This is a genomic window from Nonomuraea sp. NPDC050680, assembly GCF_040654555.1.
Taxonomy (GTDB): domain Bacteria; phylum Actinomycetota; class Actinomycetes; order Streptosporangiales; family Streptosporangiaceae; genus Nonomuraea.
Genome location: NZ_JBFAIF010000031.1, coordinates 1 through 57,523 on the forward strand (window position 1 = coordinate 1; position 57,523 = coordinate 57,523).

The 57,523-nt window shown below is 70.6% G+C and carries 49 protein-coding genes (1 of these 49 cut by a window edge); 16 read left to right on the forward strand and 33 right to left on the reverse strand.

Features of this window, described 5'->3' with window-relative positions:
- Positions 1 to 389: 389 nt before the first annotated feature.
- Positions 390 to 1,430 carry an AI-2E family transporter gene (locus AB0H88_RS48170; RefSeq protein ID WP_357656367.1) on the forward strand — a complete coding sequence of 347 codons (1,041 nt, stop codon included), beginning with the start codon at positions 390 to 392 and terminating at the stop codon, positions 1,428 to 1,430.
- Here the strand turns inward: AB0H88_RS48170 and AB0H88_RS48175 are convergent.
- From AB0H88_RS48175 to AB0H88_RS48220, 10 genes are all read right to left on the reverse strand, one after another.
- Positions 1,387 to 2,088: a DUF6597 domain-containing transcriptional factor gene (locus tag AB0H88_RS48175; protein WP_357656369.1), complete on the reverse strand. Its 702-nt coding sequence runs from the start codon at positions 2,086 to 2,088 to the stop codon at positions 1,387 to 1,389. The two genes, AB0H88_RS48170 and AB0H88_RS48175, sit on opposite strands and share 44 nt — an antisense overlap.
- Positions 2,089 to 2,122: 34 nt before the next feature.
- On the reverse strand, positions 2,123 to 2,971 hold the full coding sequence (locus AB0H88_RS48180; RefSeq protein WP_357656371.1) for a hypothetical protein: 849 nt from the start codon (positions 2,969 to 2,971) through the stop codon (positions 2,123 to 2,125).
- Positions 2,972 to 3,056: 85 nt separating this feature from the next.
- Positions 3,057 to 4,259 (reverse strand): ABC transporter permease, encoded by a 1,203-nt coding sequence (locus AB0H88_RS48185; RefSeq protein ID WP_357656373.1) that lies wholly within the window; start codon positions 4,257 to 4,259, stop codon positions 3,057 to 3,059.
- Positions 4,256 to 4,954: an ABC transporter ATP-binding protein gene (locus AB0H88_RS48190; protein ID WP_357656481.1), complete on the reverse strand. Its 699-nt coding sequence runs from the start codon at positions 4,952 to 4,954 to the stop codon at positions 4,256 to 4,258. The genes AB0H88_RS48185 and AB0H88_RS48190 overlap by 4 nt, the downstream gene beginning before the upstream one ends.
- Positions 4,954 to 6,057: a peptidoglycan-binding protein gene (locus AB0H88_RS48195; RefSeq protein ID WP_357656374.1), complete on the reverse strand. Its 1,104-nt coding sequence runs from the start codon at positions 6,055 to 6,057 to the stop codon at positions 4,954 to 4,956. The genes AB0H88_RS48190 and AB0H88_RS48195 overlap by 1 nt, the downstream gene beginning before the upstream one ends.
- Positions 6,054 to 6,590, reverse strand: coding sequence for a hypothetical protein (locus AB0H88_RS48200; protein ID WP_357656376.1), 537 nt, complete (start codon positions 6,588 to 6,590; stop codon positions 6,054 to 6,056). The genes AB0H88_RS48195 and AB0H88_RS48200 overlap by 4 nt, the downstream gene beginning before the upstream one ends.
- A 44-nt stretch (positions 6,591 to 6,634) precedes the next feature.
- Positions 6,635 to 8,023 (reverse strand): HAMP domain-containing sensor histidine kinase, encoded by a 1,389-nt coding sequence (locus AB0H88_RS48205; RefSeq protein WP_357656377.1) that lies wholly within the window; start codon positions 8,021 to 8,023, stop codon positions 6,635 to 6,637.
- Positions 8,020 to 8,700, reverse strand: coding sequence for a response regulator transcription factor (locus AB0H88_RS48210; protein WP_357656379.1), 681 nt, complete (start codon positions 8,698 to 8,700; stop codon positions 8,020 to 8,022). Before AB0H88_RS48210 ends, AB0H88_RS48205 begins: the two co-directional genes overlap by 4 nt.
- Before the next feature lie 41 nt (positions 8,701 to 8,741).
- On the reverse strand, positions 8,742 to 10,520 hold the full coding sequence (locus AB0H88_RS48215) for a hypothetical protein (protein ID WP_357656380.1): 1,779 nt from the start codon (positions 10,518 to 10,520) through the stop codon (positions 8,742 to 8,744).
- Entirely contained in the window at positions 10,517 to 11,578 is a 1,062-nt protein-coding gene (locus AB0H88_RS48220; protein ID WP_357656382.1) for a MoxR family ATPase, read from the reverse strand. The genes AB0H88_RS48215 and AB0H88_RS48220 overlap by 4 nt, the downstream gene beginning before the upstream one ends.
- Positions 11,579 to 11,807: 229 nt before the next feature.
- Here AB0H88_RS48220 and erm point away from each other — a divergent pair, with 229 nt between their 5' ends.
- Positions 11,808 to 12,629, forward strand: coding sequence for an ErmE/ErmH/ErmO/ErmR family 23S rRNA (adenine(2058)-N(6))-methyltransferase (gene erm / locus AB0H88_RS48225; RefSeq protein ID WP_357656384.1), 822 nt, complete (start codon positions 11,808 to 11,810; stop codon positions 12,627 to 12,629).
- Here the strand turns inward: erm and AB0H88_RS48230 are convergent.
- A complete protein-coding gene (locus tag AB0H88_RS48230; protein WP_357656385.1) occupies positions 12,618 to 14,009 on the reverse strand; it encodes a hypothetical protein in 1,392 nt (463 codons plus the stop codon). The genes erm and AB0H88_RS48230 overlap by 12 nt on opposite strands.
- A 117-nt stretch (positions 14,010 to 14,126) precedes the next feature.
- On the opposite strand from AB0H88_RS48230, the gene AB0H88_RS48235 reads away from it, so the two are divergent.
- Positions 14,127 to 15,710, forward strand: a complete 1,584-nt coding sequence (locus AB0H88_RS48235; RefSeq protein WP_357656386.1) for a molybdopterin-dependent oxidoreductase — start codon at positions 14,127 to 14,129, stop codon at positions 15,708 to 15,710.
- Positions 15,711 to 15,717: 7 nt separating this feature from the next.
- Here the strand turns inward: AB0H88_RS48235 and AB0H88_RS48240 are convergent, their stop codons facing one another.
- The 3 genes from AB0H88_RS48240 to AB0H88_RS48250 form a co-directional block, all read right to left on the reverse strand.
- Positions 15,718 to 17,370 carry a carbohydrate binding domain-containing protein gene (locus AB0H88_RS48240; protein WP_357656388.1) on the reverse strand — a complete coding sequence of 551 codons (1,653 nt, stop codon included), beginning with the start codon at positions 17,368 to 17,370 and terminating at the stop codon, positions 15,718 to 15,720.
- A 267-nt stretch (positions 17,371 to 17,637) separates the two neighbouring features.
- Complete coding sequence (locus AB0H88_RS48245) at positions 17,638 to 19,326, reverse strand: carbohydrate-binding protein (protein WP_357656389.1); 1,689 nt, start codon at positions 19,324 to 19,326, stop codon at positions 17,638 to 17,640.
- A 417-nt stretch (positions 19,327 to 19,743) separates the two neighbouring features.
- Positions 19,744 to 21,576, reverse strand: coding sequence for a M14 family zinc carboxypeptidase (locus tag AB0H88_RS48250; RefSeq protein WP_357656390.1), 1,833 nt, complete (start codon positions 21,574 to 21,576; stop codon positions 19,744 to 19,746).
- Between the two features lie 212 nt (positions 21,577 to 21,788).
- On the opposite strand from AB0H88_RS48250, the gene AB0H88_RS48255 reads away from it, so the two are divergent.
- Complete coding sequence (locus AB0H88_RS48255; protein WP_357656482.1) at positions 21,789 to 22,040, forward strand: CocE/NonD family hydrolase C-terminal non-catalytic domain-containing protein; 252 nt, start codon at positions 21,789 to 21,791, stop codon at positions 22,038 to 22,040.
- Here AB0H88_RS48255 and AB0H88_RS48260 read toward each other — a convergent pair.
- Positions 22,013 to 25,273: a BTAD domain-containing putative transcriptional regulator gene (locus AB0H88_RS48260; protein WP_357656392.1), complete on the reverse strand. Its 3,261-nt coding sequence runs from the start codon at positions 25,271 to 25,273 to the stop codon at positions 22,013 to 22,015. The two genes, AB0H88_RS48255 and AB0H88_RS48260, sit on opposite strands and share 28 nt — an antisense overlap.
- 196 nt (positions 25,274 to 25,469) lie before the next feature.
- On the opposite strand from AB0H88_RS48260, the gene AB0H88_RS48265 reads away from it, so the two are divergent.
- From AB0H88_RS48265 to AB0H88_RS48275, 3 genes are all read left to right on the forward strand, one after another.
- Positions 25,470 to 25,667, forward strand: a complete 198-nt coding sequence (locus AB0H88_RS48265) for a hypothetical protein (protein WP_357656394.1) — start codon at positions 25,470 to 25,472, stop codon at positions 25,665 to 25,667.
- A gap of 46 nt (positions 25,668 to 25,713) precedes the next feature.
- Complete coding sequence (gene leuE, locus AB0H88_RS48270; RefSeq protein ID WP_357656396.1) at positions 25,714 to 26,427, forward strand: leucine efflux protein LeuE; 714 nt, start codon at positions 25,714 to 25,716, stop codon at positions 26,425 to 26,427.
- 261 nt (positions 26,428 to 26,688) lie between these two features.
- Positions 26,689 to 27,318, forward strand: coding sequence for a VC0807 family protein (locus AB0H88_RS48275; protein ID WP_357656397.1), 630 nt, complete (start codon positions 26,689 to 26,691; stop codon positions 27,316 to 27,318).
- On the opposite strand, the gene AB0H88_RS48280 is transcribed toward AB0H88_RS48275, so the two are convergent.
- Entirely contained in the window at positions 27,226 to 28,224 is a 999-nt protein-coding gene (locus AB0H88_RS48280) for a hypothetical protein (protein ID WP_357656399.1), read from the reverse strand. The two genes, AB0H88_RS48275 and AB0H88_RS48280, sit on opposite strands and share 93 nt — an antisense overlap.
- A 436-nt stretch (positions 28,225 to 28,660) precedes the next feature.
- On the opposite strand from AB0H88_RS48280, the gene AB0H88_RS48285 reads away from it, so the two are divergent.
- From AB0H88_RS48285 to AB0H88_RS48320, 8 genes are all read left to right on the forward strand, one after another.
- The gene (locus AB0H88_RS48285; protein ID WP_357656400.1) at positions 28,661 to 29,278 is read left to right on the forward strand and encodes a DedA family protein; all 618 of its coding nucleotides are present in this window, start codon (positions 28,661 to 28,663) and stop codon (positions 29,276 to 29,278) included.
- 36 nt (positions 29,279 to 29,314) lie between these two features.
- Positions 29,315 to 30,118 carry a DMT family transporter gene (locus tag AB0H88_RS48290; protein ID WP_357656401.1) on the forward strand — a complete coding sequence of 268 codons (804 nt, stop codon included), beginning with the start codon at positions 29,315 to 29,317 and terminating at the stop codon, positions 30,116 to 30,118.
- A gap of 106 nt (positions 30,119 to 30,224) precedes the next feature.
- Positions 30,225 to 31,439 (forward strand): glycosyltransferase, encoded by a 1,215-nt coding sequence (locus tag AB0H88_RS48295; RefSeq protein WP_357656403.1) that lies wholly within the window; start codon positions 30,225 to 30,227, stop codon positions 31,437 to 31,439.
- Complete coding sequence (locus tag AB0H88_RS48300) at positions 31,436 to 32,155, forward strand: DUF998 domain-containing protein (RefSeq protein WP_357656404.1); 720 nt, start codon at positions 31,436 to 31,438, stop codon at positions 32,153 to 32,155. Before AB0H88_RS48295 ends, AB0H88_RS48300 begins: the two co-directional genes overlap by 4 nt.
- Positions 32,156 to 32,322: 167 nt before the next feature.
- A complete protein-coding gene (locus AB0H88_RS48305) occupies positions 32,323 to 33,108 on the forward strand; it encodes a cytochrome P450 (protein ID WP_357656406.1) in 786 nt (261 codons plus the stop codon).
- Complete coding sequence (locus tag AB0H88_RS48310) at positions 33,105 to 33,857, forward strand: isocitrate lyase/phosphoenolpyruvate mutase family protein (RefSeq protein WP_357656407.1); 753 nt, start codon at positions 33,105 to 33,107, stop codon at positions 33,855 to 33,857. Before AB0H88_RS48305 ends, AB0H88_RS48310 begins: the two co-directional genes overlap by 4 nt.
- Before the next feature lie 52 nt (positions 33,858 to 33,909).
- Entirely contained in the window at positions 33,910 to 36,720 is a 2,811-nt protein-coding gene (locus AB0H88_RS48315; RefSeq protein WP_357656409.1) for a BTAD domain-containing putative transcriptional regulator, read from the forward strand.
- A gap of 35 nt (positions 36,721 to 36,755) precedes the next feature.
- On the forward strand, positions 36,756 to 38,276 hold the full coding sequence (locus AB0H88_RS48320) for an MFS transporter (RefSeq protein WP_357656411.1): 1,521 nt from the start codon (positions 36,756 to 36,758) through the stop codon (positions 38,274 to 38,276).
- A gap of 13 nt (positions 38,277 to 38,289) precedes the next feature.
- On the opposite strand, the gene AB0H88_RS48325 is transcribed toward AB0H88_RS48320, so the two are convergent.
- From AB0H88_RS48325 to AB0H88_RS48355, 7 genes are all read right to left on the reverse strand, one after another.
- Positions 38,290 to 39,162 (reverse strand): alpha/beta hydrolase, encoded by an 873-nt coding sequence (locus AB0H88_RS48325; protein ID WP_357656412.1) that lies wholly within the window; start codon positions 39,160 to 39,162, stop codon positions 38,290 to 38,292.
- Positions 39,163 to 39,245: 83 nt separating this feature from the next.
- Complete coding sequence (locus AB0H88_RS48330; protein WP_357656414.1) at positions 39,246 to 40,640, reverse strand: FAD-dependent oxidoreductase; 1,395 nt, start codon at positions 40,638 to 40,640, stop codon at positions 39,246 to 39,248.
- A gap of 36 nt (positions 40,641 to 40,676) precedes the next feature.
- Entirely contained in the window at positions 40,677 to 41,462 is a 786-nt protein-coding gene (locus AB0H88_RS48335; protein WP_357656415.1) for an ABC transporter permease, read from the reverse strand.
- Positions 41,459 to 42,310, reverse strand: coding sequence for an ABC transporter permease (locus AB0H88_RS48340; protein ID WP_357656416.1), 852 nt, complete (start codon positions 42,308 to 42,310; stop codon positions 41,459 to 41,461). Before AB0H88_RS48340 ends, AB0H88_RS48335 begins: the two co-directional genes overlap by 4 nt.
- Positions 42,311 to 42,313: 3 nt before the next feature.
- Positions 42,314 to 43,507, reverse strand: coding sequence for a spermidine/putrescine ABC transporter substrate-binding protein (locus AB0H88_RS48345; RefSeq protein ID WP_357656418.1), 1,194 nt, complete (start codon positions 43,505 to 43,507; stop codon positions 42,314 to 42,316).
- 39 nt (positions 43,508 to 43,546) lie between these two features.
- Positions 43,547 to 44,614, reverse strand: a complete 1,068-nt coding sequence (locus AB0H88_RS48350; protein WP_357656420.1) for an ABC transporter ATP-binding protein — start codon at positions 44,612 to 44,614, stop codon at positions 43,547 to 43,549.
- A gap of 15 nt (positions 44,615 to 44,629) precedes the next feature.
- Positions 44,630 to 46,063, reverse strand: a complete 1,434-nt coding sequence (locus tag AB0H88_RS48355) for a gamma-aminobutyraldehyde dehydrogenase (RefSeq protein ID WP_357656421.1) — start codon at positions 46,061 to 46,063, stop codon at positions 44,630 to 44,632.
- Between the two features lie 262 nt (positions 46,064 to 46,325).
- Here AB0H88_RS48355 and AB0H88_RS48360 point away from each other — a divergent pair, with 262 nt between their 5' ends.
- Positions 46,326 to 46,820: an Lrp/AsnC family transcriptional regulator gene (locus AB0H88_RS48360; protein ID WP_225290547.1), complete on the forward strand. Its 495-nt coding sequence runs from the start codon at positions 46,326 to 46,328 to the stop codon at positions 46,818 to 46,820.
- Positions 46,821 to 46,856: 36 nt separating this feature from the next.
- Here the strand turns inward: AB0H88_RS48360 and AB0H88_RS48365 are convergent, their stop codons facing one another.
- The 10 genes in view from AB0H88_RS48365 to AB0H88_RS48410 are tightly spaced (at most 49 nt apart) and all read right to left on the reverse strand, a layout consistent with a single transcriptional unit that may run on beyond the window.
- Positions 46,857 to 47,081: a hypothetical protein gene (locus tag AB0H88_RS48365; protein ID WP_357656423.1), complete on the reverse strand. Its 225-nt coding sequence runs from the start codon at positions 47,079 to 47,081 to the stop codon at positions 46,857 to 46,859.
- Positions 47,074 to 47,931 (reverse strand): hypothetical protein, encoded by an 858-nt coding sequence (locus AB0H88_RS48370; protein ID WP_357656424.1) that lies wholly within the window; start codon positions 47,929 to 47,931, stop codon positions 47,074 to 47,076. The genes AB0H88_RS48365 and AB0H88_RS48370 overlap by 8 nt, the downstream gene beginning before the upstream one ends.
- A 49-nt stretch (positions 47,932 to 47,980) precedes the next feature.
- Complete coding sequence (locus AB0H88_RS48375) at positions 47,981 to 50,755, reverse strand: alpha-mannosidase (RefSeq protein WP_357656426.1); 2,775 nt, start codon at positions 50,753 to 50,755, stop codon at positions 47,981 to 47,983.
- Positions 50,752 to 51,843, reverse strand: coding sequence for a Gfo/Idh/MocA family oxidoreductase (locus AB0H88_RS48380; protein WP_357656428.1), 1,092 nt, complete (start codon positions 51,841 to 51,843; stop codon positions 50,752 to 50,754). The genes AB0H88_RS48375 and AB0H88_RS48380 overlap by 4 nt, the downstream gene beginning before the upstream one ends.
- Before the next feature lie 34 nt (positions 51,844 to 51,877).
- Positions 51,878 to 52,771: a TIM barrel protein gene (locus AB0H88_RS48385; protein WP_357656429.1), complete on the reverse strand. Its 894-nt coding sequence runs from the start codon at positions 52,769 to 52,771 to the stop codon at positions 51,878 to 51,880.
- Positions 52,762 to 53,946: a CehA/McbA family metallohydrolase gene (locus tag AB0H88_RS48390; RefSeq protein ID WP_357656431.1), complete on the reverse strand. Its 1,185-nt coding sequence runs from the start codon at positions 53,944 to 53,946 to the stop codon at positions 52,762 to 52,764. The genes AB0H88_RS48385 and AB0H88_RS48390 overlap by 10 nt, the downstream gene beginning before the upstream one ends.
- Positions 53,943 to 55,013 (reverse strand): ABC transporter ATP-binding protein, encoded by a 1,071-nt coding sequence (locus AB0H88_RS48395; protein WP_357656432.1) that lies wholly within the window; start codon positions 55,011 to 55,013, stop codon positions 53,943 to 53,945. The genes AB0H88_RS48390 and AB0H88_RS48395 overlap by 4 nt, the downstream gene beginning before the upstream one ends.
- Positions 55,013 to 55,831 (reverse strand): carbohydrate ABC transporter permease, encoded by an 819-nt coding sequence (locus tag AB0H88_RS48400; protein WP_357656434.1) that lies wholly within the window; start codon positions 55,829 to 55,831, stop codon positions 55,013 to 55,015. Before AB0H88_RS48400 ends, AB0H88_RS48395 begins: the two co-directional genes overlap by 1 nt.
- Positions 55,828 to 56,754: a sugar ABC transporter permease gene (locus AB0H88_RS48405; protein ID WP_357656436.1), complete on the reverse strand. Its 927-nt coding sequence runs from the start codon at positions 56,752 to 56,754 to the stop codon at positions 55,828 to 55,830. Before AB0H88_RS48405 ends, AB0H88_RS48400 begins: the two co-directional genes overlap by 4 nt.
- A protein-coding gene (locus tag AB0H88_RS48410; protein WP_357656437.1) for an extracellular solute-binding protein crosses the window boundary here: on the reverse strand, positions 56,729 to 57,523 show its 3' portion. The gene runs 600 nt beyond the window's last position; the window shows 795 of its 1,395 coding nt (coding positions 601–1,395); its start codon lies beyond the right edge, outside the window; it ends in the stop codon at positions 56,729 to 56,731. Before AB0H88_RS48410 ends, AB0H88_RS48405 begins: the two co-directional genes overlap by 26 nt.

The window sequence follows — 57,523 nt, forward strand, 5'->3', positions numbered from 1 at the left end:
GGTTGTGCATCATGCACTGGCTTTTAACACACTGTTGAGTTCTCAAGAAACGGACGCGTACTCCCCAACCTGCGAGAGGCGTTCATTTCGTTTTCTGTTTTCGTTGTGTCTTTATCTTTTCAGCCGCCCGGCCCGGTGTCAAATTGACCCGACCCGCTCCGACCTGCTGGAATAAAGACCGCCCCGTTTCCGGGACAACCCCTCTAACTTACCAGACCATCCGGAGTGATGCGAACACCATCTGAAGGGATCTGTTTGGAGGTTGTCCCCGAGCGAGGCTGACGATCAACGCCGTCCTCGCGGGACTGGTGAACTCTATGTACGCCTCCCGGAACCGTCAAATCAACCACCTGCCGGTGTCATCTCCTGCCCACGGGTAGGAAGCCACTGTGCCCCGAGCCCTCACCATCCTGCTGGGTATCGCCTGCGCGGTGATCGTCCTGTTCGGCATGCGCGAGGTCGCGTCGATCCTGGGCCCGGTCGTGCTCGCGCTCGTGCTGGTCATCGCCGTCGCCCCGGTGCGGAGCCGGCTCGCTCGCGCGGGCGCTCCCGGCTGGGTGCAGGTCGCCGTGCCCTTCCTCATCGTGCTGTTCGTGCTGCTGGGCATGGTCGCGGTGCTGACCGTCTCCGTCACTCAGCTCGCCTCGCTGCTCCCCGCGTACGCCCCGCAGTTTCAGCAGTTGCTCAACGACGCCCAGAACTTCGCCACCACCCACGGCGTCAGCAACGCCCAGCTCGACAAGGCGATCCAGGCCTTCGATCCGGCCAAGGTGCTCGGGCTGGCGCAGAGCCTGTTGTCGAGCCTGATGGGGATCCTCTCCAGCTTGTTCCTCATCGTGGTGCTGCTGCTCGCGATGTGCCTGGACACCCTGGCCATCGCCAGGATCATCGCGTCGGGCAAGGAGGCCAAGCCGCACCTGGTGGAGGCGTTCGGCACGTTCGCCCACAAGACCAGGCGCTATCTCATCGTCTCCACGATCTTCGGTCTCATCTGCTCGGCGCTGGACGTCACGGCCCTGTCCATCCTGGGTGTGCCGTTGCCCCTTCTCTGGGGTGTCCTGGCGCTGATCACCAACTACATCCCGAACATCGGCTTCGTCCTCGGCCTGATCCCGCCCGCGATGCTGGCGCTCCTCGACGGCGGCATCAAGCAGATGCTCTTCGTCATCGCCGCCTACATCGCCATCAACGTGGTGATCCAGTCGTTCATCCAGCCCAAGTTCCTGGGTGACGCGGTGGGGCTGTCGACCACGATGACGTTCCTGTCACTGATCGTCTGGGCGTTCGTCCTGGGGCCGTTGGGCGCGCTCCTGGCGATCCCCCTGAGCCTGCTCACGCGGGCGCTCCTCGTCGACAGCGACCCCAGTGCAGGCTGGGCGGCCGCTCTCATCTCCGGAGCTCCGCCAGAGTCACGCCGCTCAAGCGCTTGACCTCGTTGGCCAGGTGCGCCTGATCCGCGTAGCCCGAGACCACCGCCACCTCCGCCGGCGCCACCCCCGCTCGGGCCAGTTTCAGCGCCCGCTGGAACCGGACGACCCGCTGCAGGACCTTCGGCCCGTATCCGAACGAGGCCAGACTGCGCCGCAGCAGCTGCCGCTCGCTGAACCCCAGCGCCCAGGCCACCTCTCCCACGCTCCGCCCCGTCCGGAGCGCTTCGGCTATCGCGGGCGCGGCGACGTCGGCGGGCGCGGTGGCCCGCAGCCGAGCCACGACCGCCGCCCGCATGCTCGCGAGCCGCCCGCCGGACATCGCCGCCTGGCGCCATGCGGGGAACCCCTCGCCGGACACGGAGAACCCCAGGTCCGCCACCGGCACCCGCTGATCGCGCAGGGCGTGCACCGGAACGCCGAACACGTCTCCGACGCCGCCCGGCTTGAAGCGGATCCCGGTGAAGGCATCGCCCGCGCGCACCCGCACCGGCATCGGTCCGGTGTCCGGCCCGGCCACGAACGCTCCCGAAGGTCCCCAGATGAGATCAACGCACCCGTCGGGCACCACGAGTCGCGTGCTGTCGGCGTCGGTCACCTGCCGCCACACGCAGGTGACCCGGCCGTCGAAGCCGTCCCCGGGAGGCCGCTCTTCGTACATACCTCCAAGCTACGCACCCCCACCGACAAGAAAGTCACAGCCGCCCGTACGCCTGGAGCGTCCGCAGCCGGTGCACGGTGATGAAGCCACCCCACTCGTGCTCCACCACGGGCGTCCAGATCAGCCAGTTCCCCTGCCACCCGCCCTCCTCCGACTGGGCGGCGGCGAGCGCGTCGAGGTGCCGGTCCAGGACGTCCTGCGTGAACAGCGGCAGCCGCAGCGGCGACGGCGCGAGGTCGAGGGGGAAATGCACCTCGCCGGACGCGTCGGGGTCGAAGGTGACCGTGGCCAGCAGGGCCTCGCGCAGCCGGGCGAACTCGGCCTCGGCCCGTGCCCGGTCGGGGACGAGGTTCAGGAACTGGACGACGGCCCGCGCCTCGTACGGGGTCGTGGCCGAGATGCCGGCGATCGCCGACCAGCAGAAGTCGGTGGCGGGCCCGAGCCATGGATGGTTTACGCCGTGTTTGTGCAGGAGCCCGGCGATCGACGCGGTGGGGATGAGGTTGCCCGGGGGCTCGCCGTCGGTCTCCCACCAGGGCGCATGTGGTGTCTCGCGGACGCTCGGCAGCACGAACGGCACGCCGCCGTCCTTGGCCGTGACCCCCAGGAGGTAGTCGCAGGCGGCGGCCACCATCGGATCGTCGAAGGCGTCCAGCTCGTCGAGGGTCCAGAACGCCACCTCCACCGGCTCCGGCTGGCTGGCCGCCCCGCGCAGGTCCGGTTCGAGCGCGTTGCCGAAGCCGCCGTCGTCGTTCTGGTAGCAACGCAGCGCGTCGAGCACGCGCGTACGTGAGGCACCCCTGAACAGGCCCGCGAACCTGAGCCTGTCGATCAGCCGCCCGTGCAGCAGCAGGTATCTCTCCGCGCGGGAAATCATTTCCATACCGGCGAAGCTACCCACGGCGGGCCGGATTCTCTTGTAAGAATCGGACGCGTGCACCGACGGCTGATCATCCTTGTCTTGTCGGTCACGGAGTGGCGAGAGCCTCCGTGGGCGACATGCGGGCGGCTCGGACGGCCGGGTAGAACCCGGCGATCCCGCCGATGACCAGGGTGGCGAGCACGCCACCGAGCGTGGCCCAGACCGGCACGATCGCCGGCCAGCCCTGGAAGCTCGCGTACGCGGCGGTGACACCGATGCCGAGCACCACTCCGCCCACGCCCCCGATGGCCGACAGCAGCAGGGATTCGGCCAGGAACTGCAGCCTGATCTGCCCGCGGGTGGCGCCGAGCGAGCGGCGCAGCCCGATCTCGGCCCGCCGTTCGAGCACCGAGATCACCATCGTGTTGGCCACGCCGACACCACCGACCAGCAGGGCGACGCCGCCGAGGCCGAGCAGGAGCGCGTTCAGCGTGGCGTCGGTGGCCTGTTTGGCGGCCAGCACGTCCGACGGTCTGGAGACCTCGACCTCGTTGGGGTTCTCCGGGTTGGCGGTGGGCCCCAGCACGTCGCGTACGGCGACGACGGAGGTCTCCTCGGCCCTGGCGTAGATCGTGGTCGGGTAGCCGTCGAAGTTCAGCCGCTCCTCCGCGACCGGCCACCCGATCAGCGCGGCGGTGTCGAGTTCGGGGGCGAGCGGCGCGGGGCCGAGCACGCCGACGACAGTGAACCACTGCTCGCCCAGCCAGACCCGCTGGTCGGGGCCCGCCCGGACGACGCCGAGCCGGTCGGCCGCCTTGGCGCCGAGCACGGTGGCCGGGTACTGCTGGGTGGCCTCGTTCAGCCAGGTGCCGCTGACGACCTGGGCGCCCACGTCGCGCGGCAGGTCGAGGCGGGCGGCCGTGACCGAGATGCTGCCCGACTCGGCCGCCGGGATGTGGTCGTTGCGGTAGACCTTGGCGGGCGTGGTGCCCGTGGCGGTGACCGAGGTGACGGGCGTGATCTGCTCGATCATGCCCTCCGCCTCGGCGGGCAGGTGGGATCCCTCGCCGAAGAGCGTCTGGCCGGGTGAGACGGTGAGCAGGTTCGTGCCGAGCGCTTCGAGCTGGCGGTTCAGGTCCTCCTGGCTGGAGGAGGAGATGCCGACGACGCCGAGCATGGCCGCGATGCCGATGGCGATGCCGAGCGCCGACAGGAACACCCGCAGCGGTCTGGCCCGCAGGCCCGAGCCGCCGACCCTGACGACGTCGCGCGGCCGCATCCGGGCGGGGGTGAGGATGGTGACGGTCATACCCTGGCTCCGTCCACGATGTCCACGGGGTCCACGGGGTCCACGGGGTCCACCACGAGCCCGTCGAGCATCTCGACCTGCCTCGGGAGCGAGGCGGCGATGTCCCGGTCGTGCGTGATGACGACCACGGTGGTGCCGCCCGCGTGCAGCTCGCGCAGCAGGTCCATCACGCCCGCGCCGGAGCGGGAGTCGAGGTTGCCCGTCGGCTCGTCGGCCAGCAGCAGTCGCGGTCCGCCGACCACGGCACGGGCGATCGCTACCCGCTGCCGCTCACCGCCGGACAGCTCGTGCGGGCGGTGGCCGAGCCGGTGCCCCAGCCCGACACGTTCGAGCGCCTCGTAGGCGCGCCGGCGGCGCTCGCGCAGCGAGGGGCCCGCGTAGAGGAGGCCGTCGGCTACGTTGTCCAGCGCGGGTACGCCCGCGGCGAGGTGGAACTGCTGGAACACGAAGCCGATGACGTTCGCCCGCAGCGCGGAGAGCTGCTTGTCGGTGAGCGTGAGCACGTCGTGCCCGGCGATGCTCACGGTGCCGCTCGACGGGCGGTCCAGGGTGCCGATCATGTTGAGCATGGTCGACTTGCCCGAGCCGGACGGGCCGACGATGCCGACGAGCTCGCCGTACTCGATGTCCATGGAGACGCCGCGCAACGCGGCCACCTCCCCGTATTCCTTGCTCACGTCGACCAGTTGGACGATCACTTGGGCACCGCCACGGTCGTACCCTCCTGGACGCCGTCGACCTCCACCTTGCCGTCGGCGAACATGCCGACTTCGACGGCCGCGTACTGGGTGGTGCCGCCCGCCACGACCTGCACGCCGTAGCCGCCCTCCGAGAGGGCGAGCAACGCTCCGACGGGTACGGCCAGCACGTTCTCGCGCTGGGCCGCCACGATCGTGACGTCGACCGGGGCGGAGTCGAACGGCTTCTTCAGACCGCTCACCGACACCTTGACCTCGATCGTGGTGGTGGCGTCGCCGCCGGTGCCCGACTCGGTGGCCACCTTGCCCACGCTGGTGATCCTGCCTTTCACGGTGGAGCCGTCAGGCAGCTCGATCGTGGCCCTGAGGCCCTTCTTGACCAGGTGCGCGTCGGCCACGTCGAGGTTGACGAGGACCTGGCGGGTGGTGCCCGTCGCGGTGAGCACGGGCCCCGCGCCACTGGCGCCGAGCGTGGTCTTGAGGTCGGCGACGCGCAGCGGCCCGCTCTCCACGACCACGTCGGCGGGCCGGACCTTGCCGGTGACCTCCAGGCCGAGGTCCTCCTGCCACTCCTCGACGGCCTCGCGGGTGGCCCAGGTGAACTCCCTGTCGACGTCGAAGCCGGTGTAGCCGAGCTTGGCCAGGTTCCGCTCCAGCATTTCGACGTCTTCGCCCTCGACGCCGTCCTTGAGCACGCGGTAAAGGGGCATGCCGCCATAGAGCAGGGGGCGGCGGTCGGCGTCGACGCTGTAGACGGCCTTGCCTCGGGTGATGGTGGCGCCTTCCGAGGGCAGCCAGGTGATCGTCCCCTGCGACTTGCCGGTGACGGTGATGGTGTCGCCGTAGCCGAGCGTGCCGTCCACGGTCTTGGTCTCGGTGAGCGTTGTACGGACCACCTTGACGGTGGCCGCGGGCGTGCGGGCGGCGACGGCCGTGCCCGAGCCGTCGCCGCCGAAGCCGATGGCGGCGGCCGCGACCGCGGCGGCGAGCAGGGCGACGCCCCCGGCCCAGGCGACCACGCGCAGTGGCCGGCGCCGGCGCGGCCGGCTGGCCGGCACCTCGGAGGCGGCCTCCTTGGGCTTCTCCGTCACTTGTGTCATCGCGCCTGGCCCATCTTCGGGAACTTGCCCCGGCAGGCCTCGTACGCCTTCTTGAACGCCGGGTCGTCCGGCTTGAAGTTGCGCGCCATACCCTTGCCCAAGATCTTGCCGCTGGCGTCGGGGTCGGGCATGTCGACGCCGTTCTCGCGCATGCACGCGGCGAACTGGCGCAGTTGCTCCGTGTCCTCCGGCTTGAGCTCCGCGCGGTTCTTGATCGGCGAGAGGGACCGGCAGGCTTCCAGGGCCTTCTGGATCTTGTCCTTGTCGCCCTTGATGGAGGTCATGGCGGCGAGGCCGCCACCGCCGTCGGGGTCAGGGTCGGGCATGTCGACGCCGTTCTCGCGCATGCACGCGGCGAACTTTCTGGCCTGCTCCTGCGGATCGACGCCGGCCGTGGGCGAGGCGGTGGCAGTGGGTGCGGTGGACGAGGCGGCCTTCACGGAGGCGACTCCCGTCGAACTCGGTTCCGTGCCGCATGCGGTGGCGGCCAGAGCCAGCGCCGCGGTCGCGGTCACGAGGAGGATTCTCTTCATGCTTCGAACGTGCCGAGCGTCGCTCGGAGGAGCCTGGGAGCCGCCTAGGAGCCGGGTAGGAGCACGCGGAAGGTGGCGCCCCGGCCCGGCGCGGAGTCGAGTTCGATCGTGCCGTCGTGGGCGTGCACGATCGCGGCCGCGATGGCCAGGCCCAGTCCCGCCCCGCCGTCGGTCCTGGATCTGCCCTGGCCGACGCGGTAGAGGCGGTCGAAGACGTGGGGGATGTGCCGCTCCGGCACGCCCGGCCCGGTGTCGGCCACCTCGAACACCGCCCTGCCGCGTGAGGTGCCCACGCTCACCGTCACCGACGCGTCCTCCGGGGTGTGGGTGAGGGCGTTGGCGACGAGGTTGGCGGCGACCTGGCGCAGCCGGGCCTCGTCGCCCACCACCGAGACGGGGGCCAGCGTTCCACCCACGCCGCTCAGTTTGACCTGCCTGCCGGGCACCCGGACGCGGGCGTCCCGGATGGTGTCGGCCGCCACCTCCAGCAGGTCGACGGGGTGGCGGTCCATAGGGCGTTCCTGGTCGAGCTGGGCCAGGGTGAGCAGATCGTTGACGAGCATGCCCATCCTGGCGGCCTCCTCCTCGATCCTGCGCATCGTCTCCTGCTCGTCTCCGCCGCCGCGGCGGTAGAGCTCGGCGAAGCCGCGGACCGAGGTGAGCGGGGTGCGCAGCTCGTGTGAGGCATCGGCCAGGAAGCGGCGCATGCGGGACTCGGAGTCGGTCCTGGCGGCGATCTCGTTCTCGACGCGGTCGAGCATGACGTTCATGGCCGCGCCAAGACGGCCCGCCTCGGTGTGCGGGTCGGGGGCGGGGACCCGGCTGGCGAAGTCGCCCATGGCGATCTGGCCGGCCGTACGCTCCATCCTGGTCAGCGGGCGCAGGCCGAGGCGTACGACGGCGTCGGCCGCCAGGCCGAGCAGGAGCAGGATGAGCGCGCTGACGGCGAAGGCGATGGCGACGAGCGAGGCGCGGGTCGCCTCCAGTTCGCCGAGGGACTGCGCGACCACCACGGTGCCGCCGTCGCCGGTCGTGATCGCCTTCAGCCGCCAGGACGGCCCGGTGGTGCCGCTCACCGTGTAGGGATCGCCCACGTGGACGTCGCCGAGCACCGGGCCGGGGTCCGAGTCGCCCGGCAGCTCGCTGACCAGCCTGCCGTCGGCGGAATAGATGTAGATCCTGGCCACGGAGGCGGCCCGCTTGGTCAGCACCTTCTCCCAGTCCATGGTCCGGCCGCCGGAGATCAGGCCGGCCATCATCGGCAGCTTGCCGACCGCGCCGCCCATCGTGTTGAGCTGGGAGTCCACGCGGCGCAGGAGATTGTCGCCGAGCAGCGCGATGCCGACCACGTTGGCCAGCACGAGCGCGACCGTGGTGAGCCCGAGTATCGCCATGACGAGCCGGGCGCGCAGCGTCCACCTGCCCGGCCTCACCGCGGGGTCCTGAGCGTGTAGCCGACACCGCGCACGGTGTGGATGAGCTGCGGCTCGAACTTGTCGATCTTCTTGCGCAGGTAGTAGACGTACGACTCGACGATGCTGGAGTCGCCGTCGAAGTCGTAGCGCCACACGCTGTCGAGGATCTGCGCCTTGCTCACCACCCGTCCGGCGTTCGTCAGCAGGTATTCGAGCAGGTTGAACTCGGTGGGCGACAGATCGACGAGCACGCCGCCGCGGCGTACCTCGTGCGCGGCCACGTCGAGCTCCACGTCGGCGTAGCGCAGCACGTCCTGGTGCCCGGTCTCGGTACGGCTGCGCCGCAGGATGGCCCGGATGCGCAGCACCACCTCCTCCAGGCTGAACGGCTTGGCCACGTAGTCGTCGGCGCCCAGCGTGAGCCCCTGGACACGGTCCTCGACCGTGTCGCGCGCGGTCAGGAACAGCACCGGGACGCTCCCACCGAGCCGCCTGGCCACCTCGAACCCGTCGAGGTCCGCCATCATCACGTCGAGCACCACGATGTCGGGCTCGAACTCCCTGGCGGCCCGCACCGCCTCGGCGCCGGACTCGGCGGTCCTGACCTCGAACGAGACCAGGCGCAACGTCTGGGAGAGCAGGGCACGGATGTTCGGCTCGTCGTCCACGACGAGCACCCTGGCCGGTCGATCCATGGTCAAAGGTCTACCCGAGCCAGTTCAATGCCAGCTCAAAGTCACCGCATGAAGAAGATCGGCCCGCGTGGCCGGAACGGCAGCGAAGCGCCCTGTGGCACGAGGAAGGCGTGGTCGCGGCGGATGCGGATCACGTCGCACTGGCCGTCGGTGATGAGCAGGATCGGGCCGTCCGTCGGGAAGTCGTCGGCCCGCTCCAGCAGGCTGACTCCGGGCTGCAGGATCGTGCCGCCCCGGCCGCGTACCCTGACCCGGTTCGCGATGTCCTCGACCGGCAGGTAGCCGGCGTCGTAGGCGATCGCGTCGCAGAACACCACGCGCGCCCGGGGCACGTCGCGCACCGAGGCGTAGGAGGCGATCGCGCCGAGCGCCTTGCCGAGCAGCTTGACGTCCATCGAGCCCGAGGTGTCCAGCACCACGCCGAACGTGGCCTTCCTGACCACCTCCTCCGGCCGCACCCGGCCGGGGCGCGGGATGTGCGGGGTGGCGGCCTGGCGGCGGGAGGCGCGGGCGTAGGAGCGCCGCGACTCCTCCGGCTGGAAGTGCTCGTCGAACCAGCGGGCCAGCTGCGCGTCCCACGGCAGCGGCGGCTGGTCGAGCGCCCGGATCTCCTGCTCCAGCCCGGCCGGCACGAAGCCGCGGCCCTTGCCCTGGTGGAAGGCCAGGCCCGTGCAGAGCGCGCCGCGGTAGTACTCGTCGAGGTCGACGCCGCCGCCGGCCGGGCGTGGTGGCCGGTCGAGGACGTCGCCGAGGCCGCGCCCGCGCAGCGTGGCGAGCTTCCGCATCCGCCGCAGATCGGTGACGATCGTGTCGTAGACCGCCTCGGCCGACATGCCGGACAGCGTCTGGTCGAACAGCAGCCCTTCGGGCATCTCGCCGACGCCCATCTCGGTCAGCCACCCGTTGATCACGTAGTCGCAGGCGACGTTCCAGATGTACGGCTCGCGCGGACCGACCCGCTCGCCATGGCGGAGCGCGGCGTGCAGCATCTCGTGGGCCAGCACGAACCGCCACTCCTCCTCGGAGTGCCGGGCGAGCGGGTTGACGTAGATCTCGCCGGCCTCCGCGCTGACCGCGGCGATGGAGATCCCCCAGCTCCTGGCCAGCTCGACCTCAGCGACGATCTTCATGCCGGCGGCGAGCGCGCCCAGCAGCGGGTAGGAGGAGACGAACCAGCGCAGCGCCGCGTCCCACGGCCCCTCGACGTGCTTGTCGGCCGTGACGCGCGGGGTGCCCGCCTGGTCGAGCGCGGCGGTGGCCGCCTCGGCGACGCCCACCGCGAACATGGACGGGAAGTCGAAGTGCTCGGCCATCTCCGCCGAGCAGACGCGGAAGTCCTCCTCGCCGAGCGGCTTGTACGCCTCGGGGATGCCGAGCCTGCGCCAGTGCTCCGACAGCGTGACCTCGTCCTGCTCGGGCAGTTCGGCGGGCAGCGGCGCGGGGCAGCGGCCGATCTTGAGTGTGCGCAGGAACCGGTCGACGGCCAGGCAGCACGCGGCCCGGTAGGCGGGCTCGGGACGGTCGCCTTCGACGTCCTTCGGCGCGCAGGTGCGCGGATCGGCGTGGCCGAAGCCGAGATGGAGCAGCAGGTGGGCGAAGATCCACGCCCACTCGGCCGCCTCGGCACGGCGGCGGGGGTGGTGGCGGATGTCCCCGTCCTCCGTCACCACCGCCCAGGTGTCGGCCGGCAGCTCCCCCTCATCCGCCGCGTAGAGCCAGCTGTGGTAGACGGAGAACAGCGGGTGCCGGTCGACGAGCTGCCAGCCCTTGCCCACCTCGGCGCGCCACGGGTCGGCCTTGGCCTTGTTGCGGGGGCTCATGACCGGGCCGCCATCAGTCTGGGCACGTCCCTGCCGACCTCGACGAGGAACCAGGTGGGCAGCGCGGGCGCGCCGTTCGCGTCGGAGGCGATGACGAGCTGGGCGCACTCCAGCGAGATCTCGGCCAGCTCGACCAGCAGCGTCTTGGCACGGAAGCCCAGGTCACGGCCTCTGGAGGAGGCGCCGCGCTTGTCCGCGGGCAGCTCCTTGACCAGCCGGGCCCGGAACGCCTCGGCCAGGAAGTAGAGCAGGTCGCGCTCCTCGGGCCGGCGCGGCCACGGCGCCTCTCCCTTGATCACCGCGTTGAGGTCGTAGGCGTGCCGGACGGTCTTGACGTAGGCGCGGAAGGCGGAGGCGTGGTTGGCGGTGAGGGTGCCGAACGCGAGCATGGCGAGCGTCTCGTCGGCGACGTCGTCGCCGTAGGAGGTCAGCACGTCGGAGAGCATGTGCCAGGCGCGCGGCGAGGAGAACGGCTCCTCGGTCTTGGGCGGCGCGCTCCACAGGTGGTCGGGCCGCTGCACCAGGTAGTCGACGATCCACGGGTGGATGCCGTTGGCGGCGGCCCACTTGAGCCAGTCGTCGGGCGAGGCCCGCAGGTGTACGTGGACCAGCCGGTTGATCAGCGCGGAGGCCATCGGGCGGGCGAGCGCGTTGTCGGTGGCCCGGTTGCCGGCGCCGATCACGACGGACCCGGCGGGCAGCTCATAGGTGCCGATCCTGCGGTCGAGGATCAGCGAGTAGAACGCCTTCTGCACCTCGGGCGCCGAGGCGTTGAGCTCGTCGAGGAAGAGGCAGTAGGGCTCGGCGCGGGCGATCGACTCGGGTGGCGCGAACCGGCTGCGGCCGTCGACCAGCTCGGGCACCCCGATGAGGTCCTCGGGCGCGAGCTGGGTGCCGAGCAGGGTCACACAGTCGAGGCCGAGGGAGTCGGCGAACTCGCGGACGAGCGAGCTCTTGCCGATTCCGGGCGCGCCCCACAGGAACACCGGCCGGACGACGGCGACGTGCAGCAGCAGCTCGGGGAGCTGCTGCGGAGTGACCGTCACCGTCGCCTGCACGGCTTCAGAGTGGCGAACGCCGGGTGGGCCGCGCATCTGGTTTTTTATTGGGTTGCCCCGTCGACGACGGCGTCCCTAGCATCGAGCGCATGTATTGCCTCTGCTTCATGCGTCTGCGCAGCGACCGGGCTCGGGCCCGCTAGCTGACGCGGTTACGACCTAGGCGTCCGCCGGCGCGCCCCGGGCCCTTCGAGAGACCCATACATCTCGAAGACCCGAGAGGGCGGCTGTGGCGCAGAACTTCGCGCACGGAAACTATTCACATACTCAGAAGAACGCCAGGAACAGCGGCGGTCGCACGCCCAGAGACCGGGCCAGGCGCGCCTTGTCGCAGAATTTCCTGGTCGACCGGCATGCCGTCGAGCTGGTGGTCAAGGCGGCCGCCCCCGACGGCCTGGTGCTCGAACCCGGCTCGGGCGAGGGCGTACTGACCTGGGCGCTGGCCGAAGCCGGAGCCCAGGTGATCGGCTACGAGATCGACCCGCGGCTGGCCGGCCGGCTCGCCGCGGGGACCCGCGACGATCCCCGGATCGACGTGGTCAGAGCCGACTTCACGACCGCGCGGGCGCCGGGCGAGCCGTTCGCGGTCGTCGGCAACATCCCCTACTCGGTCACCTCGCGGATCGTCGGCTGGTGCCTGCGGGCGCCGGGGCTCACCTCGGCGACGCTGCTCACCCAGCGGGAGTACGCCCGCAAGCGCTCGGGCGACTACGGCCGCTGGAGCATGGTGACAGTGGAGTCGTGGCCGTGGTTCCACTGGCTGCTGGGCGACCGGATCGGCAGGGAGAGCTTCCGGCCGATCCCGTCGGTCGACTCGGCGATCCTGCGGATCGAGCGGCGGCCCACACCGCTGGTCGAGGCGCGGCGCGGCTACCAGGAGCTGGTGGAAGTGGGGTTCAGCGGGGTCGGCGGCTCGGTGCGCGCCTCGCTGAGACGCCACTACGAGGGGGCGGACGCAGCCGTCGCCGCGGCGGGCATCGCTCGCGACACGGTCGTGGGGCACGTCCACCCCGACCAGTGGATCACGTTGTGGGAGCGGCTATGCCGCTGACGTGACCGTGGCCTTCTCCGCCGGCCCGACGGGCGGGGCGAGCACCTGGGCCGCCGGGGACCGGCGGCCCCAGGGCATCGCCATGAGCAGGATCGGCAGCAGCACGATCGACGCTCTCGACCAGTCGCGGTGCAGCAGCCACCAGGCGTTGTCGCCGAACTGGGTCATGTACAGATAGCCGTACGCCGACCACAACGAGACACCGATGATCGCCGGCCAGGCGAACCTCGTGGGCCTGGCGATCAGGAACGGCATGAACCACAGGAGGTATTGGGCGCCCAACCGCGGCGTGACGACCATGAAGATCAGCAGGATGGCCGTGGTCATGTCGATCGGGTCGGCCCGCCGCCAGAGCAGCACCGCGAGGACGACGCAGATGTAGATCAGGTAGGTGCCGATCTTGGCCAGGCCGGGGATCAGCGCCCAGTCGCCGCCGGTGAAGTGCGGCGTCCAGCCCCACTCTCCGATGATCGGCCGGATGTCCTGAATGGTCGCGATGACCGCGGGGATCTGCTTGAGCGACGTGCCGGCGAAGACCGGCAGCGTGACCAGGAAGAACACCGGCAGCGCGCCGGTCATGAACAGTGCGGCGATCCTGGCCCGCAGGTTGGGCAGGAGCAGCAGCATGCCGGGGATCAGCCAGATCGGCCAGCTCTTCGCGCACAGGGCCAGGCCCATCAGCAGGCCGGCCAGCGCGCCGCGCTTCAGATCGGCGCGGTCCATCGGACCCGGCATGAGGGCGCGGTGGAGCATGCCGCCGCGGCCGACGATCCGGCGCAGCGACGGCCGCCAGCCGTAGGCCGCCACGCCGTGGCGTACCTTGGCCACCACCCGGGTCGTGACGCCGGCCCGCTCGGGCGAGCCGGGGCCGCGGGCCACCACGAAGGCGGCCACGCCGAAGACCAGCGCCACCGGCTCGACCTGGCCATGGATGCAGGCGACGAGCAGGGCGAGCGGGTTGAGCGCGTACTGCAGGGCGCGCAGCGACGCCTTGGGGCCGCCGGCCAGCCTGGCGACCAGCGGGATCAGCACGATATCGGCGACCACGGTGACCAGGCGCCCGGCGTAGACCCACGGGATGCCCAGCCACAGCAGGATCCCGTAGACATAGGGGATGGTCGGCAGGAAGTGCCAGCCGCCCTCGCTGGCCAAAACCGGGTCCTGTCCGTTCAACACCGCCTGACCCGCCGGCTGGAAGCTCTCCATAAAGTCGACGGGCTGCCAGGAGTCGTGGGCCGCGGCGAACATCAGCACCACGCGTACGGCCACGCCGACCAGGACGGAGACAAGGAGAGGGGGTCGCCAGTCACGCCATTGGGCGATGAGAGCGAGCAAGACACCTGCGACGAGGATCGTCCCCGTGAGAACTGCGTAATCCATGGCGGCTTCTAGCCTGCCGTACTCGTCTGAGTACTTCCACCGAGGGTTCCGATTCTTAACTCTGACATGGCGGGTCGTAACGCGATAGAACATGACCCTCTGTGCTGAACTTTTCTCATGGGGGGATCGCAGGTCAACCAGGCTCTGGTCAGGCTCTACTTCGAGGTGAAAGACGGGCTGCGTGACCCGGTCGCGGCCTGGGCGAAACTCACAGGAAATTCGCAGGTGTACCAGCGGGCCAGGGGTGGACGACGGGTTCCGCTGGACGACGGGACGGCGGCCGAGCTGACCGCCGCCGCGATCGTGCACACGGCCACCGAGCACGGCGCGGACCGGGTGGCCGCGCTGTCCACCTCGCCGCTCGCCGGGCTGGTCGGCGGCCTGGGCGGCGCGGTGCTGACCGAGCAGTCCAGCGTGCCGGACCAGCTGCTCGGCCAAGGTTTCCCCGGCACGTCGTCGGCGGACTGGCCATTGGCGGCGTATGTGCTGCTGTGGGGGGAGAACAACAGGCTCGTCCGCACGCCCGACATGCCCCTGGTGATCGCCGGGCGCTACAAGGGCCAGAAGGTCGTGGCGATCGGGCCGCATCCGACGCGCCTGTCGGACGAGACCCTGGTCGTGCGGCCGGGCACCGACGGCGCGCTGGCCATGGCCATGGGGCATGTGCTGCTCAAGGAGTTCTTCCTGGAGCGGGCGGCGTTCGCCGGGCACGCGATGGAGCGCACGGACCTGCCGTTCCTGGTGCGGCTGCGCGAACACGGCGGCGCCTTCGTGGCCGGCGGGCTGACCGGGCGGCCCGCCGAAGGGCTGAGCGTGTACGGCGGCGACTCCGTGGAGGTGCTGCTGCCGCGCTTCGACGACGGGCCCGGGGTGCTGCGCCGCGGGGTGCCGGTGATCAGGGACGGCGACGAGCCGGTGACGACGGTGTTCGACCTGCTGCTGGCGGTGTACGGGGTGGCCCGCGACGGGTTGCCGGGCTGCTGGCCCGATGGATATGGCGATCGCGGTGAGCCGTACACGCCCGCCTGGCAGGAGGCGTACACGGGCGTTACCGCCGCGCGCACGCTGAAGATCGCGCGGGAGCTGGGGGCGACGGCGGAGCGGACCGGTGGCCGGTGCATGATCGTGCCCGGGCGGCTGGAGACGGACCACGCCGACACGGCCTACCGGGCGATGCTGGCGTTGCTCGTCCTGACCGGCTGCGGCGGCGGCTGGGCGCAGGCCGGGGCGGGGCCGGCCATCCCGCTAGTGCCGTACCTGTGCCTGCACGCGTGCGGCGAGGACGGCACGGATGTGGGCGCGCTGAGCTGGCCGCTGGCCGAGGGGCTGTTCGACCGGCGGTCGTCGCGGTCGATGCTGCTCGAAGCGGTGCGTGACGGCTTGCCGATGGCGCCGTCGCCGCGGGTGCTGGCCATCCCGCGTCCGATCTATCCGCTTCCGCCTGAGGTGGAGCTGCTCATCGGGCCCGACGACCGGTGTGACCTCGCGCCGCCCGACGCCCATCTGGTGGCGGACGCGGTGGCCAAGCTGACCGTCGATCACATGGAGCCCGCCCCGCCGGGTCCGGCGGCGGTCGCCGCCCGAGGGCGGATGCGGTTGCTGATCGATCACGCGTGGATGCACGAGTACGGGGAGGCCCTGCCGACCTATCGTCCGCCGGGGCAGGGCCTGCCCGTGAAGCCCACCCAGTTGGTGCGCTAGCCCGCGATCATCCGGTGAACCCCTTGAAGATGCCGGTGAACTCGTACGCCGACTGGGCGATCCCGCTGCACGTCGGCGAGACGCTGCCGTTGGGACAGCCGCCGTTGTCGCGGCCCGCCGACCAGAAGCCGACGAAACCGATGTGGTTGGCGTTGGCCCAGTCGCGCAGCTTGCGGGCGTCGGCCTGAGTGGTGGTCTGGCCCGTGTCGTTCTTGCCGATCATCGGGGTGACGCCGAGCATCCGCTTGAGCTGGGCATCGGTCTTCGACGGCCACACGCCCTTCATCTGGCCGAGCGTCGCCTGGGCGGCTGAGACCATCGCGTCGCCCCAGTTGCCGGTGTAGCCGAAGTCCATGACCATCGGGTTGACGATCACGTTCAGGCCCTTGGCGGCGGCGTCCTGCAGGATCTGCACCGAGAACGGGTCGAGCCCGTAGTCCTGTGCCTGCACGCGCAGCGTGTACCGCACCACGGTGCCGCGTTCGGACTGCAACTGCTTCAGCGCGCTGTTGACCTTGTTCACATCGATCGACGCCTCGACGTCGACGTCCAGCTGGTTCGTGCCGACCGCGTCGAGCACCTTCTTGTAGGCGGCGAGCAGGGTGGCGGTGGTACCGCAGTTGTGCTCCAGGTACGGGCCCTGGGCACCGCCGCTGGCGACGACCACCTGGCCGCCCTGGGCCTGGAGCGCCTTGACGTCGTTGATGATCCTCGAGTCGGTGAGCGGGATGACCCCGCCCCAGGCCGGGTTGCAGCCCGTGCTGTCGCCGAGCACGAAGGCCAGCGTGTAGTTCTTCACCCCGGTCGCGGCGGCGGCGCCGGCCAGGGACGGGGTGTTCATGGTGATGTCGATGTAGGGCGCGTAGCGGATGTCGCCGGCCGGCGGCGTGGTGTCGTTGGTGGTCTTCCCGCTGACGGAGGCCGTGTACGCCGAGCAGTTGCCGGCGGCGTCGCACGCCCTGACGCGGAACCCGTAGGTCGTGGCGGCGCTGAGCCCGGTGGCCGTGTAGGTGGTGCCGGTGACCGCCGTGGGAGCCGCGTTGCCCCTGGACACCTCATAGCGGGCGACGCTGCCGGAGTTGTCGGTGGAGGCGGACCATGTCACGGTCAGGCTGGAGTTGGTGGCGCCGCCGACCGCCGGGCTTCCCGGCACGGTCGGCGCCTGGGTGTCCGGGGCGCCGCCCGGTCCGTCGAGCACGACGTCATCGGCGTAGTAGGCGCCCTGGCCGTACCAGCCGTTGACGTAGACGATCACGCTCGTCACACCCGCGCCGGTGGTGAACGAGGTTTTCAGCTGCTGCCATTGACCGCCCGGGGCGCCCCAGGTGCTGACGTCGATCCCGGTGCCCGTCGCCCCCAGGAAGATGTAGTTGCCCTGGACCCAGGCCGACAGCTGGTAGGTCATGTTGGGCTGGACCGTCACGGTCTGCTGGCATCTGGCGTAGTCATTGCCCGCCGGGGTGGCCTGTAGTGCCTTCGTACCGCTGTGAACGGGCTGCGACACCGCCTGCGCGGCGGCTGAGGCCGAGCAGCTCCAGCCGGACAGGGCGGACTCGAAGCCGGGGTTCGTCAGGATGTTGGCGGCTGAGGCGGGTGTGGCGTGGAGGGCTATGAGGCCCAGGGCGATGGCGGCGGTCGCCGCGAGTCCTCGCAAGTTCATAGAGGTCCCTTACGTTCTCGGGTCTCTGCACGCTCTGTCTTCGTGCGACTCGTCTTCGTGCGACTCGGGTCTTCGAGCGACTCGGGTCTTCGATGAAAGTGCCGCAGCGCTCCGTGGGCCACCCGTCGCACCGGCGGCGGGACGCCGGTGCGACGGGTGCGGTGGGCCGGTCCCGGTTCAGAAGCCCGTCCCGGTTCAGAAGCCGGTCCCGGTTCAGAAGCCGGTCCCGGTTCAGAAGCCGGTCCCGGTTCAGAAGCCGGTCCCGGTTCAGAAGCCGGCGGTGATCCTGGTGAAGTCCCAGTTCGACTGGGCGATCCCGCTGCAGTTGGACACGACCCCGCCGCCCGGACACGGCCGGTCGCGGTTGACGGCCCAGTACGCGAGCCTGGTCAGGCCGTTGTTCCTGGCGTAGTCACGGATCTGGGTCCAGGTGGCCGTGGAGGTGAGCTCCTGCTGGTCCGACAGACCGTTCATGCCCGAGATGCCCATGTGCGCGTACGCCTGGGCGTCCGACCAGCCGAAGGCCGTCTTGAGGGTGTTCTTCAGCCCTTCGGAGGCGTTGACCGTGCTCTGGTACATGTTCGAGCCGCCGCCGAAGTCGAACGGCATGATCGTGTAGTTGTCGATCGGGACCGCGAGCTCCTTCGAGCGGTTGATCAGGCGGGTGCCCCAGTAGGTGGGGCCGGTGGTCGAGGTGCCGAAGGTGACGACGACCTTGACGTTGGGGTTGTTCTGCTTGACGATCTTGAGGCCGTTCAGGATGCGGTCCTGGACCGCCTCGCTCTCGAACTCGTCGGTGTTCTCGATGTCGAAGTCGACGGCCGCGGGACCGACGGCGTTGATGACCGTCTGCACCGCGCCGGCGAACGCCGAGGGCGAGGAGCAGTTCGGGCCGAGCTTGTTGCCCGACCAGCCGCCGAACGAGACCTGCACGCTGCCACCGGCCGACTTGATGGCCGAGATCGCCTGCGCGTCGGCGCCACCGGTGAGTGGACGGCTGCCGTCCCAGGCCGCGTTGCAGCCGCCGCTGGACAGGATGAACGCCATCGTGAACGACTTGACGCCGGTCGCGCTCATCACCGAGGCGGGCGCGGGCGGGTCGCCCCAGCCCATGTAGAGGTAGGGCGCGCCGGGCAGCTTGCTGCCACCGCCGGTGCAGCCGGTGGTCGTCCCGGAGACCGCGGCGCTGGAGGCCGACTCTCCTACCGAGTTGTACGCCCTGACGGTGAAGGTATGCGAGGTGCAGGTGCCCAGGGAACCGATGGTGGCCGAGGTCCCGGTGACGGTGGCCTTGACCGTGCTGCCCTCGTACACGCGATAGCCGGTGACCGTGCCCGACGACGCGCCCCACGACAGGGAGAGCGAGCTGTTCGTGGACCCGCTGACGCTCGGCGAGCCCGGCTGGCCGGGGGCGCCGGTGCCGGCCGAGGTGGTGGCGGTGACGGAGTTGCTGGCGGCGGAGAGGTTCCCGGCGGCGTCACGGGCGCGGACCGTGTAGGTGTAGCCGGTGGAGGCCGCGAGCCCGCCGTCGGTGTAGGTGGTGCCGGTGGCCGTCGTCACCAGCGTCGAGCCCCGGTAGACGTTGTAGCCGGTGACGCCGACGTTGTCGGTGGAGGCGTTCCAGGCCAGCGAGACGCTGCTGGAGGTCGTGCCGGTCGAGCGGAGGTTGCCCGGCACCGAGGGGGCGGTGGTGTCGCCGCCGCCGCCGGAGACGGTCTTCCACAGGGCGGGCACGGCATCTGGCGTCCAGTCGGGCTGGGAGGTGTGGGCCTGGATGCACTCGTAGTCGACGCCGTTGTAGGTGACGCGGGTGCCCACGGCGTAGGCCGTCCATGCCGTCCACGCGGGGTAGGCGAGGGCCACGGCCCCATAGGCGCTGGTCGAGACGGTGGTGAGCCCGGCCCCCAGCATGGCCAGGGCGGCGAGTAAGGCGAGGAACATGCGGCGAAATCTCATGGCATTCCCTGGTGGTGCGGCTTGACGGGTCATGTCCTTGTGGCGTGCCGTACGGCTCGCGCCGGGGGGTGAGAGCGCGAGCCGTACGGCATGGGCCCGCGAGGTGGGGCGGGCCACTGGGGGGTGGCAGCAGGAGGGGTTCGCTTTGCTCGGCCAGTCAGAGTGGGAGGGGAGCGGCCCACGTCGGAGGGTCACTTCGACGGCCCGCCACACTCTGGGTCAGAGTGGGCGAGGGCGGCGGAGACCGGGACATGGCTTCCTGATTCATGATTTCTTTTAGGAAAGTTTCCTAAGAGTTGCCGCGATCGTAGCCTTGACACCGGGGTCTTACAAGACCCAAAGATGAGGTCCGAAAGGCACGGCTACGGCGGAGCACCCGGACTCGGTGCTCCGCCGTAGTGACCGATCGCGGGACGATCAGTTCTGCTGGGTGATGCGGACGTCGTCGACGCCCGCTTCGACCAGGGACGCGCCGGAGGTGTCGGCGGCGTCGATGAGAATGCGGACCGTCTGCCCCGCGTACGCGCTCAGACTGGCCGTGGCCGTGGCCCACGCCCCGTTGCGGTTGGCCGCCGCGCCGGCCTGCTGGAAGACGGTGGTCGTGGTGTTGCCGGCCACCCTGACCCGGAAGTAGTCGGCGCTGGAGGCGTTCGAGCCGTGCGCCAGGTACCACGACAGCGAGAGGCTGAGCGTGCCGGTGGCGGGCAGCGTGATAGGCGGCGACTGGATCGAGGTGCTGCCGCCGTCGACGTCGAAGTCACCCGCGGAGGTGCCCGCGAGGCGGCCCGTCACCAGGTCGTTGGTGCCGCTGACCGTGCTGCCGAGTTGCTTGGCGCCGGAGGAGGAGGTGGCCTCCGGGACACCGCGCTCCCACGCGCCGGCGGTGGCCGTGTCCGTGGAGTTCGCGTTGACGGTCCAGCCGGTGCTCGTCTCGAAGGTGTCGGAGTAGACGGTGACGGGCGGGGTGCCGGTGCCGCAGTACTGGGTCTCCTTGCCGATGATCCGGTAGACGCAGTCGGAGTACTCGAGGAAGCGGAGCACCGCCTCCCTGTTCCGGGTGGTCTGCGGGACGATCTGCTCGTCCGGCGGGTAGAAGCCCGGGTTGGAGCTGACGGGATACATCTCGAAGGTGAAGCTGAAGATCTTGTAGGCGCCCCACAGCCAGTCGTCGATCGTCCCGTCGGTGATGTAGAGGTCGCTGGACTGCTGCGGGGTGTAGGTGTTGGTAGAGGCCATGTTCCGGCCGAGCGCCGCGAAGGCGTCGTGGTCGTCCTGGGTCAGGCCGGGGGCGGTGTCGTCGAAGGTGAAGCCGTAGGGCCACAGGACGAGTTCGGCGTAGGTGTGGAAGTCGATGTTCGACTTGATCTGCTGGACGCCGCCGACGACCCGGCCGCGTACGAAGTTGGCCGTGGCCCTGACCTCGGGCGCCGACTCGGCCGCCGCGCCGCGGTAGGTCTCGCTGGAGGTGCTGCCGGAGGAGCCGCCGCAGCAGCCGAAGTTGTAGGCCCAGTTACGGTTCAGGTCGATCCCGACGGCCGACGAGCCGCTGTTCGGCTGGCGGTTCTTGCGCCAGGAGCGGTAGGAGCCGCTGGCGATGTCGTACTCGCCGCCGTCCGGGTTCAGGTCCGGCATGATCCAGATCTCCCGGGAGTTCACCAGGTTCGTGATCCGGGCATCGGTGCCGTAGTTGTCCACCAGCAGGTGCGTCAGGTAGAGCGCCATCTCCACCGTGAGGTGCTCGCGGGCGTGCTGGTGCGCGGTGAAGAGCACCTCCGGCTCGGCCTCGTCGGTCGCGACGTTGTCGCTGATCTTGACGACGCGCAGGGCTCTGCCCTCGTACGACGTGCCGTACGTGGAGACGGTCGCGAGGCCCGGATGAGCGGCGACGAGCGCGTCGATGTCGGCGTTCGCCTCGGCGTAGTTGTGGTAGCCGGAGTCCGCCGACGGGAAGTCAAAGGTCCCGAGAGCGCCGGACGGCGATAACGGGCGCGGCACCTCCGAGACCCGGTAACCGAGGCGCCTGATCGCATCCACCTCGGCGACCGTGGCGGTGATCAGGACCGATCCCGTGGCCACCTCGTCGATCGCCGCGCCGGTCGCGGCGACGGCGCTGCGTTGCTGGGCGTTCGCCGGTCCCTCCACGCGATACTGCCGGTTCGGCGGCGGCTCCGCGGCGGCCCCGGCTCCGGTCATGCCGGTCAGGCAGACCAGGCCGAGGACGGCGAGCAGGATGACAAAACGGCGTTTCACCTAGTCCTCCTCGAGCGCGTGGGATGTCGTTTGACACGCGCCTGAACCGAGGGTGAGGACGTTGCGGTGGTTGGGAAAGGCCCAACTTTCCGGCCCGTCCGGTGGGCCCGTTTCCTGCCGGCTCCAGGGCCTGACAGACAGGTGACAGGTTATTGCCAGCCCTCTACCAGGGCGTTTCGACACGCTGAGCGACATGAGCCGTCGCCGTCAAGCTGATCGACGTGCACCCCGGCGGCCGGGCCGAGTTGCTGACCGACGCCATCACCCGGGTGACGGACCTGGCACCCGGCGAGGTGCGCGAGGTCAGGGTCGAGCTGGGCGCGATCTCGAACCTCTTCCGCCCCGGACACCGGATCAGGATCGACGTGGCCGGATCGAACTTCCCCAGGTTCGCCAGGAACCCCCACAAGGGCACGACCACGGTCCACGCCCCCTCCTACGCGATGCTGCCGATCATCTCGTAGACCTCCTGCCTGGTCATGGTGGCGCCCTTGCCGTACAAGTCGTCGTAGCGCGCGTCACCGAGCGCGGCCTTGGCCGACGCCGTCCCCACGATGGTGTCGGCCGACGCGTCGGGCGGCTCGACGGCGGCCGACGCGCCGAACAGGACGGCCGCGCGGTCGGGGTCACCGCCCGACAGCTCGGCCAGCGCGCACCCGGCCAGCACGATCGACAGGTACGGCAGATCCGGCGTGGGCCCCAGCAGGCCGAGCGCCAGGCAGTGCTGTTCGAGCCCGGCCGCTGGGTCGCCACCGGCCGTCAGCGCCCTGCCGTAGCCGGCGTGCACCGCCACCGCGAGCTGCGGAATCGGCGGTGCCTCGGCCAGCAGCGGGAACAGGTCGCGGTAGGTGGCCAGGCTCGTCTCGACATCGCCGAGCCGGTAGGCCAGCGCGGCCTCCCCCAGGCCGAGCTGGATGAGCGTGAACGCCGAGATCTCCGCATCCGCACCGGCCCGGTCGTCGGCCCGGTCGGCGATTCCGCCAGAGGCCCTATCGGTGGTTTCGTCGGCGGCCCGGCCGGTGATCCGGTCCGCCGCGACTCCGCGTCGAGCCCTGGCCAGGTCGGCGGCGGCGCCGTCAAGGTCGCCGCTCTGCGCGCGGAGCGTCGCCATCCGCGTCAGCGTCGAGATCGTCTCCTCCGAGCTCGCCCACTCGCTGGTGAGCGACTGGGTCTCGGCGATCAGATCGTCCGTGGGCGCGCCGCGCGCGGCGCGCAGCGCGGCCAGATTCAGCAGCGCCTCGCTCAGCCCCCACCGTTCGCCCAGCTTCCTGAACCCGGCCACCGCCTGCTCGAGCCGCTCTTCGGACCGGTGCGGGCCGCCGATCATCCTGGCCGAGCTGGCCAGCCAGAGGTCGTCGCTCTCGGCGAAGTGATCGAGCAGCGCGGCGGCCCGGTCGTCCTCCCCCGCCGCGCTCGCCATGACGGCCCGGCTGATCAGCATCAGCGGGTGGACGGGCCCTTCCCGCTCCGCCGCCGTGATCAGCTCGTCCATCCGCACGGACAGGGCCTGCATGGCCGCCCGATCATTGACGATCGTCGCGAACTTACTCACCCAACCCGCGAACAGACAGGCCACGTACGCCCTCACCAGGCCCGGAGGCGGGGTGTCGCCCGCCAGGTCGAGCACCTGCCCCGTCCAGCTCGCGCTCTCGTGCCGGTAGCCGCACATCCACCAATACCAGTTGAGTGCCGCGCAGAGCCGCAGCGCGATCTCCACGTCGCGCTCGTCGAGCGCCCAGCGCAGCGCCACCGAGCAGTCGTCGCGCTCGGCCGAGAGCCGCTCGATCCACTCGATCTGCGCGCCGGTCCGTAACTGCGGAACCGCCCGTTCGGCGAGATCGAGCAGGTATACGGCATGCCGCCGCCGGTACGCCGCCATCTCCCCGGACTCGGCCAACCGGTCGGCGGCGTACGCGCGGATCGTCTCCAGCATCGAATAGCGGCCCGCCGGCGACACCTGGACCAGCGACTTGTCGGCCAGCGCGCCCAGCACGTGGGCGGTGCCACCGCACACCGCCTCGACGGATTCGAGCGTGGCGCCGCCCGCGAAGACCGCGAACCCGCGGGCCAGCTCGCGTTCGGGCTCGTCGAGCAGGTCCCAGCTCCACTCCACCACCGCCCTGAGCGTCTGCTGGCGGGGCAACGCCGTCCGGCTGCCGCCCGTCAGCAGCCGGAAGCGATCGTCGATGCGGTCGGCGAGCTGCCGCGGCGTCATCGTCCGCAGCCGGGCCGCGGCCAGCTCGATGGCCAGCGGCATGCCGTCCAGCCGGCGGCACAGGGCCACCACGGCCGCGACGTTCCCCTCGTCGAGGGCGAACGCGGGCCGGGCGGCGGTGGCGCGGTCGAGCAGCAGGCGTACCGACGGGTATTCGGCCGCTCGGGTCGCGTCCACGCCGGTCGGGGGCGGCTCCAGCGGCGGGATGGGCGTCAGCCGCTCCCCCGGCACGCCGAGCTGCTCACGGCTGGTGGCCAGCACGTGCAGGCCGGGGCAGCCGGCCAGCAGGTCATCGGCCAGGCGCGCGGCGTCGTCGACGAGGTGCTCGCAGTTGTCCAGCACGATCAGCACCCGGCGCTCGCCCAGAGCCTCGACCACCTGCTGGAGTGCTCGCCTCCCTCCCGGCCGCCCGTCCGCCCAGGTGCCCGGCGTGTCCGGCCCTTGGCGCGGATAGCCGGTCACCTCCGGCTTGTGATGCGCGTGGCCGGGCCGGTCGTCGCGCAGGCCGAGGGCGTCGAGCACCGCGCCGGGCAGGGCCGCGGGGTCGGTGACGGAGGCCAGCTCGACCATCCACGTGCCGTCGAACCGCGCGCCCATGCGCAGGGCCGCCTCGGCGGCCAACCTGGTCTTACCCGCGCCGCCCGGGCCGACGATCGTGATCATCCGGGCGTGGCCGAGGACGGTGGTCAGCAGGTCCAGCTCGTCCTCGCGGCCGATGAACGTGGTCAGGGGCACCCGGACGTTGCCCTTGGGCAGGCCCTTGGGAGGGTTCTGCCGTACGGGAACCTCGCCCGACACGACGGCCAGGTGGGCGGCGCGCAGCTCGGGCCCCGGGTCCACGCCGAGCTCGTCGGCGAGCGTCCGGCGGGTGCGCTCGAACAGGGCCAGCGCGTCGGCCTGCCGCCCGGCGGCGGCCAGCCCGCGCATCTCCAGCGCGCACAGCCGCTCGCGGAGGGGGTGCGCGGCCACCTCCGCGCCCAGGTCGGCCGCCAGCCCGGCCGCCAGTCGCGCCTCGGCGCGGGTCTCGACGGCGGCCAGCCGGTCCTCCTCCAGCCCGGCGGCCACGTTGGCCAGGTACGGCACGGCGCCCAGGCCGGCGAGCGCGGGCCCCCGCCAGAGCGCGAGCGCCTCATCGAGCTTCGCGAGACCGATCAGATCGAGCTTCGCGAAGCCGGTCAGGCGGCGAAAGCGCAGCGCGTCGACCTCCTCGGCGTCGACGGCCAGCACATAGCCACCCGCCCGGCTCTCCACGATCTCGTACGGCCTGAGCGCCACGCGCAGCCGCCTGACCAGCGTCTGCAGCGCGTTGGCGGCGTTGACCGGCGGCTCCTGCGGCCAGAGCATGTCGATGAGCCGCTCCGACGTGACAGTCCGTCCGGCTTCGAGGGCGAGAATGGCCAGGAGCGCCCGTAACCGGAACCCGCCGACCGCGATCGGCTCCGCGCCGGTCACTTCCAGTGTCCCCAGGATGGATATCCGCACAAAACCATCCTGCCGCTTTCCCCCGGATGACCGCTCAAGTGGTACGGCTCGCGCGACCACCCCTAGCCACGCGAGCCGTACCCACTCTCAAACGGCGAACCCGCCGAACAACAGCGCGGCCAGCCTCAGCGCCAGCAGCAGGCATGCCGGGTTTCATACTAAACCTACATGAAATAAATATAAAGAGCCCGGCGCGGTGACGAATGCCAGGGGCTGGCGGGCATGTACCGGCCGCTGTCCCTCGGGGATGAAGGCGGTCGACAACAGGTACCTGCCGCCCGCCGACAGCGAGGGCGCGCTGCTGTCGGCGGGCGCGTTCGGGCACGCGGGCATGGGCGGCTCGCTCGGCTACCAGCAAGCCCATGGTGGGATTTGGTACGCGCCGAGGGATTAATCGCGCGATATCCTGGCTTGTCCTTACGCATTGAGGAGCGAGCGGCATGTTCTTCGGTATCACGGATCTATCGACCTATGTCCTCGGTGCCTTCCTCATCATCCTGCTGCCGGGCCCCAACTCCCTGTACGTCCTGAGTGCGGCGGCCCAGCACGGAGTGCGGCACGGCTACCGGGCCGCGGCGGGCGTCTTCGTCGGCGACACGGTCCTGATGGCCCTCGCGGCCGCGGGCGCGGCGTCCCTGCTGCGCTCCAGTCCGGTGCTGTTCAACATCGTCAAGTACGCGGGCGCCGGCTACCTGGCGTGGATCGGCTTCCAGATGCTGCGGAGCGCTTGGCGCGCCTGGCGCTCCCGGCCCGGCACCGCCGAGACCGCCGGCACCGGCGCGGCCGAGACCGCCGCCCCGGCCGAGACCGTTGGCTCCGCCCAGGCGGAGACCGCCGCCCCGGGCAACCGTCTGCGCCCGTTCCGCAAGGCGCTGACGATCAGCCTGCTCAACCCCAAAGCGATCCTCTTCTTCATCTCGTTCTTCATCCAGTTCGTGGACCCGGGCTACAGCGCGCCCGTGCTGTCGTTCCTCATCCTGGGCGCGATCATCCAGGTCTTCAGCCTGCTCTACCTCACCGCGCTCATCCTCGGGGGCACCTTCCTGGCCACCCAGTTCCGCGCCCGGAGAAAACTCAGCGCGGGCCTGACCTCGGGTGTCGGCGCCCTGTTCCTCGGTTTCGGCGCCAAGTTGGCGACCACTTCACTGAGCTGAAACCGCCTCTACGGCAGCGCGCAAGGGGCCTCTGGTTGAGTGACGATCGGCGGCGGCGCGCCACTCGCGCCGCACCTACTCGGACAGCCACAAACTCATGGAGCGTGGCAAAAGAGGCAGTGGCATACCGATATGTCGGGTACGGTAAGCCACCGGCAGACTCGGAGTAACCAATTCGTAATCTCCACCGGTCCGTCCGGGAAGCCTGGTCTTCCGAAGCTCGGGTAGTTCGCTGATCGTCGGCCAATTTACGGAGCAGTCTTGAATCACCCTCCCGTAACCCTGCCGCGTCTGACCGCTCTCGTGCGACAGGCGGTGCCCCGTCTGCTCGAAGGCGTGGTCGCACCGCTCGCCGTGTTCTACGCCGCCCTGGCCGTACTGGGGCTCAACGGGGCGCTGGCCGCGGCCGTGTCCTGGGTCTACCTCGGCGTCGCCTGGCGGTTGATCAGGGGCATCCGGGTGCCCGCCACGATGATCCTGGCCGCGATCGCGATCACCGCGCGCGCCGCCGTGGGCTTCTGGACCGGCAGCTGGGTGGTCTACTTCATCCAGCCGGAGCTGGGCACGCTCTGCATCAGCATGGCCTTCCTGGCCTCGGTGCGGCTCAACAGGCCGCTCGTGCAGAAGCTCACCCTCGACTACATCCACCTGCCGTCGGCGGTGCTCAAGCACGAGCGGGTCCGCAGGTTCTTCGCCAGGATCACGCTGCTGTGGGCGTTCGTGCTGATGGCCAACTCGACGGTGAGCATCTGGCTCGCGCTGCACGAGTCGCTCAGCACGTTCATGCTGCTCCGCACGTCAGCGGTGGCCGTGATCAGCGGTCTGGCGATCGCCTTCTCGATCTTCGCCTTCAAGCGCGTCCTGCGCCGGTTGCACGTGGCCCACGCCTGACCGTCCGGCGCCCATGCCTGACCGTTCGGCCAGCAGGAACGCCCCGCACATCGCCATCACCAGCCCGGTCAGCGTGCCGAACAGCTCCACCAGGCCCACCGCGCCGGTCATCTTCGCGCCGAGCGGCCCGGCGGTGACCGTGAGGATCATCGCATAGAGCCCCCAGCCGAACATGACGCCCGTGCCGAGCCAGCCCACCACCAGCGGCGGCCAGAACGCCCCCGAGCCCCGGCCTCTGACGAGAAGGACCAGCGCGATCCCCGCCCCGAGCGCGAGCAGGCCTTTGAAGCCGTCCTGAAGCGCCTGCTCCGGCGAGGGGTTACCGGCGGCCCAGAACAGGCGGATCCCGCCGAGCAGCGCCGACACCGGCAGCGCCCCTCTGGCGACGACGGTCTGGAACGGCCGGGTCGGGCTCGCGTAGCCGTAGCCGAGGGCCGTGGAGAAGACGACGGGCCACCGATCCCTGATGTACAGGACGAACGCCACGATCAGCCCCACGCCCTGCCCGATGAACCCGCCGTAGACCATCATGTAGACCCAGGGCGCGATGGGCCCGTCCGTCACGAAGATCGACGGGCCGGAGACCAGGACGCTGACCGGCACCGTGACGATCACCACGGACAGCAGGCCGGTGCCGACCCAGAGGGGCAGCAGCACCAGCCAGGCGGGCAGCCGCATGCCCTGCCGCGTGGTGAACGCCAGCGCCAGGAGCAGCGCGACCGCGTCCATGCCGAACGTCATCACGTTCAGCCCGACCATCGCCGGATCGTCCATGAACGCCGGGTCGGAGACGCCCACCGGATGGCCGGTCAGCCAGAAGATCTTCAGTGTCAGGTACGGGAGCATGGCGGCCATCGCCACGACCGCCGCCGTGATGCGGCCGATTCCGGCCTTCTGGGGAGTCATGTGCTAACAGTGCGCCTCCCCACCCCGGCCATCCCTCCCGCAGCGGAGGGATCCGCCTCACCCGTGCGGGGGAACCGGGCGTCCGGACAGAGGTAGGGGACTACCCTGACGAAAGTCAGGGTGGTGCTGGATAGCTTACCCAGGTGGTGTTAACCCCACCCAAAAGCCGCCCACCCACACTCCTGTGCTGGTAGCGGCGACCCGCTTTGATCGAAGAGCGTCGCCCGGAGGTCGTATGACCGCCCCTGACGAAAGTCGGGGGTCATGTGTGCCGATCGACTGATGTGCCGTGACCTGCGGAGTTCCTAGCTTCGAAAGGTGCGCGCCCTGACCCCTGTCGGGGTGGGGCACGCGTTCGACCGGGGTGATCCCCGATGTCCCACGGCACCTCACACAGACACGCTGTGAGGGCGCCCCAACGATCGGAGTACACACAATGTCGCACGCCATTCTGGATCTGGTCCAGCAGGTGATGTCGTCACCTTGGTTGTACGTGGCGCTGTTCGCGCTGGCACTGCTCGACGGGTTCTTCCCGGTCGTGCCGGCGGAGACCGCGGTGATCACCGCCGCCGTCTTCGCCGCCTCCGGGCAGACGAACCTGGCGTTGGTGATCGTGGTGTCCGCGCTGGGCGCCTTCGCGGGCGACCACGTCTCCTACCTGATCGGCAAGAAGTCGGGCGGGCGGCTGCGGCACCGTAAGGCGTTCGTGTGGGCCGGGAACGCACTGGCCGAGCGCGGCGGGATGATCCTCGTGGCCGCTCGCTACATCCCCGGCGGGCGCACCGCGACCACGCTGACCATGGGCGCCGTACGCCATCCGCTGCGTTCCTTCACCTTCTTCGACGCGATCGCGACCGCCTCGTGGGGCCTGTACTCCGGCCTGATCGGCTTCTTCGGCGGGATGGCCTTCGAGAACGACCCGATCAAGGGGCTGCTGCTCGGCCTGGGCATCGCCCTGTCCGTCACCGGCCTCGTCGAGGTCATCCGGTGGTCGCGGAAGCGACGCGCCACCCAGGCTTCCCCGGAGCGCCTTCCGGTGGACACGTCTGTTTGACCTCGCCCGGTAACCATCTGTTTGAGAGGAGTGGGCATGACTGTCCTGGCCGCCGTTATCGCCCTGGTCGGTTCCCTGTTCTTCGCGCTCGGCGCCGCGCTTCAGCAGTTCGAAGCGGCCGGTACGACCAAGCCCACCCTGCTCATGCTGTTGCGGAGGCCGCGCTGGCTGCTCGGCGGCCTGTCGATCCTGTCCGGCGGCGGCCTGCACGTCGTCGCCCTGGGCCTGGGCCCGCTGACCGTCGTGCAGCCGATGGGGGTGGCGAGCCTGCTGTTCGCACTGCCGATCGCCGCCGCGCTGCACGGCCGCCGGCCCTCGCGCAAGGAACTGAGCGCCGCGGGTGTGGTGGCGGCCGGGCTGATCGGCCTGGTCCTGCTGGTGCCCGCGGCCGAAGGCCCGACGTACCTGAGCCCGAACGGCGTACTGACGTTGCTGGCGGTCGCGGGCATCGCGTCGGTGCTGCTCTGGGCGGGCTCGCAGGTCGCCTCGCCGGCGGGCCGGGCGGCGCTGCTGGCCACCAGTTCGGGCGTGCTGTACGGCGCCACGGCCACGCTCATGCGGGCGCTGGTCGACGGCTCCTGGAACTGGTGGTACCTGCTGGCGATGCCGGTGCCCGCGCTGCTGGCGCTGATGATGCTCCAGCGGGCCTACGCCGTCGGCCACTTCGGCGTCTCCTTCGCCTCGCTGCAGATCGCCGACCCGCTCACGGCGGTCGCCTTCGGCGCGCTGCTGCTGGGCGAGCCGCTGCCCTCCGGACTGGCCCCGATCGCGGCCGCGGCGCTGACCGCGGCGGGGACCCTCGCACTGGCTCGCACCACTCCGCTGGAGGCGCGCCATTGACCTGCCCCCGAACCACCTACCTCCCACCATCTACCCCCCACCACCTACTCCGCACCGGCCTTCCCCAGCCGGTCGGCGATCACCCTTTCGACTGGAGTCCCCTGTCATGGTCATGCCCCTGCGTACCGCCACCGCCCAGCGCCCAGAACTCGCGCCCGTCCCCACGCGCCCGCGGCGCATCCTGATCTCCACCGACACCTACCCACCCGACGTCAACGGCACCGCCGTCTTCACCTACCGCCTGGCCACCGGCCTGGCCGCGCGCGGCAACGAGGTGCACGTCGTCTGCCAGTCGGACCAGGGCCCCGCCACGGCCGACGTGGTCGACGGCGTGGTGGTGCACCGGCTGCGCTCCGCGCCGCTCCTGGTCCACCCCACCATGCGGGTCACCGTCCCCACCCGGCTGGACCGGCTGATGAACGCCGTCCAGCCCGACGTCCTGCACTCTCAGGGCCACTTCGTCGTCGGCCGGGCCGCCATCGCCGCTGCCCGCCGCCGCCAGGTGCCCATCGTGGCCACCAACCACTTCATGCCGGACAACCTCTTCCAGTTCGGCCACATCCCCGACCGGCTCCGGCAGAAGGCCGGCCAACTGGCCTGGCGCGACTTCGCCCGGATCTTCAACCGCGCCGACCACATCACCACGCCCACGCCGCTGGCCGCCAAGCTGCTGGCCGACCAGGGCTTCGCCCGCGAGGTGGAGTCGGTCTCGTGTGGCATCGACCTGGCCCGCTTCTACCCCCACGCCGAGCCCAAGGCGTGGGCCCGCAAGCTGTTCGACCTGCCCGACCGCCCCACCGCCCTGTTCGTCGGCCGCCTGGACGAGGAGAAGCGCCTCGACGATCTCGTGCGCGCGCTGCCGTACGTGCTCAACGACACCGACGCGCAGATCGCGCTCGTCGGGCAGGGCAACCAGCGGCCGGAGCTGGAGCGGCTGGCCGAGCGCATCGGGGTCCGCGAGCGGGTGTTCTTCCTCGGCTACGTGCCCGACGAGAACATGCCGCAGGCGTTCGCCGCGGCCGACCTGTTCGCCATGCCGAGCGTCGCCGAACTGCAGAGCATCGCGACCCTGGAGGCCATGGCCAGCGGGCTGCCCGTGGTCGCGGCGAACGCCATGGCCCTGCCGCACCTGGTGGCGGACAACGGCTACCTGTTCGAGCCGCGGGACGTCATGTCGCTGGCCCGCCACATGACCACCATCCTCACCGACGGGGACCTGCGCGCCCGCCTCGGCAAGGCGAGCCGCGACCTGGCCCTCACGCACGACCACCAGAACTCCCTGGCCCGCTTCGAGAAGATCTATGACGAGGTGGCGCGATGACCCAGACCGACCTCCCAGCTCGCGGCATGGAGCCCGTTTCGGTGACGGTGCCCGTGGTGAGTGCCGTGGCCGGCGCGCTGGCCGCCGTCGCCGCGCTCGGCTACGCGCAGTTCGCGCTGCCCGGCCAGCCGCTGCTGAGCGACTACGCGCTGATCCCCGGCGGGATGGCGCCCGTGCTGATCGGCATGCTCGCCCTGGCCGGGGCCTGCCTGTCCCTGGCGTACGCGCTGGCGACCCGCGAGCCCGGCCGCAGCGCGGCAGCCAGGGTGCTGCTGCTGGCCGCCGCGGCCGGGTTGATGCTGAGCGCGGTCTTCCCCACCGACCCCGGCGGCGCGGCGGTCGGCTCGCTGGTGGGTGAGATCCACCGCTGGTCCTCGGCCGTCATCTTCACCACCCTGCCCGTGGCCGGCTGGAGCCTGGCCAGGGGCCGCGCGCCCCTGCCGAAGTGGAACCGGGTCAGGGCGCTCAGCGTGACCTCGGTGGTGGCGCTGGTCGCCTATCTGGCCGCGCACCCGGCCTCCTTCATCTCACCGCTGATCGGCGGCGGCTCCTACTACGGGCTGCTGGAGCGCGGCGTGGTGCTGGCCGACATCGCGCTGGTCGTGTGCATGGCCGTGACCGCCGTGGAACGGCGCCCCACGGTCCGGCCGGCGGCACGACCCGGCCCGGCCGAACACCCCGAACACCCCGAACACCCCGAACGCCTGGCGGCCTGAACGCCTGGTGATCTGAAGGGCCCGGTGGTCTGAAGGGCCCGGTGGTCTGAAGGGCCCGGTGGTCTGAAGGGCCCGGTGGTCTGAACGCCTGGCGGCCTGAACGCCTGGTGGTCTGACGCGCCGATACTTCGCCCGGCGTCGAAAGGATTTCGGCCTAGCGTGGTCACATGCTCATCACCCGCCATGCTGAAGCCGTCTCGGTGCTGGCCGACACCCGCTACGTGCCGCCTCCGGTGCGCCAGGACGCGCCCTCCGGGACGCTTGCCTGGCTCCGTTCCCAAGTGTCCCGGTTCAGCACCGGCGAGGTCCACGCCGAGCGGCGCCGCCTGGTCACCGAACGACTCGCCACGCTCGACCCGGCCGCGCTGAGACAGGCCGCCACGGCGGAGACGCTGAAGCGGGGCGGCGACTGGCCGAGCATCCCGACGGTGGTGCTCGGCGCCGCGCTCGGGGTCAGCGACGAGAAGCGGCTGACAGGAGCGGTGACGGCCGCCGCCGCGGGCTACCTGTCGGGCGAGGCCGGGCCCGAGGCCGACGCCGCGGTGGCCGAGCTGGTCGAGCTCCTGTCCGGTGCGGGCGACCCGGTCCCCGGGATCACCATCCTCCTACAGGCCCACGCCGCCACGACGGCCCTCATCGCGAACGCGCTCACCCACGCCGAACCCGGCGACGACACGGACGACCTGCTGCACGAGACGCTCCGCCATGATCCGCCGCTCAAGGCCAGCCGCCGGCTCGACCGGCAGACGGGCGAGGAGATCACGATCGACCTGGTGGCCGCCAACCGCGACCCGGCCGTGTTCGACCGGCCCGAGCGGTTCGACGTCTCGCGCGGCCCCACGCCCCACCTGACGTTCGGCTCGGGCGTGCGCCCCTGCCCCGCCGCCGCCCACGCGCTCGCCCTCGCGGCCGGCGTACTGGAGGCGATCCTGCGACCGGAGGACACCCGATGAGCACCGCGTTCCGCGACCTGCACCGACCGGGCGACCCGCTGCTGCTGCCCAACGCCTGGGACTACGGGTCGGCCGCCATGCTGGCCGCGCAGGGCTTCCCGGCAATCGGCACCACCAGCCTCGGCGTGGCCGCCGTGCACGGCAAGCCGGACGCCGCGGGCGCCACCAAGGCGGAGACGATCGAGCTGGCGGAGCTGCTCAAGGACCTCGGCGTCCTGGTCACCGTCGACATCGAGGGCGGCTTCAGCGACGATCCCGCGCGGGTGTCCGACCTGGTCGCGGCGCTCGCGGTCCTGGGCGTCGCGGGTGTCAACCTGGAGGACGGCCGGCCCGACGGCACGCTGCGGCCGATCGGACTGCACCAGCGGATCATCGAGGCGGCCAAGGGCCACGGCGTGTTCGTCAACGCCCGGACCGACACCCACTGGCTGAAGACGGGCGACACGCGGGAGCGGGTGAGCGCCTACGGGCACGCCGACGGCGTCTTCGTCCCCGGTCTGCGGGACCTGGAGGAGATCGCCGAAGTGGTGGCGAGCACGCCGCTGCCGCTCAACGTGCTCTACCTGCCTGACGGGCCCACGCTGGCCCAGCTCGCCTCGGTGGGCGTCGCCAGGGTGAGCACCGGGTCGCTGCTGTACCGGGCCTCGCTGCACGGGGCGTTGTCGAGTCTGCTGGCCGTACAGGAGAAGACGGCACCACCGGCGCCGACGTACGCGGAGATCGTCGCGATGCTTCCCGAACCGCGTTAGCGAGCGGAGGCGGAGATCGCCGCGATCTTCGCGGGGCCGCGATAATCGAGGCATGCGCTTCGAAATCCTCGGCCCGGCACGGGCGCTGGGCGAGGACGGCGAGCCGGTCGCGCTCGGCGGCCCCCGGGTGCGGGGGCTGCTCACCCTGCTGGCGCTCGACGCGGGCCGGGTCGTCGGCGCCGAGCGGCTGGCCGCCGCCCTCTACGGCCCGCGGCCACCCGAGGGCGTGGCCAACGCGCTGCAGGCGCAGGTGTCAAGGCTGCGCCGGGCGCTGGGCCGGGACCGGGTGGAGTTCCACCCGGCGGGCTACCGGCTGGCGGCCGACCCACAGGACGTCGACGCGCACCGGTTCGAGCGGCTGGCCGGCGACGGCAGGCGGGCTCTCGGCGGCGGCGACCCCCGCCGCGCGGCGTCGCTGCTGCGCGAGGCGCTGGCGCTGTGGCGCGGCGCGCCGCTCTCCGACGCCCCGCACGCGCAGGCGGCCGCCGCCGGGTTGGAGGAGCTGCGCCTGGCCGCCGTCGAGGACCGCGTCCAGGCCGACCTGGAGCTGGGCGACCACCGGGAGCTGGTCGCCGAGCTGCGGCGGCTGACGGCCGCCCACCCGCTGCGCGAGCGGCTGCGGGCCCAGCTCATGCGGGCCCTGTACGGCAGCGGCAGGCAGGCCGAGGCGTTGACGGCCTACGCCGACGCCCGGCGGATCCTCGACGAGGAGCTGGGCGTCGAGCCGGGAGCCGAGCTGGCCGCGGCGCACCTGGCCGTGCTCAGGGCCGATCCGTCGCTGGCGGCTACCGCTTCGGCGGCCGTGAGCCGGCAGGGCCTGCGCGCCCAGCTCACCAGCTTCGTCGGCAGGACCGAGGAGCTCCGCCAGGTGGGCGCCCAGCTGACGGAGGCCAGGCTCGTCACACTCATCGGACCCGGCGGGGCGGGTAAGACCCGGCTCGCGATGGAGGCCGCCGAGCGGGCCACCGGGGACGTCTGCGTCGTGCAGCTCGCGCCCGTGACCGACCCCGCCGACGTGCCGAAGGCGGTGCTGGCGGCGCTCGACATCCGCGACACCCGGCTGTCCGGCCACGACCGGCCCGCCGTCGACCCCGTGGCCCGCCTGCTCGCCGCGCTCGCCGACCGCGGGCTGCTGCTGGTGCTCGACAACTGCGAGCATCTCGTCGCGGCCGCGGCCGAGCTGGCCGACCTGCTGCTGGCCTCCTGCCCCGCGCTGCGGGTGCTGGCGACCAGCCGCGAGGCCTTGGGCATCACCGGGGAGTCCCTGCTGCCCGTGGCGCCGCTGCGGCTGCCGCCGCACGACGCCGCGAACCCCCTCGACTACCCCGCCGTCCGGCTGTTCGCCGACCGGGCGGCCGCGGTCCGGCAGCCGGTCGACGAGACGAACCTGGCTCAGGTGGCCGGCATCTGCCGGGCGCTCGACGGGCTGCCGCTCGCGATCGAGCTGGCGGCCGCGCGGCTGCGCACGATGTCGGTCGGCGACGTGGCGGCGCGGCTCGACGACCGGTTCCGGTTGCTGGCCCGCGGCAGCCGTACGGCCCTGCCCAGGCACCAGACGCTCCGCGCGGTCGTGGCGTGGAGCTGGGACCTGCTCGACGAGCGGGAGCAGCGGATGGCCAGGCGGCTGACGGTGTTCGTGGGCGGCGCCACACCCGAGTCGGCGGAGCGGGTGTGCGGGCTGCCGGAGGAGGTGTTGTTCTCGCTGGCGGAGAAGTCACTGGTCGAGGCCGTGGACGGCCGCTATTGGATGATGGAGACGATCCGGGCGTTCTGCGCCGAGAAGCTCGCGGAGTCGGGCGAGACCGAGGCGGTGCGCCAGGCGCACGCCGACTGCTACCTGGCGCTGGCCGTCGAGGCGGACGGCCACATGCGCAAGGCCGAGCAGTTGGAGTGGCTGGCGCGCCTCGACGAGGAGAGCGACAACGTGGCCGCCGCCGTGCGCTGGTCGGCCGAGACCGGCCGGCAGGCGCTGGGCATGCGGATCCTGGCCTACTCCGCCTACTACTGGTGGATGCGCGGCCACCGGGGCACGAGCGCGAGCCTGGCCGACGGGCTGATCGCCGATATGGGCAGCACCCCGCCCGCGGGTCTCGAAGAGGAGTACGCCATGTGCGTGCTGGTCGCGGCCTGGGGCAGGCAGCCGGGTGACGAGCTGCGTGCCCGGCTGGACCAGCTCCGCCGCCTGCTGCCGGTCGCCTACCTGCCGACGCGGCTGGAGTCCCTGACGATGATGCTGCCGATGTTCACCGGCCCGCCCGACGACTACGAGGGCGTCCAGAAGCTGGTGGCCCACTATTCCGACAGCCTGTCGCCCTGGTCGCGGGCCTTGATGCACTGCGGCTTCGCGTTCATGCTGCAGATCATCGGCCGTGGCGACGAGGCCGGGGCCGAGTTCGAGCGGGCGCTGACCGCGTTCCGGGTACTCGGCGAGCGCTGGGGGGCCACGCTGGCGCTCAGCGGGCTCAGCGAGCTGGCCTATGAGCAGGGTGACTACGCGGGCTCTCGCGATCTGGCCGACCAGGGCCTGCGGACGTCCGGGGAGCTGGGCGCGAAGGCGGACATGGCCGAATGCCTGTGCCTGCGCGCGGACTCCGTGGCCCGCCTGGGCGACCTCGACGGGGCGCGGGCCGACTATCTGCGGGCCGCCGAGATGGCCCGCCGGATCGGCTCGGGCGACACGATGGCCAGGGCCCGCGTGGGGCTGGGCGAGCTGGCGATGCTCCGCGGCGACCGCGGCGAGGCCCGCGCGCTCATGGAGCAGGCCCTGGCCGAGTGCCCTGACGACTGGTACAGCGCGGGAGAGGTCCGCGCCCGTATCCAGGCCGGGCTGACCGAGCTCGCGGAGATCGTCAGCGAGCGGTAGGCGATCGGTCAGCGCCTTCGATCATGGTGGTCCGCATGCGCACCATCAAGAGCAAATGGTCCTGTCTGGCCGTCGCCTGCCTGGCCAGCCTCCTCCTCGCGCTCGACATGACGGTCCTGCACCTGGCCCTGCCCAGGCTGGTCGGCGACCTCGGCGCGAACGCCACGCAGCTCCTGTGGATCGGCGACATATACGGCTTCGCGCTCGCGGGCCTGCTCATCACCATGGGCAATCTCGGCGACCGCGTCGGCCGCAAGCGCCTGCTGCTCATCGGCGCCGCCGCGTTCGGAGCGGCCTCGGCGGTGACCGCCTACGCCCCCAACCCGGAGTTACTCATCGCGGCCAGGGCGCTGCTCGGCGTGGCCGGGGCGACGATCATGCCGTCGACGCTGTCGATCATCCGCAACGTCTTCACCGATCCCGGGGAGCGGACCACCGCCGTCGGCCTCTGGAGCGGGATGAGCGCCGCCGGGTTCGCCGTGGGCCCGGTCATCGGCGGGCTGCTGCTCGATCATTTCTGGTGGGGCTCGGTCTTCCTGATCAACGTGCCGATCATGGCGCTGGTGCTGGTCGGGGGCGTTCTCGTGCTGCCGGAGTCACGCAACCCCGACGCCGGCCGCGTCGACCTGCCGAGCGTGGCGCTCTCCTTCGCCGGCATCGTGGCGACCGTCTACGCGATCAAGGAGGCGGCCCACCAGGGGTTCGCGCACGCCAGTGTGCCGGTGGCGGCGGTGCTGGGCGTGGCGTGCCTGGGGCTGTTCGGGTGGCGGCAGACCAGGCTGGCGGAGCCGCTGATCGACGTGCGGCTGTTCAGGAACCGGGCCTTCAGCGCGTCGATCGGCACCAACCTGCTGGCGATCTTCACGATGACCGCCATGTCGCTGATGTCGGCCTGGTACTTCCAGCTCGTGCTCGGCTGGACGCCGCTTCAGGCCGGGCTGGCGAGCCTGCCGGGCGGGCTCAGCGGCGCGATCAGCGGCATGCTGGCGGGCCGGGCCATCGGGCTCCTGGGCAGGAACGGCGTCGTGGCGCTCGGCCTGGCGCTGGCCGCGGGCGCCTTCCTCTGCTACAGCACGTTCGGGCTCGACACGAGCTTGCTCGTCATACTCGCTCCGCAGTTCCTCAGCGGGATCGGGGTCGGGTTCGCCTTCACCGTCAACCACGACAACGTGCTGGCCACCGCGCCCATGGAGCGGGCCGGGGCGGCGGCCGCGGTGTCGGAGACGGCGTTCGAGCTGGGCGGGGCGCTGGGCATCGCTATCCTGGGCACCCTGCTGAACACCTCCTACAGCGCCGTCCTGCGCCTGCCCGCCGGAGTGCCGGGGGAGGCCGCCAGGGAGTCGATCGCGGGCGCGCTGCACACGGCCGAGACCTTGCCCGCGGCACAGGCCGGGCAGCTCATCGAGGCGGCCCGGGTCGCCTACGTCGAGGCCGTCCAGGTCACGGCGCTGTTCACCGCGGCGATGCTGGCCGTGGTGGCGGTGCTCGCGCTGGTAGGGCTGCGCGGCGTGCCCAAGGTCATTCCTGAGACCGCGTCCCCCACGGTCAGGGTCTGACGTGGTCAGGCGGTCAAAGGTGCTCGCTCAGGAAGTCCGCTGTCGCCTCGACCGCCCGCGTGACATACGGCTCCTGGTCGTAGAGGTCGATGTGCTGCTTGGCGTCCACCCAGACGAGCTTCTTGGGCTGGTCGAGCCGCCGGAACGCCTCCTCCGCGCCCTCCGGCGAGCAGAACCGGTCCACCACGCCGTGCACGATCAGCGCTGGTTTGGGCGACAGGAAGTCGGCGCCCATCACGTTGTCCATGGTGATCAGCTCGCGCACACTGGCCCGCGTGACCTCGTTCGCCCAGGTCGCCGACGCGCCACGCGCGCCACCGTAGTAGGCGTACGGCTCGTCGCCGGGCATGGCCGCCTCGCCCTCCTCCGCCACGGCGGGCAGGTATTCCACCGGCCCGCCGAGGTCCTGACGCTCCAGCACCTCGGTGAAGGAGGCCAGGACCGCCTGGTAGTCCATGCCCGACCGCATCGCGTAGGGGTTGTTGTACGCCCCGGCGATCCCGGCGAAGACCTTCACCCGGGGATCGAAGGCGGCGAACCGCAGCGCGTATCCCCCGCCCAGGCAGATGCCGACCGCGCCGATCCGCGCCGCGTCCACCTCGGGTCTCGACCGCAGCAGCGACACCGCGGCCCGCAGGTCGCCCAGCTTGCCCTGCGGGTCCTCCTGGCGGCGCGGCTCTCCGCCGGACTCGCCCCAGTTTCGGTGGTCGAAGGCCAGCGTCACGTAGCCCCGCGCGGTCAGCCGCTCCGCGTAGAGCCCGGTGACCTGGTCACGCACCCCGGTGAACGGCCCGGTGAACACCAGACCGGGCCACGGGCCTTCTCCCTCGGGCACCCGCAGGTCCCCGGCCAGGACGATCCCGTCGGCGGTGAACTCAACCCTCATACGTCCATGATCCCGCCTTTGATGGGTTACGAGCCTTTGACTGGGCTATGAGCCTTTGACTGGGCTATGAGCCTTTGGCCGGGTTATGAGTCGAAGCCGAGGCCCATTCGGTCGAGTGCGCGCAGCCAGAGGTTGCGCCTGCCCTCGCGCTGGTCGGCCTGGGCGATCGACCATCGGGTGAACTGGATCACCCCGGACCGCACCGGCTCCGGCGGGAACGGGACCGGCTTCTCGCGTACCATTCGCAGGTCGGTCCGCTCGGTGCGCTCGCCCGAGAGCAGGTCGAGCATGACGTTCGCGCCGAAGCGGGTGGCGCCGACGCCCATGCCGGTATAGCCGACCGCGTAGGCCAGCCGGCCGGCGTGCGCCTGGCCGTAGAAGGCGCTGAAGCGGCTGCAGGTGTCGATCACGCCGCCCCAGCGGTGCGTGAAGCGCACGTCGGCCAGCTGCGGGAACGTGGTGGCGAAGTGCCCGGCGAGCTTGACGAAGGTCTCGTCGCGCTGGTCGTACTCCGGCTTGACCAGGCCGCCGTTGTAGTAGACGGCGTCGTAGCCGCCCCACAGGACGCGGTTGTCGTCGGTCAGCCGGTAGTAGTGGAACTGGTTGGCCCCGTCGCCCACGCCCTGCCTGTTGCGCCAGCCCACCTCGGCGAGCTGCGCCTCGGTCAGCGGCTCGGTCATGAGCGCGTAGTCGTACACCGGCACCACGAAGTGCTTGAGCCGCCGCAGCAGCGGCGGGAACACGCCCGTGCCGAGCGCGACGCGGCGGCCGGTGGCGACGCCGTGCGGGGTGCGCAGGCTGATCGTGACGCCGTCGTCGACCAGCGAGCGGACCGGGCTGCGCTCGTAGACCCGGACGCCGAGCGACACGCAGACCTCGCGCAGCCCCCAGGCCAGCCGGGCAGGATCGAGCATGGCGCAGCCGCTGCGGTCCCAGACCCCGCCCAGATAGGTGGGCGAGTTCACCTCGGCCCGCACCTGGTCCTGGTCGAGTGCCACGTAGTCGAGGCCGAGCTCGGAGACGAGATCGAGGTGCTCGCCGAGCGCGTCGAGCTGCCACGGCTCGGTGGCGACGTTCAGCTCGCCGGTGCGCTCGAAGGAGCAGTCGATGCCGTAGCGCTCCAGCGTCCGCTCGATCTCGTCGAGGTTGGCCACGCCGAGGCGTTCGAGCCGGTCGATCTCGTCGGGCCAGCGTTCGAGTCCGTTGGGCAGGCCGTGGGTGAGGGTCGCCATGCAGAAGCCGCCGTTGCGGCCGGAGGCCGCCCAGCCGATCCTGCGGCCTTCGAGCAGGACGACGTCCTGGTCAGGGTCGCGTTCCTTGGCCAGCAGAGCGGTCCACAGTCCGGTGAAGCCGCCGCCGACCACGACGAGGTCGGCACTGGTATCTCCGAAGAGCCGCGGTCGCGGCTCCGGTCTGGCCGGACTGTCCAGCCAGTACGGCTTGCGCTCCGCGTCAGCAAGCGCCTTCAGCGGATCCACACATTCCACTTCCTCACGGGTTCGGTTCCAGCATTATCAGGCACGACGGCGAGCCGTGACCGAGGTGGCGATGGCGATCAGTACTCCGACGCCGAAGATCAGCGTACCCATGACGTTGACCTGCGGCGGGATGCCGGTCTTGACGGACCCGACGATCCACAGCGGGAAGGTGACGGTGGAGCCGTTCACGAAGCTGGTCACCACGTAGTCGTCGATCGACAGCGCGAACGACAGCATCGCCCCGGCCAGCACGCCCGGCAGGATCGACGGCAGCGTGACCTGCCGGAAGGTCCCCCAGCTGGTCGCCCCGAGATCCTTGGCCGCCTCCTCCAGCGCCGGATCCAGCCCGATCACCCTGGCCCGTACGGTGACGACGACGAACGACAGCGAGAACAGCACGTGCGAGACGATGATCGTGTTCGCGTCGCGCGGCACGGTGCCCGAGACGAACAGCGACAGCAGCGACGCCCCCATGACCAGCTCGGGCGTCGAGATCGCGGCGAACACCAGGAAGTTGGTCACCCCCTGGCCCCGGAAGCGGTAACGGCCGATGGCCAGTCCCAGCATGGTGCCGATCACGACCGTGATGAGCGTGCTGACCAGGGCGATCACCAGCGAGTTGCGCAGTGCGACGGTCAGGTCGTCGATCTCGAAGAGCCGGTCGTACCACTTGAGGGTGAAGCCCTGCCAGGTGGTGTTCGACTTGCTCTTCTTGTCGTTGAACCCGAACAGGATCATCACGGCGATCGGCGACGACAGCCAGGCGATGATCAGCCAGGTGTAGATGTGTAGCAGCCGGTCCCCGAGCCCGCGGCCCCTCATCGCGCCGCCGCCTCGAGGACGTTCTCGGTGCCGAGCGCCCTGGCGTAGACGAAGATGCCCACGAGCAGCACGGCCATCAGCGTGAACGACAGTGCCGAGGCCGTCGGGTAGTCGAGGTTCGTCAGATACTCGGTTTGGATGATGTTGCCGATCATCGTGTTGGACGTGCCGCCGAGGATCTGCGCGTTGACCGGGTCCGCCGTGGCGGGCACGAACGTCATCAGCACCCCGGCGAACACCCCCGGCAGCGACAGCGGCAGCACCACCCGGCGGAAGGCCGCCGTGCGCGAGGCGTACAGGTCGTAGGCCGCCTCGATGACCCGCGGATCGACCCGCTCCAGCGCCACGTAGATCGGCAGGATCATGAACGGCAGGAAGTTGTAGGTCAGCCCGCCCACCACCGCGAACGTCGTGGCCAGCACGTGGAAGCCGACGGGCAGCACGCCCCAGCTCTTCAGCGGGCCGAACAGGACGCCGTTGTCGGCCAGCAGGAAGCCCCACGAGATCGTCCGCAGCACGAACGACACGAAGAACGGCAGCAGCAGCAGGAACAGGTACATCGACTTACGCGCGCCGCCCTTGAAGGCGATCCAGTACGCCACGGGATAGCCGATGACCAGCATCGCCACCGTGGCGAGCCCGCCGTACAGCAGGGAGCGCAGGAGTTGCGGGCTGTAGCGGCCGAGCGCGTCGGTGTAGTTGGAGAAGCTGAACGTCATGGCGAAGCCGTCGATCGCATTGCCCGTCTGCAACGACACCGACGCCATCGCGGCCATCGGCACGACCAGGAAGATTCCCAGCCACATCCAGCTCGGCAGCGCCAGCAGGTAGGGGGTGAGCCGCCTCATCGGCTACGCCTGCGTGATCGACTGGAAGATCGGGTTGAACACCTGCTCCTGCTTGGTGGTCAACTTGGTGTAGGTGCGCAGCTTGGCGTAGTCGGCCTCCGACGGGAACATCAGCGGGCTGTCGACCATGTCCTCCAGCGACTTCTTCGCCTCGCCCGTCGCCTTCGCGGCGTTCTCCCGCAGCAGATCCTGTACGGCCGGAACCGGCGTGACGTACTGGATGAACTCATCCAGCTCGGCGGCGACGGCCGGCTGGTAGAGGTAGTCCATGAGGATGAGCGCGTCGAGCGGGTTGGCGGCGTTCTTGGGGATGAGCATGTTGTCGGTCCAGATCGTGCCGCCCTCCTCGGGCACGACGAACTTGACCGGCTCACCGGCGAGCTGCCGCTGGAAGACGTCGCCCGACCAGGCCATGCTGATCCAGACGTCGCCCTTGGACACAGCATCGATGTAGCTCTGATCGTAATATTTCCGGACAATTCCGGCGTCGCGTTGGGCCTTGAGCTTCGCCCCGGCCTTCTGCCAGTCGGCCTCTGTCGACTTCTCCGGGTCCAGGCCCAGGGCGAACATGCCGAAGTTGGCGATCTCCTGCGCGTCGCTCATCATGCCGACCCGGCCCTTGTACTTCGGATCGAAGAGCGCCTCGATGCTCTTGGGCTCGTCCTTGACGTACTTGGTGTTGTAGGCGATCCCCGTCACGCCCGACGTGTACGGCATCGTGTAGACGTTGCCGGGGTCGTAGGCGCGGTCCTTGTACTTGTCGCCGACGTTGGCCAGGAAGTTCGGCATCTGCGAGTGGTCGAGCGCCGTGACGTAGCCCAGGTCGATCATGTGCTGGAGCTGGACGCCGTTGGTCATCACGACGATGTCGAAGCCGAGCGACTGGCCCGCCCTGAGCACGGGGTCGGCCTTGCCGAAGAACTCGGCGTTCTCCTGGATGACCTCCTTGTACTCGTAGGAGATGCCGGTGGCCTGCTGGAACTTCTTCAGCGGCGCCTGGTTCTCGGGCATGTACTCGGGCCAGTTGGCGAAGACCACCCGGCCGTGCTTGGTCTGCTTGGCCCAGAACTCCTTGACGGCGTCGGCCTTGGGCGGCGCCGCCTTCTTGCCCTGCACGCCACAGGCGGCCAGGGCGAGCCCGGCGGCGGACAGACCAGCGATCCTGAAGGCGTCTCGACGGGTACGGGCTTGGGTCATGCCCCTCAGGAGGGCTGGGTTGATCGAGGGGTCCATGAATCAACTTCCGATCGCATAAGAGTGCTGCGCCCTCCACGACAGCCAGACGGGATCGCCCCGCTCCGCGGTGGTCGTCGAGTCGAGCGCGTTCTGCTGGAACACCGTGATCTCGGCCCCGTCCGCGAGGCTCACGGCGTAGCTGTTGTAGGTCCCCAGGTAGACCACCTCGGCCACGGTGCCGGGTACGGCGCTGACGTCGCCGTCAGGCTGCTCGGTCGAGATGGTGATCTTCTCCGGCCGGACGGTCACGGTGACCTGGCCGTCCTGCTCGGGCACCAGGACCCGGCCGCCGCCGACGGTCAGCACGCCACCGGCCGCCGTGCCCGCCAGCAGGTTGGAGGTGCCGATGAACCCGGCCACGAACGCCGTCGCCGGCCGCTCGTAGATCTCGCGTGGCCCGGCCAGCTGCTCGACCAGGCCGTCGTTCATGACCGCGATCCGGTCGCTCATGGTGAGCGCCTCGCCCTGGTCGTGCGTCACGTACACGAACGTGATGCCGACCTCGCGCTGGATGCGCTTGAGCTCGATCTGCATGGCCTGGCGGAGCTTGAGGTCGAGCGCGCCGAGCGGCTCGTCGAGCAGCAGCGCCCGCGGCTTGTTGACCAGGGCGCGGGCCAGCGCCACCCGCTGCTGCTGGCCGCCGGACATCTCGCGCGGCCGGCGCTTCTCCCGGCCGGTGAGATCGACGATCTCCAGGATCTCGCCGACGCGCTGCCTGATCTCCTGCTGGGGGACCTTGCGCTGCTTGAGCCCGAACGCCACGTTGTCCCACACGCTCATGTGCGGGAACAACGCGTAGGACTGGAAAACCATGTTCACGTCACGCTTGTTCGGCGGGACATCCGTCACGTCCTTGCCGTGCAGCCTGACCACGCCACGCGAGGGGTCCTCGAACCCGGCGACCATCCGCATGGTCGTGGTCTTGCCGCACCCCGACGGGCCGAGGAGCGAGAAGAACTCCCCCTCGGCGATGCCCAGCGTTATGCCCTTCACCGCCTGGACGACCTCGCCGTGCGAGAGGTACTCCTTGGCGACGTCATCCAGTTCGATCGCGTTCAACTCGGCCATGTCCCGGCACAGTCCTTAGTCGCCGATGTAGTGCATGACATGCTTGACCCGGGTGTAGTCATGCAGACCGAACACCGAAAGATCCTTGCCGTACCCCGAGTGCTTGAAGCCGCCGTGCGGCATCTCCGACACGAACGGGATGTGTGTGTTCACCCAGACCACGCCGAAGTCGAGCCTGTTGGACATGCGCATGGCGCGGCCGTGGTCGGAGGTCCAGACCGAGCCGCTCAGGCCGTACCTGACGTCGTTGGCCTTGGCCAGCGCGTCGGCCTCGTCGGAGAAGGTCTGGACGGTGATGACCGGGCCGAACACCTCGTTCTGCACCATCTCGTCGTCCTGCTTGAGCCCGTCGACGATCGTGGGGGCGAAGAAGTACCCCTTCTCGCCGACCCGGTGACCGCCGGTGAGCACCTTGGCGTGCGCCGGGACGCGCTCGATGAAGCCCTGCACCCTGGCCAGCTGGTTCTCGTTGTTGAGGGGGCCGTACAGCGCCTCGTCGTTGGACAGGTCACCGGTCACGGTGCCGGCGGCGGCCTCGGTGAGCGCGGCGACGAACTCGTCGTGCACGCTCTCGTGGACCAGCACGCGGCAGGCGGCCGTACAGTCCTGGCCCGCGTTGTACAGGCCCGCGGTGGCGATGTCACCGGCGGCCTTACGCAGGTCCTTGACGTCCTCGAAGACCACGACGGGCGCCTTGCCGCCGAGCTCCAGGTGCACCCGCTTGAGGTCGTCGGCGGCGGTCTTGGCCACCGACATGCCGGCGCCGACGGAGCCGGTGATGGCGACCATGGCCGCGGTCGGATGGCCCACGACGAGCGCGCCGGTCTCCCGGTCACCCGTCACCACGTTGAAGACGCCGGCGGGCAGCACCTCGCCGAGGATCTCGGCCAGCTTGAGCGTGGAGGCCGGGGTGGTGTCGGACGGCTTGAGCACGATCGTGTTGCCGGCGGCCAGCGCCGGGGCGATCTTCCAGACCGCCATCATCATCGGGTAGTTCCACGGCGTGACCTGCCCGATCACACCGATCGGCTCGTGCCTGATGACGCTGGTGTGCTCGGCGAGGAACTCGCCCGAGGTGGGGCCCTCCAGCGTACGGGCCGCGCCGGCGAAGAAGCGGAAGTGATCGGCGGCGATCGGGGTCTCGTCCTCGGCCATGCGGGCCCGCGGCTTGCCGGTGTTCAGGCACTCCGCCTCGTTGATCTCGTCGGCGCGGGCGTCGATGGCGTCGGCCACCTTGAGCAGCAGGTTGGCCCGCTCGCCCGGGGTGGTCCGGCCCCACGACTCGAACGCGGCAGCCGCGGCGGCGTAGGCGGTGTCGACGTCCTCGCTGCCCGAGATCGGGGCCTGAAGGTAGGCCTCGCCCGTGCAGGGGTCGATGACATCGGAGAATCGGCCGCTCTTGGCGTCCACGAACGCACCGTTGACGAAGTTCTGCAGACGGGTGCTCATACGCTCTCCTTCGGTCGCCTGACCAAGGTGCTGTGTCTATTGATGACCTCGACAAGCTCGGTCATATGACCTCCTGGTGAGGTGGCTGAGATGCCGAGACTCTTACAGAGCGCACGCCTCACGACAAGGGATTTCGTGGCGAATATACCAAATTGCTACGAATTCGCTTGACAGAGCGAACAGAACTGACACCATGTCGCACCAGGACGGCAACACCGCGGGAACGCCCCCGCAACGCCGGACCGCTAGGAGGATCCTCGCAATGTCCACGCCGCCCCGCGTACGACGCAACAGTGACGCGCCCTCTGGGCCGTTCGTGCTCGACGATCTCTCCAAGCAGATCATCGAACAGCTGCAGAGCGACGGGCGCATGCCGTACGCGGCGATCGGCAAGGCCGTGGGCCTGTCGGAGGCGGCGGTCCGGCAGCGGGTGCAACGCCTGCAGGAGGCCGGGGTGATGCAGATCGTCGCGGTCACGGACCCCCTGACGCTCGGCTTCCCGCGCCAGGCGATGATCGGGGTGAACTGCGAGGGCGACCTGGAGTCGGTCGCGGACGAACTGGCGGCCATCGACGAGATCGACTACGTCGTGCTGACGGCCGGATCCTTCGACGTGATCGTCGAGGTGGTGTGCGAGGGCGACGGGCACCTGCTGGAGATCCTCAGCAAGATCCGGGCCATCCCGGCGGTGCGGGCCACCGAGTCGTTCGTGTATCTGAAGCTGCGTAAGCAGACTTACTCGTGGGGGACGCGCTGAGCTGACTGGAGGCGGGGTCTGTACGCCCGCCTCAAGTCATCGTCGTTTACATGTGGGGCAGACGAAGAGCTCCTCCACCGTGGAGACCAGAGCTACCCGATCCAGCCACAGCTCAAGCCGCGCAACGTTACCGCAGGTCGCGATGCGCTCACGGTCACTATCGGACAACGCAACCCCGCGGGCCTCGAGTACCCTGAGGATCACTTTGACCATGCCCTTGATATCGCTCACGGTGAACCGATAGGGATCGGTCTCAGGCAAAGATTTCCTCCACCGTGGAGGCCAGAACCGCCCGCTTCATCCACAGCCGGAGGCGTGCGATGTCACCACAGGTCGTGATGCGCTCACGGTCACCGTCGGACAGCGCCATCCCTCGAGTCTCGAGCACCATGAGCAGGCACTCGATATCCTCCTCGACGCGCCCCTTGGCCACGCCCTTGGCAAGCAGGCTCTGTGCGTACTCTCCCTGGTAGACGTAAGTCTCTGTGGCCATGAGCCGCTCCATTTCCTTCTGCGCGTTGCCGGTCAGCGCCACGGTGACATATTCAGCGTAGCGTCGGGCCACGTCCGGATCGAGGCTGTTCAAAGCCTCCGTCAGAGTGGCGAGGATGTCCGCTATCAGCGGATGCTTGCTCTGCGTGATCGCGGAGATGGCCGCCAGGCCGATGTTGCCGACGGCTTCGGCCACATCGGTGATGACCGGAGTGTTGTCCGGCCCGATCACCAACGGGGTGAGAGTCAGGCCGGGATGGCCGGTTTCGATGGGAAGCGACGCCCACTCGGCGGTCTTTCGCTTGGGGCAGATGACGACCAGGCAGACGGGACACTTGTCGCGGGCGCGGAGGTTGGCGATGTAGGCGAGCCAGGACCAGTGCTTCGCGTCGTCCTGCTCCAGTTGAACCTCGGCGATGACGCCCAGCTTGGCCTTGGCGTCATCGCCGTACAGCAGTACCGCGTCCGCCCGATAGACGGCCGGTACGCATTCCGACAAGTCGCATGAGACCTGGGTGGCCTTGGACTCGTCGGGTATCGGGAGGGCGAACAGCTCGCGCAGCATCCGCGCCGTAAGTTCGGGGTCGAGAGTGGTGATCCCGACCAGCCCCTCGTGCAATGGGGTGATCATGGCCGAGATATTACTCTACGTAGTCATGTAAGGACTCTCAGTTTCCAAGCTGGATGGTGGCGATCTCCCAAGGACGCAGGGGAAGGTGGACCGTACCGGAGGAGACGGGAATTGGGTCGCCTGGGCGGCCACGGAGGTCAGCGTGGCGGGCCTGGGCAAATGTGCCGGAGATGACCGCGTTCGTGGGGGTTTCCGAGTACGCCACGACGCGGAGTTCGTGCCGGCCGTCGCGGACCCTGAGCGAGGTCATGACCACGCCGTCGCCCGTCACCGACAGGCCGGAGGCGGCCGGGGGCAGGGCGAGTGACGGGTCGCCGGTGCCGGGCACCGCGAGGAGGTCGTGCCGGAACGTCTCGGCCGCCGCTGGCACCGCCGCCCACGACCCGCCGTACGGCATGAGCGCGAGGCTGACCGAGCGCAGGCCGCGCGACTGGGCGGCCGGGGTCGGTAGTTGGGGACCGGCGGGCTCGGGGCGCATGGCGTGCAGGTTGCGGGAGAGGTAGCCGACCGAGCGCAGCAGGGTGAGGGCGAGCTCCGCGCCGTCGTCCACCAGCTCGTACTCGGTGACGTGCTCCAGCAGCGCCGCGACACCACCGGCGGCCACCCACCCGGAGGCCGGGAACGTGGGCAGCGGCTCCTCGCCGCAGCCGCCCTCCGAGGACAGGCCGCGTGTCACGACCGCGAACTGACCCTCCGCGTGCGAGGCCGCCGCCCGCGCAGGCAGCGGTACGTGCAGGCGTACCCGGTGGTCGGAGCATCGGTTGTCGAACGAGACATGCAGCCTGACGTACGGCTCTCCGGCCCGCAGTTCGACCCGCGTGTCGACGACGATCTCCTCGGTCGCCTCGGTCCTGGCGGCGGCCGGGATCTCCGGGGTGCCCTCGATGCCCTGGCCGGCGGCGGGCCAGCGGTAGGTGCGGCGGACGTCGAAGGCGGCCACCAGCGGGCCCGAGCAGACCAGCGTCAGCTCGGCCGACACCGGGTCCGACACGATCCGGTCCTCGGCCGGGGGCGCGTAGTTGTAGGTGTCGCCCACGTCGCCGCCGTCGACGATGCGCCCCGCGCCCGTGAAGGTGGTCCCGTCGGCGCCGGTCAGCGCCAGTGTCCCGTCCGCCGCCACCTCGACGCGCAGCAGCCCGTTGTCGAGCGCCCGCTCCTCGGCCCGCACGCCGGCGACCGGCGCGCCCATCGCGGCGGAGGCACCGGATGCCGAACCCGCACCACCGGACTCGGCGGGAGAGCCGCCCGACGCCGCCACGGAGCCGTCGGGCGCCGGGCCGGTGTCGCGCAGGGTGTCGGCAGACGCCGGTCGGATGCTGGTGTGTCCCAAAGGTGGCGTCTCGACGAGGGCGGCGACGGTACGGCGGGCCTCGGCGACGATGCGTACCCGGGTCACCCCGTCGAGCGCCCCGCGCAGCTGCGCCACGTTGAAGGCCGTCGCGGACTCCCGAGCCACCGTGAACGTCAGCGTGCCGTCGTCCACCGACCAGCCGGTGATGTGCTGGCCGTACAGCTCCGTGCCGTGGATGAACGTCAGCGCCGTGGCCGGGTCCATCTCGGCGTCCAGCAGCAGCGTGGGCGCGTACTCCAGGGTCTGCGCGGGCACCCGCGCGCCGGTCGGGTCCACCAGGGGATCCAGGCCCGCCACGTCCACCAGCACGACGCCGCGCCGCGGGGCGGGCGTCGGGTTGACGACGAGCACCCCGTCCGACGGGACGGCGGCCGACAGCCGGGCGGTCACCATGTCGCGTATGGCCTGCCCGAGCTGTTCGGCCTCGGCGATGCGCGCGGCGACCTGCTGGGCCGTGTCGTCGACGCCGCAGCCGGTCACGGAGTCGTGGCCGCTGGCGTCCACGAGCCGCCACCACGCCATGTCGAGGAAGCGGCCGGGCCAGTCGCCGCCCCAGAGGGTGGCCAGCGGCTCGGCGTAGCGCTCGACCATCCGCTCGGCCCGGCCCATGGCCTGCTTGACGTGGGCGCGCACGGAGATGACGCCGGGCAGGATGTTCGCGCGGGCGTGGGAGCGCAGCTCGCCGGAGACCTGGGGCAGCCCGTCCACAGAACCCGAATACGCACCGATATATCCGGACAAGGTGTCCATGCGGGCGCCGATGTCCGCCACCATGCCGGGCAGCCCGCGTACGGGAGCCGAATGGTCGGTCCCGTACATCGCCAGCAGCGCCCCCTCGGGCCCGTGCCATCTCCGCATCCGCTCGGTGAACTCGGCGGCCCGCTCCGGCAGATGCGCCGGATCCTCGAAGAGATGCGCCCCGTTGCCGTAGCCGCCGGCCGGCAGGTACTGGGTCCGCAGAGCCGTGCCGTCCGGCGCGACCCAGGCGAAGACGTCGGTCACCACGGACGACGGCACACCCCGGTAGACGCAGGCGTGGAGCAGCCCGGCCCGCCGCAGGATCTGCGGCATCTGCGCCGTGTGACCGAACATGTCGGGCAGGTACCCCACCGGCATGGCCCCGCCGAGCTTGTCGGCCCGGTTCATGCCGAGTTCGAGGTTGCGCACGATGTTCTCGCCCGAGCACAGGAACTCGTCGAGCAGGATCTGCCACGGCCCGACCGCCAGCCGCCCGGACTCGACCAGCGCGGCGATGCGGTCGCGGTTCTCCGGCCGGACCTCCAGGTAGTCGTCCACGCAGGCCAGCTGCCCGTCGAGGGTGAAGTGGTAGTCGGGCTCGCGTTCCATCGTGTCGAGCACCTCGTCGAGCAGCGCCACCAGCCGCAGCCGGAAGCGCTGGAAGGGCTCGTACCACTCCCTGTCCCAGTGCGTGTGCGGGACGACGACGATTTCGGCGGTCACGCTGCTTCCCCTCCGATGGGCAGGTCATGCTGTACGGCATAGCGCGCGGCGATGCTCTGGGCCGTGACGATGTCGGCCAGCCCGCCGGCCGCGGCGGTGAGCGGCGGCTCGTCCTCGGTGACGTAGGCGTGGAAGGCGGCCAGCTGCACCTCGAACGCCTCGGTCACATCACGCCACTCGGTCCGGCTCTCGCCGCCCGAGCCGTCACCCGAGACCACGGTCAGCGTCGTGGGCGCGTTCATCAGGTAGGGAGAGGGGAAGACCAGCTCCAGCGAGCCCTTGTCGTGGTGGATGACCACGGTCTCCCGGTAGGCCGGGTAGTCCTCCAGGTAGTGCCACCGGATCGAGAACCGTCCGCTGACGGGCAGCGTTCCGGAGATCTCGACGGACCCGGGCCCCGGCCCCCACGTCTCAACAGCCGAAATTTCGGCAGGCGACCCGCTGAAGCGCCTCAAGAGCGACAAGTCATGGCATATCGAGCCGAGTGCCACCCCGTAGAGGGCCCGTACCGCATCGGGAGCCGACTCCCCCAGCGCCCGGGAGACGAGCTCGTGCTCCGCCGCGCGCAGCGAGGCCAGCAGCGCGGGGTCGACGTCGCGGGCCGGCGTCAGGCTCGCGAAGGCCAGCTGCGACTCGGCGCTCGGATGCAGCACGGTCACCTCGACCGACCGGATCGCGGCCGGGCCGCCCAGCTCGGCCAGCAGCTCCTCGGCCCGGCGCACGGCCGGGTCGTACTGCTTCATGTAGCCGACCATCAGCCGCCCCTCGGGCAGCGCCTCGACCTCGGCCCTGGTCAGCGCGAGCGGTTTCTCGCAGAGCACCGCGTAACCCGCGGCCAGCGCCCGGCGTACCGGCTCGCCATGAGAGCCGGAGGCGAGGATGAGCACGGCGTCGAACCCGCCCTCGGCCAGCATGCTCTCCACGGCCGTGAAGCGCCCGGGCGCCCCCAGCCGGTCGCCGACGACGTCGGCGAGGGTCCGCGACAGGTCGCAGACGGCGGTCACCTCGAACAGGTCGCGGCGCCTCGACAGCAGCGGCACGTACACCGCCTGCGTGACGGCGCCGCACCCGACAAGCGCGATCTTCAAAACCCGATCCTCCAGCGTGGGGTCAGCCTGGGGGTCACAGTCCCAGCTCTCTCAGCTTCTCGCGGTTGGCGGCTTGATCGGCGATGTTCCGCTCAACCGACCGGCGGCCGGGCAGGGTGTCCTGCTCGATGATGATCCAGCCTTGGTAGCCGATCTCGTCGAGCGCGCGGACGACGCCCGGCAGATCCAGCTCGCCCTCGCCCAGCGGCGCGAAGCCGCCCCGGCCCATGAGCTCGCGCAGGTCCACGCCGTCGGCGAGGGCCTGACCGAGTATCGCGGTGTCGCCGTCCTTGACATGCACGTGGCCGACCCGGTCCGACCAGTCGCGCAGGGCGGTCACCGGGTCGCCGCCGGCCAGCAGCAGGTGGCCGGTGTCCAGGCAGAGCTGCACGTCGGTCAGCTCCAGCAACCGCTCGACGTCCTCTGGCGTCTCGACGTAGGTGCCGAGGTGGTGGTGGAAGGCGGGCTCGAAGCCGCGTTCGCGGCAGCGGTCGGCCGCGATCTGGACGCGGGAGGCGTAGCCGGGCCAGTCGGCGGCGGCCAGCCCCGGAGCGTTCCCGCCGGGCCTGGCGAACCTCGCCGGAGAGCCCGAGCAGCCGAGTGTGGGCCGGGGCGCCAGGTGTTCGGGGGCGGCCGGCGCGGCGGCGAACACGTCGAGCGTCGCGTCCAGCGCGGTCAGTCCCTTCTCGAACTCCACGGGGTCGCTGTAGCGCAGGTCGGCCCAGCCGCCGGCCAGCAGCAGCCCGTCGAGGCGTTCCACCAGGTCGGCGCCGGTGCCGAGATAGCCGATGGGCCCCAGGTCGATGCCCGCGTAGCCGGCGTCGGCGAGCGCACGGACCATCTGGTCGGCGCTCAGCGGGGGCGGCGCGTCGGCCAGTTCGAACACGCCGAAGCTCACGGGGGCGTTGGCGACTCGTGTCACGCGCATATGGCGATCACCTCGTTCTCGTACGTTTCCAGGCGGTGCCGTCCCTCTCTCGCGGGGACCAGCACCCGCTCGCCGCGGATGACCTGGCGATCGCCGCCGGGGCGCACCAGGACGAGGCCGTCGGCGTCGAGCGCGAGCAGCTCGTCGCCCAGCCTGAGCAGTAGCGGCGCGCCGGGGCCCGCGGAGATCGCGGTACGGCCCGCGGCGACGGCATCGAAGATCGTGCTGGTGTCCTCGGCCAGGACCCAGGTGGTCGGCGCGCCCGGCAGGCCGTCGTCGCCGGGACGGTGGAAGTCGCTGGCGCCGATCGCGACCAGGTCGGGCCCCCAGGCGTCGGCCCAGGCCAGGGGCGCGCCCCAGCGCCGGTCCCACCAGCCGGAGTGCCAGACCTCGGCGATCCGCGGTCGCTCGGTCAGCGGCTGGAGCCAGGCGCAGTCGCCGCCGAGCGGGTGGTTGATCGACATCAGCCCGCCCTCGCGCGCGGCGTGCCGGGCCCAGGAGTCGGCGGGCTGCCGGAAGTCCACCCAGCCGACGTCGCCGAACACGTTGGCGTGCCCCCGATCCGTGGTCACCTCCTGGCCGGGCAGCAGGGCGATGCCGCGTCCATCGCCGAGCCAGGGGTGGTGGCTGATGGTGTTGTGGTCGGTGACGACCAGGAAGTCCAGGCCGCGGCCCTTGGCCAGCTCGGCCAGCTCGGGGATGGTCAGCACGCCGTCGCTGTGGACGGTGTGGGAGTGGAAGTCGCCCGCGAACCAGTGGAGGCCGTCGACTCCGGGCAGGTCGCGGCGCGGCGGCCGGTCCCCGTGCGGCGGCTCCTCGGTCACCGGCCGTGGGGGTGCGGCGGCCTCGGTGTGGATCTCCAGCGTGTAGTCGAGGCCCTGCGGCGGCACCCGGTGCAGCCGCAGCCACACCTGCCAGGTCCCTGGCTCCAGCTCACCGGGCAGGTAGCCGGGGGTCGCCCAGTCGGCGGTGATCGTGTACTCGTCGCGCGCGCCGCCTGACCAGCCGCGGAAGCCGTCCGGCGAGCCGCAGCCGAGGTCGAGCACGCCCTGTGACCGGTCGAAGCTCAGCCGTACGGTCAGCGCGCCGGTGCCGGCCGGTACCTCGAAGGGCACCTCGCGCAGGATCCGCTCCAGCCGGTCGTCCAGGCTCCAGTGGCCGCGGATCACGGTCATGCCGACACCAGCTCGCCGTCCCGGTAGATCAGGGCCCGGTCGCGGCGCGGCGTGGCGAAGCCGTCGGCTCCGATGGACGGCTCGCCGCCCTCGGGCACGACCGCCTGCACGAGCACGTCGGCGACCTCCAGGGTCACCAGGTGGGACGCCCCCAGGTTCTCCACGATGACCACCTTTCCACCCAGCGAGCCCTCGGTGGGCTCGGTCGAGTAGGTGTTGTACTCGGGCCGTACCCCGTACACGATCCGCTCGCCGTCGGTCAGCAGGCCCTCGGCCGAGACGGGGACCGGCACCTTGCACCCGGCCACCTCCAGCGTGTCACCGCGGACGGTCCCGTCGAGCAGGTTCATCGGCGTCGAGCCGATGAATCCGGCGACGAAGGTGTTGGCGGGCCGCTGGAAGACCTCGGCCGGCGTGCCGATCTGACGGATGTGCCCGGCCTCCATGACGGCCATCCGGTCGGCCATGGCCAGGGCCTCGGCCTGGTCGTGGGTGACGAAGACGGTGGTGACGCCGAGCTCGCGCTGCAGCTTCTTCAGGAACGTACGGGCCTCCAGGCGGAGCCGGGCGTCGAGGTTGGACAGCGGCTCGTCGAACAGGAACGCCTGCGCCTGCGTCGCCATGACGCGGGCCAGCGCGACCCGCTGCTGCTGGCCGCCGGACAGCTGGCCGGGGCGCCGGTCCATGAGCTGGTCCAGGCCAAGCCTGGCGCCGACCTCCTCGGCCTTGCGCTGCCGGGCGGCCTTGCCGACCTTCTTGATGCGCAGGGGGTAGGCGATGTTGTCGGTGACGTCCATGTGCGGGAACAACGCGTAGTCCTGGAAGACCATCGCGATGTCGCGGCCGCCCGGCTGGACGCCGGTGACGTCGCGGTCGCCGATGACGACGGCGCCGCCGGTGGCGGTCTCCAGCCCGGCGATCGTGCGCAGCAGCGTGGTCTTGCCGCAGCCGGACGGGCCGAGCAGGGCGAAGAACTCGCCGTCGGGGATGGCCAGGTCGAGCGAGTCGAGCGCTTTGACTCCCCCGGGGTAGACCTTGGTCAGGGCTCGCAGTTCGATTGCGGCCATCAGCGCTTGATCCCTCCGTGGAAGCGGAAGCCATACTTCTTGCTGACGAACAGGTACATGAGCACCACGGGGACCGAATAGAGCAGGCCGAACGTGGACAGCAGGGTGAGGTTGGCCTGGCCGCCCTCGGTGTACAGCGTGTACATGATGACCGCCGCGGGCTGCTTCTCGACATCGCTGAGCAGCAGGTACGGCATCAGGAAGTTGCCCCACACGTTGGCCACGGCCCACACCGCGATCGTCGCCAGTCCCGGCCGTACCAGGGGGACGACCACATGGCGGACGATCTGCAGCGGCGAGGCCCCGAAGACGCGCGCCGACTCCTCGTAGGACTTCGGCGTGGAGTCCATGAAGTCCTTGAGCATGAAGATCGCCGCGGGCAGCAGGCCGCCGGTCAGGATGAGGATCACCCCGAACTGCGAGTCGATCAGGTTCAGCTCGACGGCCAGCTGGAACAGCGGCACCATCGCGGCCGTACCGGTGATGATCGAGGACAGCAGCAGCAGCGCGTAGAGCAGTGCGTCGCGGCCGGGCAGCCGCACCCGGCTCAGCGCGTACGCGGCCAGCGCCGCGAAGACCACCACGAGCAGGGCCGTGCCGACCGCCAGCACCAGCGAGTTCAGGAGCGACGGCAGCGCGTACGGGTGCTCCAGGATCGCCCGGAAGTTGTCCAGCGTGAAGTCGGGCACCCGGACCTCGTAGGTGGGGTCAGAGGTGAAGGGCGCGGCGGCCAGCCACAGCAAGGGGATGGTGAAGAAGGCCAGCAACACCGCGATCAGCGTGTAGAAGCCGATCCGGCCCAGCACGAACCGCGTCATTTCTTACTCCTGAGCAGGCGCAGGTAGAACACCGCCACGACCAGGTTGATCAGCAGGATGACCGTGGAGACGGCCGCGCCGTAGCCCAGCTCGCTGCCCTGCAGCGCGACCTTGTAGACGTGGACCGCCAGCACCTCGGTCTGACCGTCGGGCCCGCCCGCGGTGAGCATGAACGGGGTGAAGTCGTTGAACGTCCACAGGCTGATCAGCAGGAGGTTCGTCAGGATGTGCCCCCTGATGTGGGGGAACACCACGTCACGCAGCTGCTGCCAGCCGGAGGCCCCGGCCAGGCGGGCGCTCTCCAGGTGCGAGGGTGGCACGTTCCCGAGCGCGGCGCCGTACAACATCATCGAGAAGGCGGCGCCACGCCAGGTGTTGAAGATGACGATCGACAGCATCGGGTGGTCGAGCAGCGGCGCCAGACCGGGGACGTGGAGCAGCGCTTGGAGCGTGCCGCCGTCGCGGTCGAGCAGCGCCACCCACAGGAACGAGACCACCGCGCTGGGCAGGATCCAGGCCAGGATGACCAGGCCCTCGACGGTCCGTTTGAGCGGTCCGGTGCGATCGCGCATCAGCCAGGCGATCGTGAACCCGAGCACGACCTGGCCGATGACGGCCGAGCCGAGCACGAACTGGACGGTCAGCCAGGTCGAGTTCCAGAACGCGGGATCGGAGACCGCCTTGACGAAGTTGTCCAGGCCGACGAACTGAGGCTCGGCGGCGGCGGCGCCGGTGAGGCGGTAGTTGGTGAGGCCGAGGTAGAGGACCCAGAGCGCGGGGAAGACCAGGAACACCGCGATCAGCGCCAGCGCGGGCGCCACGAACGCGCCCGCTCTCAGCCTGCCCAGGCCCGCCGCATCGGAGCTGTAGCGGCGGGCGGGCGCGTCGTCGATGACCTCAAGAGGCGATGTTGCCTGCGCCACCGACGATTCCTTCGAGTTTCTTCTGGTAGTCCGCGGCGGCCTGGTCGGGTGCCGTGCCCCCGACGACGGCGGCCGTGGCCTCCTGGAGCGCGGCCGACACCTGCGGATAGACGGCGACCGGCGGCCGGTAGGCCGTCAGCGGCAGCACCTTCTCCGAGATGAACGTCAGCAGCGGCTCCCCGGCGAGGATCTCCTTGTTGACGTCGGTGCGCGGGGTGATGCGCACGTTGCCGTCCTTGGTCTCCTCCTTCAGGGCGTCCGGCGAGAGCGTGAAGGCCAGCAGGTCGAAGGCCTCCTTCGGATGCTTGCTGTTGGGGTTGACGGTCCGCAGGGCGCCGCCCGACATGCTGACGAAGTCCTGGCCGCGCAGTCCCTTGCCCGGCTCCATGGCGGGGATCAGGGCGTAGCCGACGGTCTGGTCACGGTCGGCCATCTTGGCCACGCCGTCCTTGGGGTTGACCACGCCGCGCCAGAAGTAGTCGCCCTCCATCAGGATGCCGATCTTGCCACCGGCGAACTGCTGGAAGGACTTGTCGCGGCCCTTGGCCTCCTGCTGGAGCTTGGGGTCACCGAGGCCGCTGCCGCCGTAGATCTTCTGGTAGAGGCCGAGCGCGTCCTTGAGCGGCTGGGACGCGCCGGTCCACTTGCCGTCCTTCTGTACCTCGCCGCCCGCGCCCGCCAGCAGCGGGAGCACGCCCTGCATCGAAGTGGCCTCGCCCATCGCGGTGCCGGCGTTGATCTGGATCGGCACCGGTACGCCCGCCGACTT

Coding starts and splice junctions, on each gene's coding strand:
- AB0H88_RS48230 (WP_357656385.1), bottom strand. CDS start 14,009: ATGGATTACGCAGTTCTCACGGGGACGATCCTCGTCGCAGGTGTCTTG.
- AB0H88_RS48280 (WP_357656399.1), bottom strand. CDS start 28,224: ATGACTCCCCAGAAGGCCGGAATCGGCCGCATCACGGCGGCGGTCGTG.
- AB0H88_RS48340 (WP_357656416.1), bottom strand. CDS start 42,310: ATGAGGCGGCTCACCCCCTACCTGCTGGCGCTGCCGAGCTGGATGTGG.
- AB0H88_RS48395 (WP_357656432.1), bottom strand. CDS start 55,013: ATGGCCGCAATCGAACTGCGAGCCCTGACCAAGGTCTACCCCGGGGGA.
- AB0H88_RS48315 (WP_357656409.1), top strand. CDS start 33,910: ATGCGCTTCGAAATCCTCGGCCCGGCACGGGCGCTGGGCGAGGACGGC.
- AB0H88_RS48305 (WP_357656406.1), top strand. CDS start 32,323: ATGCTCATCACCCGCCATGCTGAAGCCGTCTCGGTGCTGGCCGACACC.
- AB0H88_RS48245 (WP_357656389.1), bottom strand. CDS start 19,326: ATGAGATTTCGCCGCATGTTCCTCGCCTTACTCGCCGCCCTGGCCATG.
- AB0H88_RS48210 (WP_357656379.1), bottom strand. CDS start 8,700: ATGGATCGACCGGCCAGGGTGCTCGTCGTGGACGACGAGCCGAACATC.
- AB0H88_RS48195 (WP_357656374.1), bottom strand. CDS start 6,057: ATGACACAAGTGACGGAGAAGCCCAAGGAGGCCGCCTCCGAGGTGCCG.
- AB0H88_RS48355 (WP_357656421.1), bottom strand. CDS start 46,063: ATGAGCACCCGTCTGCAGAACTTCGTCAACGGTGCGTTCGTGGACGCC.
- AB0H88_RS48320 (WP_357656411.1), top strand. CDS start 36,756: ATGCGCACCATCAAGAGCAAATGGTCCTGTCTGGCCGTCGCCTGCCTG.
- AB0H88_RS48400 (WP_357656434.1), bottom strand. CDS start 55,831: ATGACGCGGTTCGTGCTGGGCCGGATCGGCTTCTACACGCTGATCGCG.
- AB0H88_RS48360 (WP_225290547.1), top strand. CDS start 46,326: ATGTCCACGCCGCCCCGCGTACGACGCAACAGTGACGCGCCCTCTGGG.
- AB0H88_RS48345 (WP_357656418.1), bottom strand. CDS start 43,507: ATGACCCAAGCCCGTACCCGTCGAGACGCCTTCAGGATCGCTGGTCTG.
- AB0H88_RS48295 (WP_357656403.1), top strand. CDS start 30,225: ATGGTCATGCCCCTGCGTACCGCCACCGCCCAGCGCCCAGAACTCGCG.
- AB0H88_RS48185 (WP_357656373.1), bottom strand. CDS start 4,259: ATGACCGTCACCATCCTCACCCCCGCCCGGATGCGGCCGCGCGACGTC.
- AB0H88_RS48180 (WP_357656371.1), bottom strand. CDS start 2,971: ATGGAAATGATTTCCCGCGCGGAGAGATACCTGCTGCTGCACGGGCGG.
- AB0H88_RS48390 (WP_357656431.1), bottom strand. CDS start 53,946: ATGACCGTGATCCGCGGCCACTGGAGCCTGGACGACCGGCTGGAGCGG.
- AB0H88_RS48215 (WP_357656380.1), bottom strand. CDS start 10,520: ATGAGCCCCCGCAACAAGGCCAAGGCCGACCCGTGGCGCGCCGAGGTG.
- AB0H88_RS48310 (WP_357656407.1), top strand. CDS start 33,105: ATGAGCACCGCGTTCCGCGACCTGCACCGACCGGGCGACCCGCTGCTG.
- AB0H88_RS48325 (WP_357656412.1), bottom strand. CDS start 39,162: ATGAGGGTTGAGTTCACCGCCGACGGGATCGTCCTGGCCGGGGACCTG.
- AB0H88_RS48385 (WP_357656429.1), bottom strand. CDS start 52,771: ATGCGCGTGACACGAGTCGCCAACGCCCCCGTGAGCTTCGGCGTGTTC.
- AB0H88_RS48200 (WP_357656376.1), bottom strand. CDS start 6,590: ATGAAGAGAATCCTCCTCGTGACCGCGACCGCGGCGCTGGCTCTGGCC.
- AB0H88_RS48240 (WP_357656388.1), bottom strand. CDS start 17,370: ATGAACTTGCGAGGACTCGCGGCGACCGCCGCCATCGCCCTGGGCCTC.
- AB0H88_RS48350 (WP_357656420.1), bottom strand. CDS start 44,614: ATGGCCGAGTTGAACGCGATCGAACTGGATGACGTCGCCAAGGAGTAC.
- AB0H88_RS48335 (WP_357656415.1), bottom strand. CDS start 41,462: ATGAGGGGCCGCGGGCTCGGGGACCGGCTGCTACACATCTACACCTGG.
- AB0H88_RS48285 (WP_357656400.1), top strand. CDS start 28,661: ATGTCGCACGCCATTCTGGATCTGGTCCAGCAGGTGATGTCGTCACCT.
- AB0H88_RS48290 (WP_357656401.1), top strand. CDS start 29,315: ATGACTGTCCTGGCCGCCGTTATCGCCCTGGTCGGTTCCCTGTTCTTC.
- AB0H88_RS48300 (WP_357656404.1), top strand. CDS start 31,436: ATGACCCAGACCGACCTCCCAGCTCGCGGCATGGAGCCCGTTTCGGTG.
- AB0H88_RS48175 (WP_357656369.1), bottom strand. CDS start 2,088: ATGTACGAAGAGCGGCCTCCCGGGGACGGCTTCGACGGCCGGGTCACC.
- AB0H88_RS48235 (WP_357656386.1), top strand. CDS start 14,127: ATGGGGGGATCGCAGGTCAACCAGGCTCTGGTCAGGCTCTACTTCGAG.
- leuE (WP_357656396.1), top strand. CDS start 25,714: ATGTTCTTCGGTATCACGGATCTATCGACCTATGTCCTCGGTGCCTTC.